Source organism: Lacinutrix algicola, from assembly GCF_001418085.1.
GTDB classification, from domain to species: Bacteria; Bacteroidota; Bacteroidia; order Flavobacteriales; family Flavobacteriaceae; genus Lacinutrix; species Lacinutrix algicola.
This window is the reverse complement of the sequence record NZ_LIQH01000035.1, coordinates 1-57,671: the sequence shown is the minus strand read 5'-3', so window position 1 is coordinate 57,671 and position 57,671 is coordinate 1. Positions and strand designations below refer to the sequence as shown.

Genomic DNA, 57,671 nt, shown 5'->3' with positions numbered 1-57,671 from the left:
CTCTAATTCTTCAATTAGCTTTTCATCTTCTTTAAGTTGCTCTTCGTTTTGTTTTAAGCGTTGTTTTAAATCTTCTTTAAATTGATCTTTTTCTTTATTTTCTTTTTGAAAATCCTCTAAATTCTTTTGAAGCTTTTTATTAAACTTCTGCATCATTTTATCCTGTTGTTTTTGACGCTTCATAAAATTCTCAAACTTCTTTTTATCATTAAAATTAAGTTCAGATTTTTCTTTTTGTGTTTTAGACAATTCTTCTAATTCTTTTTGTTGCTTTTCGAAATTGTCTAATGATTTATTTAAATCCTTAATGGTTTCATTTTGTTCCTTTAATTGTTTTTTCTCCTCTTCGTCTGCAGTTCTTTTCCTATAACTAAACACACTACTTTTTGTGCTTTTGTTTTTACTTACTGCGTCGTTATCGAAAATCTCGAAGTATAAATCGTAGCTTGTACCTTCAGTAATTTCTAAATTGTTAGGAAAAGCACTTATAAACTCGCTAAAATTAGATTTAGATATTGAAATAGGTTCTACCTTTTTATCCTTATCATTTCCGGTAGGATAATACACTAATTGTAATTTACTTAAACCATAATCGTCGCTAACTTTTCCGAAAAAATATAGAGATTGATTATCTAAAGAATCTACCTTAGATTGTAATTTTAGTTCTGGATATTCATCTCTAACTACCTGAATATTAAACGCTAAGTTTTCGTAATCTTTTAATTGTTTATTACTTGTTGCAATGCTATAATCTAAATTACTATACACTCTTTTTACAACAGAAAACTGACCATTTTCATTACTTTTAAACAGCGTAGTATCTTTAGCATAAAGCGTTGCATAATCTGTTGCTTTAGTTCTTAATTTCCAGGTAATACTCGTTCCTGTAGGTACCACAGCATTTCCTGTACTTTTTAATACTTCATCTCTTTTATTAGTATAATTTGGATAATTTAAAACCATATCGAAACCAAGTAACGTTGGTACTGGTGCAACTGATATTGTGTACGGTCTCGAGGCTACGTTATTAGCAGATAAATTAAAAGTGATATCGTTTTGAGGTTGTTCGAAAACATATTCGAAAGCACCTACTCCACGTTGTTGTAAATAATACGTTTCGTTATTAAAAGTAATTTGTGCGTTCTCTGGAACAACATCTCCTGCGGTTTTAACAATTAATCGGAATTCTTTATTCTCGACAGCCTGCATATCTTCATTTAAAATAAAAAATTGAAATGGTGCTGGTGGCTCGTAAGCTGTTTGATAATTTACAACACGCTCATAACTGTCGCTAAACCAATTTAATTTTCCAGAAATAGCTGTAACAAAAATAATAAGCAAAGGAATGGCTGCATATTTTAAATATTTAGCATTTTTTTTGAAGTTAATAGCAAATTTAAATGGAACTGGTGTTAGCTCGGAAGCTTTTTGATCGATACTTGCTAATAATAACTCAGAATCTGAATTTGTGTTTTTTAATTGAAGTACGTTAAGTAACTTATCGTTAACCTCCGGAAAGTGATTTCCTATTAATCGAGAAGCTTCTTCGAAATTAATTCCTTTTTTAAGCTTGAATAATTTAGCCAACGGAATGGCAATAAACTTAATAAACAATGCAATTTCCACGGCTACAAACAACCAAAATAAAACTGTTCTAGCTGTAGAACCTAACCAAAGAAAATGTTCTACTAATAATGTAATTAATAAATATAAAAGTCCAATACTAAAAAATAAAATCACACCTTTAATTAATTCATTAGTGTAATATTTTCTAATAAACTGGTTTAGTTTGGATTGTATATTTTGGAAATTACTCATTAATTTTCATTCTAATTTACAAAACAAGCATAAAAACCGCTTGTTTACAACTTATAAAACTACAATTTTATTATTCAATCTCTAATAATTATGTGTTAATTGTATCTTTGCGGTCAAGATCCTGAAACAAGTTCAGGATGATAATTTATAAGTAACTTAAACATTTTTGATGTTTAAGCGTTAATTTTCAACAAAACGATGTCTAAAAACGTTCGTGTGCGTTTCGCACCAAGTCCTACAGGACCTTTACATATTGGAGGAGTTAGAACTGCTCTTTTCAACTATTTATTTGCAAAAAAATACAACGGAACTTTTGTGTTACGTATTGAAGATACAGACCAAAACCGCTACGTAGAAGGTGCCGAAAAGTATATAATAGATTCTTTAAATTGGTGTAATATTCCTTTTGATGAAGGACCAAATAAGAATGAAAAATTTGGACCTTATAGACAAAGTGAACGTAAGCATTTATACAAGCAATATGCCGAGCAATTAATTGCTTCTGGTAATGCTTATTATGCTTTTGATACACCAGAAACATTAGACGCTAAAAGAAAAGAATACGAAGCTAACAAACAGACTTTTATTTATAATTGGCATAACCGTTTAGAGTTAATTAACTCTCTTTCGCTTACTGCTGAAGAAGTAAAAACAAAGCTTGATAATGGCGATGATTATGTTATTCGTTTTAAATCTCCTCAAGATGAAACATTACGTCTTAAAGATATAATTCGTGGTGATATTAAAATTGATACTAACGTTTTAGACGATAAAGTTTTGTTTAAAAGTGATGGTATGCCAACATATCATTTAGCAAATATTGTAGATGATCATTTAATGGAAATCTCTCATGTTATTCGTGGTGAAGAATGGTTACCTTCTTTAGCATTACACATGCAATTATACACTGCATTTGGTTGGGAAGCTCCAGAATTTGCACATTTACCATTAATTTTAAAGCCAACAGGAAAAGGAAAACTAAGTAAGCGTGATGGTGATAAATTAGGCTTTCCTGTATTTCCATTAGAATATACTTCTCCAGATGGAGACGTGTCTAAAGGTTATAAAGAAGAAGGGTATTTTGCAGATGCTGTAATTAATTTCTTAGCCTTTTTAGGATGGAATCCTGGAACAGAACAAGAGATTTTTAACTTAGATGAATTAGTTGAAGCTTTCGATTTAGACCGTGTAAATAAAGCAGGAGCACGTTTTGATCCAGACAAAATAAAATGGTTTAACCATCATTATATGCAAGAGCAAAGTGATGATGTATTAGCTGAAGCTTTTCAAAAAAATCATTCTGAATTAGCAACTATCGATCCTAGTTATATTGCAATGGTTGTTGGTTTAATTAAAGAACGTGCAACGTTTGTAAACGACTTTTGGGCTTTAAGCAGCTTCTTCTTTGTTGCTCCAGAAAACTACGACGAAAAAGCCTCTAAAAAGGCATTTAAAGATGAAACTAAAGACTTAATGACACAATTAGTGTCTATAATTTCTAATATTGAAGAGTTTGAGGTAGAAACGCTTCAAAAAGAAATTAAAGGTTGGATTACTGGAAACGAAATAGGTTTTGGAAAAGTAATGATGCCTTTACGTTTAGCTTTAGTTGGTGCTTTACAAGGACCAGAAGTTTTTGATATTATGTATATGATTGGTAAAACTGAAACTATAAAACGTATTGAGAAAATGATTACTGTTTTATAAAAACGGAAACATATTAAATAAAAAAAAGAGCTATAATAGCTCGCTTTTTTTATGTGTATTATTTAACGATTACTCTTTAATAAACTTTAATACTGTGTCAACACCATTAAATTTAATAAAGTAAGTTCCTGTTGCTAAATTTGAAACATCCATTGCGTTAGCTGTTGTATTTATTGTTTGATCTTTTACTTTTTGACCTAACATATTATAAACATCAACACTATAGTCTTCTTTTATATTTTTAAAAGTTAATACGCCTTTTGTAGGATTTGGAAATATTGAAATAGTATTTACAGCAAACTCATCTACACTTAAACTACAGGTGTAAGCAGGTAAATTATAACCTTGAGCTGTAAACCTATCTGTAATTGCTTGAATATCATCACATGTATAACCATGAGCTGCTCCCATATCTATAGCAGCTTGTCTTACAGCAATAGCAGCATTTTGCTGGTTTGTTCCGCTATTTGTCATTCCTAAACCTTCTAAAAAGGCTTTATCTGTTTTTTCACGACCAATATCTTCCCAAATTTCCATTAAAGTAGTTGCCCACATTTGTCCATCAGCATGAATTTGTCCAACTAGTCCACCTGGATATTGTGCACCATAAACTGTAGATCTTCCGTTCCAGCATGCATTATGGCCATCCCATCCAAAAACCCAGTTTCTAGCAGCATCGGTTGCAGACCATAATCCTAAACTTCTTTTATAAGAGTTAGCCCAATAATCTCCACTACCTTCACTTAAACCGTTTACTTGAGATAAACCACCATTCGTAATCCAATCGTGTAAACCGTGACCTAATTCGTGTAAAATTACATCGGCATCTTCACCATCATCTACACAACCTTCTCCAAAATTTAAAGTTCCACTAGTATAGTAAGAATTATCTGCTCCATTTGCGCCATGTGGATCAAAACGAATAACACCTCCGTTTTGAGATGGTGCTAATGTAATGCCTAAATCTACATTAATATAACGCATCGCTTTATCTGTATGGTAATATACATTTGCAGCCTCGAAACCATCTTCTTGTCGATTAAACTCAAAATTGCTTGTACTTTGAATAAACAAACCTTTGTTAGGTCCTGTTAACTCAGCTATTTCTGTGTAAGGTCCTTTTAATCTATAATTTCCTCCTGCAAATTCTATATCTAAAAGATTAACTGGAGTTCTTGCAGCGTCTAAAGCCGCATTAGTTGCATCATTTCCATCTACATATTGTCCGCCATAAGGACTTGTAGTTGCAGTTAAAGGATCTGTATCAAAAATCATAGCTGTTCCAGTTGCCATAAAGGAAGCTGAAGTATTATTTTTTTGAGTGTTTATTTCTTTGTCTTTTTTACCGTGACTATAATAAAAAGCAACATCTTTAGAACTTAAAACAGAACCATTTTGAGCATCTACCATAACTTCCCAAGCTCCAGATTTAGAGTAAGCATTTACTAAAACTCTACGTACTAATAGTGTTTGATTTTGATGCTTTATTATAAATATTTCGTTTTCTAAACTAACAACATCAGAAGCTAAAACATTTAAGTTTGTTAAAGCTGTTTCTTTTGCTTGATTTTCAGAAATACTAGGTATAGTCTTTATGCTTTCAATAGAATAATCATAAGAACTTTCTGAAAAAGAAACCCTTTTATTATTTGAAACATGAACAGTTATTTCAGCATTAAAAACCTTAACACCATTCATCAATTGATAAAAACGAAACGTTTCACCAGACAAACCAGCTCTACTAAATTGCATATCTAGCGTGTGACTATCTTGTATACTTAAATCGCTTTTATTGTCTTCTATCCAATTGCGAGCAATGGTTTCATTTTCGCTTTGCGCAAAAATTGTAGCATAGCATAAAACTGTAAATAAGGTAAAAAGTAGTTTTTGTTTCATTATTTTAAATTTAAGTATTTACTATAAATAATTAACTGCAAGATAGTTACAATTATTTAAAAAGTAATCATAACAGAAAAAGCCAACATAGACTGGTTACCTTTAAACTTCTTATCACTTCCTAATAAATCTAAATCATTATTAGAATTTAAAGCATTTAGTGTATTTAAAAAACCATAAATATATTGTGCTTTGAACTTAATTATACTAAATCCTGCGGTTAGACCTATTGCTCCATTTACATTAAAATTAGAAATATCTGTAATATCGTTAGCTGTTAAAGCATTGTAATTTGTAATTAAAAAATTCTCTTGTTGGTCGTCTTTTAACTCAAGATCGCTATTGTATTGTAACATTGGTCCAAAATCTAAAGTTAAATAGCTTCCAGCTAATTTAGCATGCCATAGAAAAGCTATTTGCGCCGTAAAAATCTTGTATTCCAATTCTTTTGCAGATAAATCTAAATTACTTGTGCGGCCAGAAATACCGATAGTATTCTCTGAAAGTTGCATACCATAACTTGCATTATACCATTTGTGTGGAAGATCTACAGTAGCACTCATACCTCCTATCCAACCATCGCCTTTAGTGGTTTCAAAATTATCTGTTATAATATCGAATTGCGTAACACCACCAAACAAACCAAAGCCGTTTTTTATGTCGTAATTTTTATGTTGGGCAAAACTTTTTGTAACGAAACATAGCATAAGTGCTACTAATAAGGAAAGTTGTATTCTTTTCATCTGAAATTTGGGTGTTTATGAGCAAATATAACTTAAATTAGTATTTCATTTTTATTAATCTTAAAAGCTAATAATTAGCTTTTTTAACCACTTAAAAAACTGTTATGGGAAAAATTATTCTTATTCCGATTATACTTTTCGGTCTTATCATTTTATTTTCTGGAATCTTTACTGTAAAACAACAAACTGCTGCCATTATAGAGCGTTTTGGTAAATTTAAAGCTATTCGTCAATCTGGATTACAATTTAAAATTCCGATTGTAGATAAAATTGCTGGACGTTTAAGTTTAAAAATTCAACAATTAGATGTTATTGTAGAAACTAAAACTAAAGATGATGTATTTGTACGTCTAAAAGTTTCTGTGCAATACAAAGTTATTAGAGATAAAGTTGAGGATGCTTTTTATAAATTAGATTATCCGCATGATCAAATTACTTCTTATGTATTTGATGTTGTACGTGCCGAAGTACCAAAAATGATACTTGATGATGTATTTTTACGTAAAGATGATGTTGCCATTGCAGTAAAATCTGAACTTAATGAAGCAATGTCTGACTATGGTTACGATATTATTAAAACCTTAGTTACAGATATCGATCCAGATGCGCAAGTAAAAGAAGCAATGAACCGTATTAATGCTGCTGATAGAGAAAAAACTGCTGCACAATACGAAGGTGATGCACAACGTATTTTAATTGTTGAAAAAGCAAAAGCTGAAGCAGAAAGTAAGCGTTTACAAGGACAAGGTATTGCAGACCAACGTCGTGAAATTGCTAGAGGTTTAGAAGAAAGTGTAGAAGTATTAAATAAAGTTGGTATTAACTCTCAAGAAGCATCTGCTTTAATTGTAGTAACACAACATTACGATACTTTACAAGCTATTGGTAGCGAAACAAATAGTAATCTAATTTTATTACCTAATTCGCCACAAGCAGGAAGTAATATGCTTAACGATATGGTTGCAAGTTTTGCAGCAAGTAATGAAATTGGTGAAGCTATGAAAGAAGCTAAACTTAATAAAAAGGCTAGTAAATAATAAAAATTGAATAGCCTTAATTAGAATAAAAAAACCTGAAGTATTTTACTTCAGGTTTTTTTTTGCTTTTTCTATTATCGTTTCTAAACTATTAAGGTAGTTCTCCAATTCTTTTTTTTCTACTTCCGGATTTTCAACATCTGGAATGGTTTGCGGAATCTCGTCAAGATGTTCGTAAACTTCCGGATATTTAGTTTCAATTTCTCTAGTTAATGTACTTATTTTAGTAAGAAGATTTCTATTTTCCATAATCTGTTTTCTGTCTAGATTAAAGTTATAAAAACTAATACGTAATAAGAATTTATTGTTGTTAATTAATACTTAAATATTTGTTTATCAGTATATTAAAAATACAAAATTTATTATTTAAAAGGATGTCGTTCTACCCATTTAGTTACTGGGTTTAAGTACTTAACAATTAATTTTAGCATAGAATTAGCAACAAAGTTAGTGTGCTTCATGTATATATGCATAGTCTCAGCTTTTGCACCAACAGAACTTTTAATTTCCATTGCTGTTCTAGCATAAACAATTTGCTCAAACTTATTTTCTATACCAAACTGTGCCATATCAAACAGCATATTTAAATACATTTGATGCTTTTGTTGGTACTTATGGTTATACCCTAAAAAATAAGTTTCTACTGTTTTATTATTAATAATTAAAGTGAAAAAACCCACAAGTTCTTCCTCAATAAAATAGCCAAAGACTTTAAAACTATCTTTTAGTTCTTCTTTTAACGTTATAAAATGATTCTGGTTTAATATAAAAGAATTTACACGTGCATTGTCTGATACATTTTTATAAAGCTGAAACATTTTAGATTCTGATGCATATAAATCTTCAATAGTTAATTCTCGTTTAACAATTTGTTTTCCTTTTTTTCTAGCCGATTTAAAACGATCTCTGTATTTTTTTGTAAACGCGGAAGTATAGTCTTCTAAAGTGTTCCAAGAATATGGAATATTAAAAACCATATTAGGCTGTACTTGTACTTTATAAAGTTTTTCGGAATTAAAAAAAGCTTGATTATTATGGATTGCATCGTCTTCAAAATAATCTTTAAAAGCTATTAGCCGTACTTTTTTATTCTGCTCTTGTTTTAAATTATATTTAATTATATCTATAACTACAGCTAATTGGTTTAGATATTCTTTATAACTTATTTCTTCAGCATTAAAATACAAACCATGCTGTCCTGTATGCATTATATTACCAATAACTAACGTATTACCTCTAACTATTTTAGATATTAACTGTTTTGCTTTTTGAGTTAAATACTTATCGTTATTATTTCTAAAAATATCTTCGAGATACATTTCTACGCGCTGTATTATAGCTATTGCAACGAGTTTTTCGGCTTTAAAAACACCAATATACTGTGATGTAATGTTTTTAGGCGAAGATTGCTCTAAAGCGCTTAAAAACGATGTTTTTAAAAACACATCATTATTAGGCAGAGCATTCCAGGAGTCTGGTAGCTCTTTAACTTTATTGTATATTTTAACTTGTAGTTTACCCATAAAAAAACTGATGGTAAATCCATCAGTCTCATTTAATATTTTATAAAATTACAATATTATACCCAACCGCAAACAATTGCTCCCATAATTGCTAAAGAAACAATCCAGTAACCTGAGTTTATAAAAATGTATTTCCAGCTTTTACGCTCAAACATTCCATTAATTGCAATTACAGGAAAGAATAAAAATACACCTGCTAAAACACCATGTAAAGCACCATGTCCAAAAGTTCTAAATTCGTTTTTAAACTCTTCCATAAAAGCTTTATAGTTTGCTGTTTCTCCTAATTCACCTTGTGCTAAACTATAAGCTCCCATTTGGTGAGTTGTTAATTGCTGTAAAAAGAAAGCTAAAACAAAAGATAATAATAAAGTAAGGCTAAAAATAATAGCCATATTACCACCTTTCATTTTTTCTGGTGTCATTGCTGCTTCTCGCATCCATGCGTTTCCAAAAGTTTTTGGGTTATACCACAAAAAACCAATTAAAATAGGTGTTATTGCCGCTACTAAGATTGCTAAAAAATTAAATTCCATAAATATTTATGTGTTCGTTAGTTATTTTAAAGATACAAAAAAGCCTCTAAATATTATTTAAAGGCTTTTATATGTGTAAGTTATAATTTAAGCTAATGCTTTAGCTTCTGTTACTAACAATTGATTTTTATCGTCTAAAGCTTTAGAAATAAAATCGTTTATCGCTTCGTTTTTTTCTAATCCGTTATCTAATAAAACTCCTAAACTTATCATAGTTATAATACGTGTACCAGCTTTTTTAACTGCAGTTCCAAATAGAGATTCTAAATCTTGGTAAGATACATTTTTAGCCAGTTCTTGTATTTCAGCTTTAGCTTTATCACGTTGCTCGTCTTGCATACGATCGTACTTTTTACCGTAAGATTTTATTTGATCTATTGCAGAACGCTTGTTTGGTTGTGGTTGTTTTTGTTGTGTATTCTCTGCTGTTTTAGGCTTTACTTTAGCCCAAGAATCTTTTAACCCAACTGTTTTATTGAATACTAATTTATTAGAAGTTGAATCGGTATCTACATTAAAATAACCTAAACGTTGAAATTGAAACTGCTCTCCTATTTTTGACTCAGCTAAACTTGGTTCTACAAAAGCTTCAATTGTTTTTAAAGACTTAGGATTAATAAACTCCATAAAATCTTTATCTGCATGACTATCTGGTGCTTCGTCTGTAAATAACCTATCGTATTCTCGAACTTCTGCCTTAATAGCATGTTTTATAGATACCCAATGTAATGTTCCTTTAACTTTCTTTTCGGTATCCTTGGAATAAGTACAGTGAATTTCGGTTACATTACCTTGAGCATCTTTTACAACACTATCTGCTTTAATAATGTAAGCGTTCTTCAATCTAACTTCTCCACCTAATTTTAATCTAAAAAATTGGCTGCTTGCTTCTTCTTTAAAATCTTCTTTCTCAATGTATAATTCGCGAGAAAAAGGTACTTTTCTAGAACCTGCAGTCTCATCTTCTTGATTATTTTCGGCTTCAAGCCATTCTTCTTTATCTTCAGGATAGTTAGTAATAATTACTTTTATAGGATCTAAAACAGCCATTACTCTGTCTGCTTTTTTGTTTAAATCTTCACGAATACAGAATTCTAAAAGAGATACATCTATTAAATTATCGCGTTTAGCAACACCAACAGTTTCTACAAACTTTCTAATAGATTGTGGCGTATAACCACGACGACGTAAACCAGAAATAGTAGGCATTCTTGGATCGTTCCATCCCGAAACTATACCTTCTTCTACTAGTTTAAGTAATTTACGTTTACTCATTATGGTATAAGTAAGATTTAAACGTGCAAATTCACGCTGTTTTGGTTGCATAGGATACTTCTCCTTTGCAAAAGCATGTACTTGCTCTTTAAACCAATCGTAAAGTTCTCTATGTGGTTTAAATTCTAACGAACATAATGAATGCGATACTTGTTCTATATAATCGCTTTCTCCATGTGTCCAATCGTACATTGGATAAATACACCAATCGCTTCCTGTACGGTGATGGTCTTTCTTTAAAACACGATACATAATAGGATCACGCATTAACATATTTACATGCTGCATGTCTATTTTTGCACGTAAAATATGTTCGCCTTCGTTACATTCTCCTGCTTTCATTTTAGCAAAAATGTCTAAATTTTCTTCAACAGTTCTATTTCTATAAGGTCCATTTACACCTGGTTGTGTTGGTGTTCCTTTTTGCTCTGCCATTGCTTCGCTAGATTGAGAATCTATATAAGCTTTTCCATCTTTAATAAGTAAAATTGCCCAATCATATAATTCTTGAAAATAGTCTGAAGAGTAACGCTCTTCTGCCCACTTATAACCTAACCAAGACACATCTTCTTTAATAGCATCTACATATTCCTGCTCTTCTTTTGCAGGATTTGTATCATCGAAACGTAGGTTTACAGGTGCGTTATATTTTTCACCTAAACCAAAACTAATACCAATAGCCTTTGTATGACCAATGTGTAAATAACCATTTGGTTCTGGTGGAAAACGAAAACGTAATTTATCTTGAGATAATCCGTTTGCTAAATCTTCTTCTATAATGTGCTCTAAAAAGTTGAGCGATTTTGTTTCTGTAGACATAATTTGTTCTTTATTTTATTGACTATTTGCTATAAAATCAACTTAAAATAGAATGTAAAATTAACAAAATTACGTAACATTTATTCAGTTTGTAATACTTATAGTTTAAATACTATTAAAACTAAATTCTACGCTATAAATTACAAATGTCCAAAATGTCTTAATACTAGTTGTGAAATAGACCGAATGCAAGCCACTGGAGGCTGTTTTCTAAACTTTTTAATATACAGAATAAGAGTTTTACAACTGTTACTTGTAAAAAATGTACATATACAGAGTTTTTTAAAACCAAAACCAGTAGAATTAGTAATATCTTTGACTTTTTTACAAACTAATATACTATAATGGGAATAATTAAAGTTGAAAATATCCGCGTTCACGCTAATCATGGCTGCTTAAAAGAAGAAACAGCTATAGGTTGCGATTACCGCGTAGATTTAAAAATAAAAGCAGATTTAGAAAAAAGTGCAAGTTCTGATGACTTAAGTGATACTGTAAATTACGTTTTTTTAAATAAAGTTGTAGCAGAAGAAATGGCTACTCCAAGTGCACTTTTAGAGCACGTTGCAAAGCGTATTTTAAGACGTATATTATCTGAAGCTAAACAAGTTAGTATAGCAACAGTTGCTGTAAGTAAAATTAATCCACCTATTGGCGGAGATGTTGAAATGGTAACTATTGAATTGACTGAGAAAAGAAAAAGTTAATCTATATAGTTTAGAACGGTAAATATTTTTATATTTGCTGTCCTAATTAGGGTGTCGTGGCCGAGTGGCTAGGCAGTGGTCTGCAACACCATCTACAGCGGTTCGAATCCGCTCGACACCTCAAAAAACCTTCAGTTAACGCTGGAGGTTTTTTTTATGCTTTAAATTTTAAGAAAATTATAGTATTATTTTTAGCAGTTCTAATCTGATAATTACATCAAAATAGTTAGTTGAAAAAGTAACTCTTTTATTATGTTTAATTTTTAGGAAATTATAGTCGCTTTTAATAAAATCAATTTACCTTAACGTAATACCTCAAGTACTTGTTAGTTATAGTATGATCAGCATTTGATGCATCTGAAACTAACTGAAAAAAGTAACGTTCGTTATTATAATCTACAATTCTAGCAGTACCAATAACATTGGTTTTAGAGTTGTTTTTAATTATGAAATCTATTCTGTCTAAATCGTTTGTAGCTGTATTGAGAGTTAATGGCGTTTTTACAACTAATGAACTTCCTGGATAGTTATTAATCAATTGATTTCTAAATGATTTCCATTGTTCTAGTTGTCCTAAATTTTTATCTATTTTTAATTTATTACAAATAAAATAATAACCTCTAGAGGTTGCTTTTATTGGTAATTCGCTGTCTTCGTTGTAAATAGTTAACCTAAATCTTTTAGGGAGTTTTAATTTTACTTTAGGATTTAAAACAATAATAGTATCTGTTTCCATTTTTCTAGAAAACTCTGCTTTACTATTACTTTTACTTAGGTAATTTATGGTTGGTACTTTGTTTCTTTTATTTCTAGCTCTTTCTAATTCTTTAAGATAATCATGTTCGTATTGCGAAGGTTTAGGACTACTATTATCTAAAGTCGAAACAGTACGCGCAATTTTAAAAAGAAAGATAGCAACTGTTAATACAATAGAACCACCAATCCAGAATGGACTTTTACTCTTTACTTCTCTCCTATTTTGTTTAATATAGGGCTGATCTTGTCTTTTAGGCTCTGTAGCAGCTTTAAAAGTAGCTTTAGGCTTTCCTTTTACGAAGTCTTTACAAGTGTATTTAAAATTAGGTTTCTGATTTGTTAATCCGCAGAGTGTCCCAAAACGATCGTCTACTTTTTTATTAATGCATTTATTACAATATTTAAGTCTGACTTGTTCTTGAGATTCCATTAAATTAAGATTTTTTTAATGGGTTTGTTCTTCAATTTTTTCGAAAATTTCTTGAGGATTTAATTTATCCTTTGGAAGAAAACCTTTAATAATAAGTACTGTTCCACAAACTACTAAAATAAGACCAAGAAAGCGTTTAACCTTAATAATAGCTTTAGGTGTAAGTTTATTTTTTAATTGCTTTGCTAACAAAATTTTAAAAATATCTGTTACAAAATATGCAGTAATCATGGCACCAAAAAAGACAACAAATCTATTAGTATCATTTTCTAAACTAGGTCCAACAACTATAATAATACCTAACCAAAAAACTAATACTCCAACATTAATAAAGTTTAAGAAAAAACCTTTAATAAATAGTTTAATATAGTTTGTTTTAGGAATCACTATTTTCATAGTTTCTATAGCTTCCTTTTTAGGTTTTTTAAAATAAATAATAAAACCATAAATAGCCAAAATAGTACCTCCAAATACATAAAGACCTGGTTGATTGCTTAAGTTTTCTAATAATTGAAAACTTGAAAAATAAGCAATTGCAATAAATAATATATCTGCTACAATAACACCTAAATCGAATGCTAATGCTGCTCTAAAACCTTTTATTACGCTGGTTTCTAAAAGCACAAAAAACACAGGACCAATCATAAAAGCTAAAAAAAAGCCTAATGGTATTGCTGCCTGAATATCTTCTATCATAAAAAAAATTAATTCTTGTTACTACAAAGTAAAGAAATTATGCGGTTAAAGTAAAGAATTAACTGTTATTAGTGTTTTAGAGATAAATTTATAAAAAAAAAGCTTCAGATAAAACTGAAGCTTTTTTTAGTAATAAAGTATTTAAACTCTAATTTTTTATTTTTATTTTACCACCAAACGTGTGTTTTTTCTTTACGTTTTTGGGGTTTCCGTAGATATAAATATCTCCTCCTGCAGTTACTTTAGCATCTACATTTTCGCTAGAATTTACATCTGCTTCTCCTCCAGCACTTACTTTAACTCTAGTACTTTCTGTAATAAACTCTTTACCTTGGTAAATACCACCAGTATTAATGGTAATCTCTTGAGATTTAGCTTTTCCTTTGGTTTCTATAATACCTCCAGAAACAGCTCTAACTTCAACATTTTTTACATCTAATCCTATTCTAAGTATTGCTCCTTCTTGTGCGCGAAGTTCAATTTTATCTTGTACTATTAATTCGTTTCCAAAAATTTTAGCACCTTCATTGCCATCTATAACTTCTATATTTTTATAATGTACTGCAACAAATGTCTTGGTACCATCAAACGTACGTTCTAATTTCATACGTACTTTTAAAATGCCGTTTTTATTTATTAATTCTACATCATCTGCATCTTCACCAGATACAATAACTTTGTTTTCTTCAGATTTAACTAAACTAATATGGATTAAATCGTAAACTTTAACCGTTGTAAAATCTCCTACACCTATCTCTTTAGGATTTTGAGAAAAGACAGAAATTGTTATAAAAAGAAATAATACCGATGCAAATTTTTTCATTGTAAATAGTGTTTCTTTAAAGAGTATTAAAAACTAAAAGTGTTACACTTTTATAAAATTATTTTTCTGAAACTACGTGTACAGCTGTTCCAGTAACAGATACCATAGTCATTGCTAAATTAGGATTTGTTTCTAAATCTAGCGTTATACCCACAACAGCATTTGCATTTAATTTTGCTGCATTATCACTTAATTTTTGAAATGCTTGCTCTTGAGCTTCGTTCATTGTTACTTCTACAGATTCGTAGTATTTATCCATTTTAAAGCTAAACGATGCTTTTCTAACATTTACGCTTACACCTGTAACGATGCCTTTATATTCAATTATTCTAAATCCTTCTATTGAGTTTGTTGTTGTTAAAACCATAATTATTGTTTTTTATTAGTTGACTGTTTTATCAAAATGTTACAGTATTTATTATTTAACTACATAAGAATTTAAATAAAAAAAAGTATCGAGAAGCTAATATATTATTAAATAGCTTTTCGATACAATTCTCTTTTATATAATCACCCGAAGTGATAAATTATTAAGCTTTTGGCTTACCAATTAATTCGAAATCTAAATGACGTTTTACTAAATCTGCATTTTTAACTTTTACAATAACCTCGTCTCCAAGTTGATACATGGTTTTAGTTTTCTTACCAATTAATGCAAACTGCTCTTTATCGAACTCATAATAATCACCTTTAATATCCCTGGTTCTTACCATTCCTTCACATTTATTTGATACAATCTCCACATAAATTCCCCAATCTGTAACACCAGAAATTACACCTACAAATTCTTCATCTTGATGATCTTGCATGAATCTAATTTGCATGTATTTAATAGAATCTCTTTCGGCTTTTGTTGCCAAATATTCCATATTACTTGAGTGTTTACAACGCTCTTGGTAAATTTCTGCATTAGCAGTTTTTTCACCGTCTAAATAACGTTGTAATAATCTGTGTGCCATAACATCTGGATAACGACGAATTGGCGATGTAAAGTGACTGTAATAATCGAAAGCTAAACCGTAATGACCAATGTTTTTGGTAGTATACTCTGCTTTAGACATGGTTCTAATAGCTAAAGTATCTACTAAATTTTGTTCTTTTTTACCTTGAACATCATTTAATAATTGATTTAAAGAGGCTGCTATACCATCTTTACTATTAAAGTTAAGCTTATGTCCAAATTTAGAAACAACGCCTTGTAAGGCCATTAATTTGCTTTCATCTGGCTCGTCATGCACTCTATAAACAAAAGTTTTCTCTGGTTTTTGTTTTCCAACAAATTCTGAAACCTTTCTATTTGCTAACAACATAAACTCTTCAATAAGTTTATTAGCATCTTTACTTGTTTTAAAGAATACGCCTACTGGATTTGATTCTTCATCTAAATTAAATTTCACTTCAACTTTATCAAAAGAAATAGCACCATCACGCATACGTTTACCACGCATAATTTTTGCTAGTTCGTCCATTTTTAAAACAGCATCTGCAATAGCTTGATCTGTTTTATATTCTTTTCCTGTTAAAGAAACTTCGGCAGGAATGGTATTATTTTTATTTTCAATAATGGCTTGTGCTTCTTCGTATGCAAAACGTGCATCAGAATATGTTACCGTTCTACCAAACCATTCGTTTTTAATTTCGGCTTTATTATTTAATTCAAAAACAGCAGAAAACGTATATTTTTCTTCATGTGGACGTAATGAACATGCACCATTAGAAAGTATTTCTGGTAACATTGGTACTACTCTATCTACTAAATATACAGAGGTTGCACGCTCGTAAGCTTCATCGTCTAATACTGTTCCTTCTTGTAAATAATGTGAAACATCTGCAATATGAATTCCTATTTCGTAATTACCATTTTCTAAAACGGTAAACGATAAAGCATCATCAAAATCTTTAGCATCTTTAGGATCTATAGTAAAAGTTAAATCCTTTCGCATATCTCTACGCTTCGCTATTTCTTCTGGCTTAATGTTTAAATCTATATTATTTGCGAAGTCTTCAACTTCTTTTGGAAATTCGTAAGGCAAACCGTAATCTGCTAAAATGGCATGAATTTCGGTATTGTGTTCTCCTGCTTTTCCTAAAACTTTAAGCACTTTTCCGTTTGGAGAATCGGCTTTTTCTGGCCATTCTTCCATAGAAACCAATACTTTATCACCATCTTCAGCATTCATAGTTTTATTGATTGGTACAAAAATGTCTGTTTTCATTTTGTTACCATCGACCACTACAAAAGCAAAATTCTTTTTAGCATGTACTTGAATAATACCTACATATTCAGTTTTAGCACGCTTAATAATTTTAGTTATTTCGCCCTCTAGTTTACCTTGTTTTCTACGCTTGTAAACATAAAGTTCTACTTCGTCACCATTTAATGCTTTATTAACATTGTTAGATGCTATGTAAATATCGTCTTCAAAATCATCGCAAATAACGTAACCGTTACCACGTTGAGCAGCATCAAAAATACCTGTATGGTATTCTGTACTATTTGCTATTTGAAATTTTCCACGATCTACTTCTTTAATCTCTTCTTTAGCTTTAAGTTGTGCTAATTTTTTTATAATCTGGTTACGACTACTAGCATCGTTAACATCTAGTATAGCACCAATTTGTTTATAGTTGAAAGATTTATTTCTATCTTTTTTTAAAATACTAAGAATTGTATTTGTAAGGTTGGAAATCTTGTTATGTGAAGGTTTCCTGTGTTTCTTTTTTGTCATTTAATTTGTAATCTATTGAATCTCTGAGTTAAATGAGATTCTGTTATTGAAAACTTAATTGATGGAGAAGATATGCTTTCTCGATATCTCGAGAAGAACAATTTATAAAGCTCTTTTATTTTCAATAAAAAGTGTCTTTTTTAATTAAGCTTATACAAATTTACGTTTTTTATATTAAATCGAAGTTTCTTTAATATTAAGTTAACGTAAAAACATATTAGATTAAGTGTTTACAATAGAACTCTTATTAGTTTTTATTCTATAAATATAAATTTAATAAAACAGAATACATTTTAATTTATTCAAAGAAGTTAAAGTAACTCTACTATTTTAAGTTTAAAGAAGAATTGAAATCAAACTCAATTTTAGAGTTATACACATATATACTATATATTACTTTTCTTTCTTTAAAATTTTAAAAAAAAATAATGATTATGATAGCTTGTTAATAGCGGTATAACTTTTTAGTGATTTCATTGTGTAGGTTACTTTTATGTTAATACTAACACTTTATTAACTGTTTAATGTGTTGATTTTAATAGAATTTAATAGGGTTATTAACAACTGTTAATAACCTATGTTCACATCGTATTTTTAATAAGTATTTTATTTTTTTCTGTTTGTATGTGTATTTTTTTTAATGATAAATAACCCAAAGAAAACTGCTAACTTTTTTGGTAGTCTAGTTTAAGTTTTGGTTTGGAAAATAAACTGGATATTCCTAATAAAAGTTTTAAAAAACAATGATAAGATATTAACAAGTAATCATTATTAAAAGGTGAAGTTGTTAACAGTCATTTCTATTTAATAATGAAAACAACTTTAATTGATAGTTTTAATACTTCTAAAACATAAGTAACATTAAGATTTATAATAAGTTAATCCTTAATTTTTACTGTTTTTAACAAAAATAAAACTTTTACATAAGTTCATTAATATTACTTATTAATAGTTGCAAGCAATTATTAACTTTACACCTTTAATACACACACAACTCTATTTCTATATAACTATAGAAACTTAAAAAAACTACTATGACAATTTCAATTGGAAACGATCACGCCGGAACAGATTACAAATTTGCCATTATTAAACATTTAGAAGCTAAAGGAATTACAGTAACAAATCATGGAACAGATGCTAGCGATAGTGTAGATTATCCAGATTTTGTACATCCTGTTGCTAACGATGTAGAAGATAAAAAAGCTACTTTTGGTATCCTTATATGTGGTAGTGCAAATGGTGTAGCCATGACTGCTAATAAACACCAAGGCATTCGTGCAGGAATTTGCTGGACTAATGAAATTACAGCATTAACAAGACAGCATAATAATGCAAATATTATTTGTATTCCAGCACGATATACAGCCGTACAACAAGCAATTGCTATGGTCGATACTTTTTTAGAAACAGAATTTGAAGGCGGAAGACACCAAAACCGTGTAGATAAAATACCTTGTTAATTGGCACACAATCACACACATAACCACACGCACGATCACAACGATTTAAAAGGAAGAAATTTATTAATCTCTATCCTTTTAAATATAGTCATTACTGTTGCGCAAGTTATTGGTGGATTATTGTCTGGAAGTTTAGCTTTATTAAGTGATGCATTACATAATTTTAGCGATGTTATATCTTTAATTGTTAGTTATATAGCCGAAAAACTCTCTAAACGAAAAGCCTCTTTACATAAAACCTTTGGTTATAAACGTGCAGAAATATTAGCTGCTTTTATTAATGCATCTACTTTAATAATTGTAGCTATTTTATTAATTATAGAAGCAATTAAACGTTTTCAAAATCCACAAGAAATAGAAAGTGATTTGGTAATTTGGCTTTCTTTTATTGCTATTTTAGGTAATGGATTTAGTGTTTTATTACTTAAAAAAGATAGTAAATCTAACATGAATATGCGAAGTGCATATTTACACTTACTCACCGATATGATGGCTAGTGTAGCTGTTTTAATTGGTGGATTGTTAATGAAATTTTATCAACTGTTTTGGGTAGACAGTGCACTTACTTTTATAATTGCTGTATACCTTATATATATGGGATTCGATTTATTAAAAGAATCTACCAAAGTACTTATGTTATTTACGCCAGACTCCATACCAATTGATGAAATTGTTAAGGAAATTAATGCAATAGATGATATAAGTAATGTACATCACATACATGTTTGGCAATTAAATGAAGATGAAACTCATTTTGAAGCTCACGTAGATTTTGAAAAAAATATAACCTTAACAGAATTTGATGTTATTCTTTCTAAAATTGAAGTACTACTGTTTCATAAATTTGAAATCAATCATATTAATATTCAACCAGAATTTGGAAAAGATGATGTTAAGGATGTGATAGTACAAGATTAATAAATCACTTTTTTAAAAAAAGGATCTCATTAAAGAAACATTATTGTGAAGCGTATTTTATCGATATGATAACCTTAATAACTAATAATAAACAGAATTTCACGATTTTTTTCTAATGAAAAAGTTCTCAATGATTAAATATATTAAGTATGCTAGAAATTAAAGTAAAAAACTTTCAGGAATTAACAACTACAGAGTTATATAACTTACTTCAATTAAGAAGCGAGGTTTTTGTGGTAGAGCAGGATTGCGTCTATCAAGACATAGATGGTAAAGACCAAAACGCATTACATGTTATTGGCTATAAAAACAATAAAATAGTTGCTTATACGCGTTTATTTAAAGCAGGTGATTATTTCAATTTGGCAAGCATTGGTAGAGTAGTTGTCGATAAAAATGAAAGACAGTATAAATACGGTTATAATATTATGGAAGCCTCTATTAAAGCTATAAAAGAGCATTATAATACTACTGAAATAAAAATTTCGGCACAATGTTATCTTAAACGTTTCTATAATAATTTAAACTTCTTTGAAATTGGAGAAGAGTATTTAGAAGACGGTATACCACATATTGGAATGCTTTATAAAAAATAAAAAAGTCAGTGCATAACACACTGACTTTAAAAAGTAAAAACTCTACTAAAAATTATTTACTTAAAAATATTTGGTACTGGTATAATATATTAAATTATAATTCAAATATAAGCATACCAAATAGTTATAATAAATATTTTAGCCAATCGTCATTATTATTTGTTTAAAAACATAAACTAAAACAAAAAATAAAAGCATTCGATTAATAGTAGTGTTATTATAGATTAATTAAGACTATGTTTAAATATAAAGTATAAAAAAACACTCTAAATTTTACAGATGGTTTTTTTATGCCTATTATAATTTTTTCTTAATTAGTTTTGCCAACATAAGTAACTAAAATTTCTACACGCCTGTCAAATTTTGGTTCTCCTCCAAGTGGAAACTTTCTTCTCATACCAACAAATTTCATTCGTTTTTTTTCGACTCCTTTTCTTTCAAGATAATCATAAATATATTTAGCTCTAGCTAAAGATAAATTACGTTTTCCTGTTTTTTTATCTACTGCATCTCTACTGTTTTGTGTACAACAAACATGGCCTTGAATAGTAAAATATACACCTTTATTATCAAGCATAATATTTGCAAGTTCTAGTAACGTTTTTTTAGAATCTGAAGTTACATAGCTATAGTTAGTTTTAAAATAAATTTTATCCAAACGTATTTTATCACCTTTTTTTATGGTGCCTTTTTTAATATCGTCTGTTGTTTTTTCTTTAGTATCTTCTGCTATTTCAACTTCTTCTTTATTATTCTCTTTAATTGCTTTGACTGGAAGTTTTTTACTTACTATAACTTCTACTTTTCGATTAAGTCCACGAATTTGGCTTACTTCATTTTCATTTAAAACCTTTAAAAGTATTTCGCCTTTGCCATTAACATTTGTAATTAAATTAGGATCTATTCCATAACCAGCAAACATTTCTTTAATAGCATTTGCACGATTTTGAGACAGCTCTAAATTGTATTCGTTAGAGCCTCTATCATCTGTAAATCCATAAATTGAAACTTTTTCCACAGCAATGGTATCTAACTGAGAAATAAAGAGTAGTAGTCTATTTTCTTCTGTTAAAGGAACAGCATACTTATCTGTATCAAAATAAACATCGTGAGTAAATTCATTTTGAGAAAACCCAAGCTGAGTAATAAATAGAAGTATGGGTATTAAGTATTTCATTTCTTTTTAAAGGATATTAAGTATATTTCAATAATCTATCTATTAGTTAAGATAGCGTTGGTATTTAGAGGTGTTCGCTAGTATTTCTGTAGCTTTTTTTATCTCTTTGTTATGTAGCTTATAATATTCGTATAAACCTTCTCTGTAAACGTAACGTTTTATTATTTCGTCGCTTAATAAATCTATAAGTTGAGATTTATTATCATCGATAGCTTTTAATTTTGAATTATTTAAATTCTTAATTAAAGTATTATAGTCACGTTGTATATCATCGTCTAAATTCTCTGTTTTAGCAACTTCCAATGCTTTGTTAAGTGATTTTTCGGTATCTGTTTCAAAAGAAAAATCTGAAGTTTTTAAGAAGTTTTTAAAATCACTAAAGTCTGAATCTGTTAATTTCCAGTTATTAATATCGCTAATATTTTTGTGATTATAATAGTATTTAGTAGCGTAATCGAAAACACTTTGATTACTTAAAATAGCTTTTGTAATTGCAGAATTTTTAGAATAGTCTAAAACTTCGTCTGGCAAAACACCGCCACCGTCAAATACTTTTCTACCATTTTTAGTTTTAAAAACATGGTAATCTTGTTGTTTTACACGAACAGCATTTCCTTTTTCATCTTTATTCCAATAGTCTAAAGCTTGAATACAACGACCAGAAGGTGTGTAATAGCGAGAAATAGTTACTTTTAACTGTGTACCATAGGTTAATTTTTTAGGACGTTGTACAAGGCCTTTTCCAAAACTTCTAGCACCTACAACAACACCTCTATCTAAATCTTGTATGGTTCCAGAAACAATTTCACTTGCCGAAGCACTTTTACCGTTAATAAGTACAACTAATGGTATCTCTGTATCTATTGGATCTTTTTTTGTGTAATACGTTCTGTTGTATTTTTTTACTTTAGATTTCGTTGTGACTACCAATTGGCCTTTAGGCACAAATAAGTTTACAATATTTACAGCTTCGTTAAGTAAACCTCCTGGGTTTCCACGTAGGTCTAATATAATACTTTTGGCACCTTGAGCTTTTAAATCTTTTAAAGCATAACCTGTTTGTTGCGAAGCTTTAGCGTTAAATTTACTAAGTACAATATAACCTGTAGTTTCATCAATCATAGAAAAATGAGGTACAGCATCAATTTCAATTTCACTTCGTTTTACCGTTGTATTTGTTTCTTTACCTTGTCTTAGATATGTTATTTCGGCAGATGAATTAGGTGGACCTTTAAGTAGGTTTCCTGCATCTTCTTTATAATCCACTACAGTTTGTCCATCTATTTTAATAATCTCATCTCCAGCTTTTAGTCCTGCTTTATCTGCCGGATAGCCTTTGTAAGGTTCTACTATTAATAGTTTATCTTTTAAAATACGTACTTGAGACCCAATACCGGTATAATCTCCAGTTCTTTGAATTCGTGCTGCTTCTACATCTTGTTCGTTATAAAACTTAGTGTAAGGATCGAGTTCGTTTAACATGTTTTTAATGGCATTATCCATTAAATCACCAGGATTTGTTTCGTCTACGTAATTCATATTCAGTTCTTTAAAAAGAGTTGTGAATATTTCAATTTGCTTTGCAATTTCGAAAAAATCGTTGTTATAGGTTTTAAAAGCAGAACCTGTAAGTAATATTGTAAGTGCTAATACAGGAATGAGAACTTTTTGTTTTAATAGTTTTTTCATTTTTTCATTTTTTTCTTATACCATTTTCTAATAAAAAATATTCCAATACTAAGTAGAATTAGAAATGGCCAAATATTTAATACACCAAGGAAAAAGTAAGATAAACCATTAAAACCAGATTTTAATGCTTTTCCCATTTTAGAACCATAAGATTGGGTGATTTTAGAACTTGTTGTGGTTTTATAAAAGGTTACATTTATGGTGCTTAACGCTACTCTATTACTTAAGTATTTTAAACGTCCTTGTTTTGCTTCAATTTCTTCACGAATACTAGAGAGTTCTCTCTCTATTTCTAACATTTCTTTTACATTTTTTGCTTTAGAAAGCAATTGTAAATAACGTGTTTCTAGTACTCTTTTAGCTCCTAACCTTGCTTCAAGATCTATAAATTCTTCTGTAACATCTTTAGATGAAATGCTTTTACTGTCAAAATATTCTACAGATCTACTAATAGAATCTATAGTGTTCTGAAAGCCATTAGTTGGTACTCTAACAATAAGAGTTCTAATGCTTCTGTTATAATTTTTAGAAGCATTATCGTTTTGTATAACACCATTGTTTTGTTTTACATAACGTTGAATATTATCGAAAGTTTTATCTAAATCGTTAGTTTTGAATTCTAGATAAGATTCTTTTATAATTTTTTGAGATGTTTCTTTTGGAACAGACACATTGTAAGTCACTTCCATTTCTTCAATAGTGTCTTCTATTTCATAATCATCACTAGAAGCATTAATGAGACCTAGTACACCACTATCATTTTTATAATAACTTGGTTCTTGATTACAACCAAATAATATTAGAATTACAATAATGGATAGATATACACGCATGAGTATTGTTTTATTTAGATAGAAACTTCGTTAAAAGTGCCTTCATTTTTATGTTTATCAACTCAAAATCTGGCATATCTTTACTAATATATAAAATCATTAACGTATAATCGTTAACTTCATTATTAATTAACATGGTTTTATTTAATCTATAAGCTTCACGAAGTAAGCGTTTTATACGAATTCTATCTACTGCACGTTTAAAATTTCGTTTACTAACCGAAACGCCAACTTTACGAGAATCTCCATGTTTTAAATAGACCAACCGCAAAGGATATGCCGAAACCGAATCTCCATCGAGAAATAATTGCTCGATAGTTTTTTGGCTTTTAAGTTTTTCGTGTTTATTATACGTCAGTTTCATAGTTTCCAAAGGTAATAATGCTATTGAAATAAAAAAATCTAATAAGACACCTTTTAACGACTATTTTAAATAGATTAAAAGTGTAATGTTTTGGTTTTAATTCAGACTTACACAAAAAGAAAAACGATGTCATTAACACAATTATTAAAAGATTATGCAGATGCGTCTGCGGCTAAACTCCCAGAAGAAGCAAAAGTTATAATGGAAAATGCTATAGAAGATGTAGAAATGTCTAAAATAACAGCTAAGGCTTTAAAAACTGGAGATATTTTTCCGAGTTTTAATTTACCAAATGCAAAAGGTGAGGTTATTAAGTCTTTAAGCTTATTAGATAACGGGCCGTTAGTTATTGCTTTTTATCGTGGAGGTTGGTGTCCTTATTGTAATATTGAATTAAAAGCATTACAAAATGCTTTACCACAAATAAAAGAAAAAGGAGCACAACTTGTTGCTATTAGTCCAGAAAGCCCAGATAATTCCTTAACAACTCAAGAAAAAAACGAATTAAGCTTTGAAGTACTTACAGATAAGGATAATAATTTTGCTAGAGATTTAAGTTTAGTTTATAAATTACCAGAAAGCTTGATTGCTTTATATAATAAATTTGGGCTTAGTTTAGATGAAAGCCAAGGAAATTCAAATTCCGAATTACCAATAGCAGCAACTTATGTTATAGATACTAATGGAAAAATAATTTATCATTTCCTTAAAGAAGATTATAAACTTCGTGCAGATCCATCTGCAATATTAGAAGTACTTTAAATAGAAAGTAGTTTATATAAAAAAGCCTCATCTTAAATGAGCTTTTTTATTTTAAAATAAATATAATAGGCGTTCTTTATCATCAGGTAAACCGATAATGTTGTTTATATAATCGTTTTGATATTGCAATTCTCCTTTTTTAATATAACCTTCACCAATAGGCATACAAGCATTCCAAGAACCCGATGGTTTACAATTACTTAAATCTGTAATTTTAATTATGGTATGGTCTTCAACAATAATAACAGCGTATTTATAATCTTTTGCTTTTATTAAAGATTCTTTGATATTATTCTTATTTACTTTAATAACTTCTTTAACCGAATTTTCAACACTTTTTTTAAAGTCCTGAATAGGATTTTTAGAAGTGTCATTTTCTAAATTTTTTACATCTTCAAGAAAAGGAATAGAAGTAATATTAGTTTCAACATTCTCAACAGAATGCTGAGTTGAGATTTTAGTTGCATTTACTTTTTCTATCTCGACAGTTTTGTTTTCATTTTTACAGTTAAAAGCAAGAACAAGAATCAATAGTATTGAAATTTTTTTCATCTTTTTAAGTTTTAAAATACAAAAAGCCACAACCTAAGTGTAGCTTTTTGTTTTCTAATATAACAATTATATTATTTTTTGTTATTCTCTTTATTTATATCTGCCATTATATTTTTAGCATCAATTTCTACGTTCTTAACAGCCTTTTTAGCTTTAAAAGAGTATGTTGGGTGAGCCCAAGACCAATCTGCCATTACAGTAGCTGTAGTTGGCTTTTCGCCACGCATCATTTGTAACGGAATATAAATACTTTCTGTAGTACCATCTGTATAAGTTACTTCAAGATCTATTGGCATTGGCATTTCGCCAATACGCTCTAAAGTTACTGTGTTACCATTTATACTTTTTACACCATAGTCTATAGTATTTGTAGTCGTAGTCCAGTCTGTTAAATACCATTCTAATTCTAAACCAGATACTTTTTCTGCAACACGAATAAAGTCGTTTGGTGTTGGGTGTTTAAAAGACCAATCTATAAAATACTGTTTTAAAGTTTTCTTTAAATTGTCTTCACCAATAACATAACCTAATTGTGTTAAGAAAACAGAACCTTTATTATAAGCAGTTATACCGTAAGCCATGTTCGTTTCGTAACGGTCTGCATGCGTACTTTGTGGTTTTTCTTTTCCAGATTTTGCTAAGTAGTTATAACCTCTGTATGCACTTGCAGCAGGATTATCGGCATTCTTTTTATTAATAAAATCCATAGCATGGTCGCTAATGTAGCTTGTAAAGCCTTCGTCCATCCACTCGTGCTTAGCTTCGTTTGTTGCTAATAAAAACTGAAACCAAGTATGTGCTAATTCGTGAGCTGTAACACCTACTAAGCTACCAAATTTACGTTTACCTGTAATTAAAGTACACATAGCATACTCCATTCCACCATCTCCACCTTGAATAACAGAGTATTGATCGTATGGGTATTTACCAATATGTTCGCTAAAATACTGCATCATTTCAACTGTTTTAGATTGAAGATTTTTCCAGTTTTCTAAGTTTTCTGCAGGTAAATCTTTTTTGTAAAAGAAATTTAACATTGGTCCGTTAGGCACTTGCATTGTATCGTGAATATAATCTGGATCTGCAGCCCAAGTAAAATCGTGAACATTAGGTGCTTTAAAATGAAGTGTTTTTTTATCTCCTTTTATAACAGGATTAGGTTGTAAGTATCCTGTACCTCCAACAACATAATCTTTATCGATTGTTAATTTTAAATCAAAATCTCCCCAAACACCATGAAATTCTCTTCCTATGTATGGGTAAGCATGCCACCCTTCAAAATCATATTCCGATAATTTTGGATACCATTGCGTCATTGATAATGCAACACCTTCGGCATTGTTTCTACCAGAACGTCTAATTTGAACAGGTACTTGCGCATCAAAAACCATATCGAAAGTAACACTTTCTCCAGGTTGTATTGCTTTGTTTAAAGTAACCTCTAAAACAGTTCCAGCAGTAATGTGCTTAACAGTACTTCCGTTTTGTTTAAGAGATGTTACATTTATGTAACCTATTTCATTAGGCTTTAAAGTACTAATTCTACTTTGTTTTTCTCCATTTACTTCGTTTACCATTCTACCATCAGGATCTACAATAGACTGTAACCTAGCGTCCATATCACTACCTGGTTGAAACGCGTTAAAGTATAAATGATAGAATACTTTATCTAAAACGTCTGGCGAATTGTTTGTATAAACTAATTTCTGTTTTCCTTGATATTGGTAGTTATTAACATCCATATCAATTTCCATTTTATAGTCTACATGTTGTTGCCAATATGTAGATTTTGAAGATGAAGAACTAACAGCTGTTGCACTACTTTGAGTAGTATTTGTAGTTGTAGAAATACTTTTAGACGAGCCACAACCCATTAAAAATAATGAAGCCGAAAGGCTAAAAAGAAGAACTTTTTTCATTTTAATTTTATTTTAAATAAAAAAGCCTCAGTAATTACTAACTACTGAGGCTTTTAAAAGTTATTATTTTACTTAGATAATTGCGATGCCATAATTAAAGCATTGTAAACATTTACCATTTTACCAGATTTAGTTAAATCTCCAAACGGTCTAACGTCTTCGGTTTTACCACCAACAACAACTTTAGTATTGATTGCTAAACCAGAATCCATAATAACTTGCTTAACCTGTGCAGCAGTTAATTTTGGGTATTGAGACCAAACTAAAGCAGCAACACCAGCAACAGCAGGAGATGCCATAGATGTTCCACCCATTGTTTTGTATTCATTTTCTGGTGTTGTAGAATATATTGCTGCACCTGGAGCAAAAACATCTACGTTTTGTTTTCCGTAGTTAGAAAAACCAGCAACCATTGCAGTTCCATATTTAGGAGCTAATGCACCAACACGAATGTAAGTATTACTAATTTCTACATAATTTACGTTATCGTCTGGGAAGTTAGGTTCTGTATCTACATCTTCACTAGAGTTTCCTGCAGCGTGTACAAAAATTACATTGTTATCACTTGCGTATTTTATAGCATCTCTAACCCAATCAGCATGAGGAGAAAAACTTTTACCAAAACTTCCATTTATTACTTGTGCACCATTATCTACTGCATAACGAATAGCTTTGGCGACATCTTTATCGTACTCATCTCCATTAGGTACAGCACGAATTGCCATAATTTCTACATTGTTAGCAACACCATTTGCTCCTAAACCATTGTTACGTTCTGCACCAATAATTCCAGAAACGTGAGTTCCATGACTTTCAGATATTTTTACAGGCATAACGTTTCCGTTACCATATCCTGGCTTATCATTCCAATCGTCTGGATTATCACCTGTTTTACGTCCTTTAAAATCTTTATTTAAATTAAAAGCAACTTGATCACCATAATAGTCTACACCACCTTTAACTTGCTCTAAAACTGCTGGTAAAGATTTAGCACCTCTTCCATACATACCAGTAGCAGTTTCTGCAGCGGCTTTTAATGTAGCATCTTCAGTTGTAATTGCTGCTACTTCTTTAGATGTATAATCTTCTTTTTTAAAGTGAGCCGCTAATGCTTTATGTGCACTTTCAACAGAGTTGTAAATACCTTCGTATTGTTGTTTTCCAGCTAGAGCTGCATTATAATCTGTATCATACTTAGCTTTAGCTTCAGCATATCTAGGAGCATTTGTGTCTCCACTTGCTACTAAACGAATGTATTCTAACTGTTCATCGTATCCATCACCAAGAAAGTTCCAACCATGAATATCATCAATATAACCATTCTTATCATCGTCAATTCCGTTACCAGCAACTTCTTTTTTGTTAGTCCAAAGTACACCATCTAAATCTTCGTGAGAAATATCAATTCCAGAATCGATAACTGCTACAATAACCTTTTTTCCTTTTTTTCCTTTAATAATTTCAGCGTAAGCTTTATCAACACTCATTCCTGGAATAGTATCTTTTGCAAGATCTAAATGTCCCCAGTTTTTAGCTTCAGCATCTGTAAGTGCTGCTTCTTTAAGCGGTGAAGTGTCGATGTTTTCAACAGGAGTTGTTAAAATTGGTGCTCCACCACCACAGCTAGATAGTAATGTCGCTGACAATACAGAAAACAAAAGTGTTTTATTAATTAATTTCATATTATAAAATGTTTAGTTGTTAAATTAAAGATTAAAAATGTCGTTGCTTGAAAAAGTGTCTTTTAAACGTACACCTTTTTCGGTGTTTTGCACAGTAATTATTTCGTTATGTGCATCATGTTCCAAAAATAAGTAATAATTATTATCTGCTGCTAAATTGAGAAATTTTTCTTTCTCGTCTAAAGTCAGTAAAGGCCTTGTGTCGTAACCCATTACAAAAGGAATTGGCAAGTGCCCAACGGTAGGTAATAAATCTGCCATAAAACAGATGGTTTTACCCTTATAATTAATCATTGGAATCATTTGTTTTTCAGTATGGCCATTCGCAAAAAAGATATCGAATCCTAAAGCAGAATTTTTTAGAATGTCTTCAGAATTGCCTTGCGGAAGTTTAGTAAACTTTAAATGTCCACTATCTTCCATTGGCATTATATTTTCTTTTAAAAATGAAGCAACCTCACGACGATTAGGCTGTGTTGCCCATTGCCAATGTTTCTCGTTACTCCAAAAATGAGCATTTTTAAAAGCAGGTTCTAAAAGTGTTCTGTCTTTATTGTATTGAATAGATCCACCACAGTGATCGAAATGTAGATGCGTCATGAAAACATCTGTAATATCATCGCGATGAAAACCATATTTAGCTAAAGATTTATCTATAGTATCGTCTCCCCAAAGGTGATAATAACCATAAAATTTCTCGCTTTGTTTGTTTCCCATTCCTGTATCTATTAAAATTAAACGGTTTCCGTCTTCAATTAATAAACAACGTGCAGCAATATCAATCATGTTATTACTATCTGCTGGATTGGTTCGCGTCCATAGCGATTTTGGTACTACGCCAAACATAGCGCCACCATCTAGCTTAAAATTTCCGGCATTTATAGGATATAAATTCATAGCTGCAAATTATGAAAAACAAAGGGATTGAGAGTAAACGTTAAGTTTTTATTAAGAAACTACTTGTTGTAAACGTTTCCCAAAATCGTAAAGTGCTTTAATTTCTTTAATACTTGCTAGTCTCTCTCTTCCAAATACAAGTAAATCGTGCCCGTTAGACTCTACATGATAGTATGGGTTACTCTCGAAGAAATGTGTTATTTCATCAGTAAAAAAAGCTTGAATAGCTTCAGTGTTTTCTCCAAGTAAATAAAATCTTTTAGAAAAATCGGTATGGTTTGCAATAGGAATATCTTTAAAACCAGCAAAAGCATATACTTTTTCAAGAAAACCTTCACGATCTAAAGTAAATTCTGGAATGTTTTTATCTAATTTTATATGAAGCATGGTTGAGCGGATGACTTCTTTGGCTATAAATTCTCCTTCAGAAAACTCGATATCAAAAGTATTTATGGCTTCATTTTCATTAGATAATTGATTATAAATGTAGTTTATCTTTTTAGTTCTAAAAAACAAGAATCCATCTAAAAAATGAGTCTCTCTTTCCTTTTTAGATACATAATTTAAGTGGTAGTCTTTAGCCAATTCTTCTATAGTTTTTTGGCGACGTGTTAAACTGTTTTTAATAACGTTTGGTACTGGTAATAGGCGACGCAAAGCAAAAGGATGTTCAGAATCTGTATCGTGTAAATCTAGCCCAAGTACTTCAAAATGACCACCTCTTTTTGTAAATAACTCTTGATAGTTATTAAGGTTTTCCATTACTGTATGATCCACAAATTGACATAATGAGAAATCTACAATTACATCTTCGGTTTCTGGAACAGCGTCTAGCTTAGCTTTCAATTTATAAAAGTTTAGAAAGCTACAAAAGTGTTTTACACTTACATAGTAATTACGGTCCTCTTGAAACATTAACACATTAGGCTTCATTAGGTTTCTACCAAAGAGCTCAAAACTTTTATTAAGTAAAAGGTGAATGATAAAAGTAACTAAAACACCTGAAGCAATACCAGAAATAAGTCCAATTTTAAGCGTAACTATAAGTGTTACGAAAAAGATAATAAGCTGCTCTTTACCAATTTTAAAAATTTTAATAATATTCTCTGGAGAGGCTAATTTATAACCAGTGTAAACCAAAATAGCCATTAAAGCAGGTAAAGGAATACGCTGTAATTGAGAACTAAAAAGTACTATAAAAATGACTAAAAAAGTAGCATGAAAGAAGTTTGAAGAACGATTAGTACCTCCATTATTAACATTTACAGAGCTTCTTGCTATAACGGTTACAACATTTAATCCGCCAAGAAAACCACTACCAACAGTTGCTAAACCTAAAGCTTTTAGGTCTCTATTTACGTTACTACGGCGTTTTTCGGGATCTAATTTATCTACTGCTTTTATACTTAATAAAGATTCTATACTTGCTATTAATGTTAGCGCTAAAACGCTTGTCCAGAAAGGAATTGTTCCAATTTTACTAAAATTAATGATTGGAAGTTGCTCAATAATTTCTGAAAATTCTGGAATACCAGAAATCATATATTCAAGAGCAATAGGATTGTTTTCGTGCGCAACAATTTCAAAATAATAACTAAATGCAATGGATAAAATAACAATCCACATGGGAGCAGGTATAAGCTGCAAATACTTATTTCTAATTTTTGAATAAAAAACCATAATAATAAAACTTATTACTCCTGCTGCTGCTGCATAAAGTAATCCTGTGTTATCATAATGTATAGCATCGTTTATGGTAAAAGGAATTTCTAACAGGTAGTCTATAGTGTCTTCTCGCTTAATACGATGGGCTAACATAATATGAAACTGTTTTCCTAAAATTATTAATCCAATAGCAGCTAACATACCTTGTATTGCAGAAGATGGAAAGAAATCTGCTAATTTTCCTAAACGTAAAAAACCTAGTATTAAAAGTAAAACACCAGAGCAAATTATTGCAGCATATGCACTTTCTATTCCTAAAGTTGATATTGCCACTAAAAGCACACCAACAAGCCCGTTTCCGGGTCCAGAAATAGTAACATTACTACCTCCTAAAATTGAAACTAAAACACCACCAACTACAGCGGCAATAACTCCGGAAATAGGAGGTGCCTCACTAGCCATTGCTAATCCTAATCCTAGAGGTAGAGCAATAAGGCTAACTACAAAACCAGAAAAAATATTTTTAGGTAATGTTTTAAAAAACAGTTTTATATTATTTTTTTTTGGCTCATTGAATAATTAAAACATCGGTTGGTAGCTCGTTTAAAATATGCTCAATATCATGTGGGAATACACGATCCCAAAAAGTCATTTTTGTAGGCGGATTCATTACTAATAAATCGGCTCTTGCTATTTGCGCATAATGCCCAATACTATAACCTTGTGTACCAAAAATAGGTTGAGATTTTATTGCAATATCTTTAGTATATTCCTCGGGAATATCTTCTATAATATGTTTAATTCTTGATCGCTCTCTATTACTTAATCTTTCTTTTACAATTTGTGTTTTTCTAAGCGATTTATCATCATCAATTTTTACATGAATTTCATTTTGTTTCACTTCTTCAACAATGGTTATTTTTTCGGCTTTTAATTTAGCACCAACGTAAAAAGCAGTTGCAATTGTTTGTTCTGTTTTTGGGTCCATTAAACCGTTAACAACAATGTGCTGGCAAGGTACACGCTCTAAAGAAGGATTTATAAGTAATAATAAAGAACACTTTGCACGACGCGTAATTTTTCGAGCAATTGAACCTATATAATAAGTAAAGAATTTTTCCTGTTTTGCGGCACCAATAATTAGTAAATCGATGTTTTTTTCTTCCGAAGCATTTAAAATAATTTCTACAGGATTTCCAGATTTAAAAAGGACTTCGTAGTTTAAATTGTCTTTTTTAAAATGATTTAAAATAATTTTTAGTGTTTTTATTTTGTCTTCAGACTCTTTTCCAACATGAATTAAAACTAATTTACAGTCAAAAAACAAGGCTAAACGCGCTGCTTCATAAAGGTTAGCTTTAAGATTTGGTGAAAAGGCAACACCTATACCTATGGTTTTAAATGGTTTTTTAGTCAATTAGAAATTATTTGGTAAAAAAGTGAAGATAGTATTTTTTGTTATAATGAAACAAGTATGTAAGATTTGAAACGTAAGATGTAATTATGATTTAATTATCTTTAACTTTATCATTTTAAAATTTAATAGAACATATGTTAGAATTAGGAGGAATTATAATATTAGGAATATTAGCACAATGGGTGGCATGGAAGTTTAAAATTCCTGCTATTTTACCATTAATTCTAATTGGTCTTTTGGTAGGACCAATAGCTGCAGAATTTTTAAGTGAAGATGGTACTAAGTGGATAGAACCAATATGGAACGGAAAAGAAGGGCTTTTTCCAGGAGAAAGTTTGTTTTACTTTGTGTCTTTAGCTATTAGTATTATTCTTTTTGAAGGTGGATTAACACTTAAAATAAGCGAAATAAAAAATGTAGGACCAGTAATTACAAAGTTAATTTCTTTAGGATCTTTAGTTACCTTTTTTGGTGCAGCTGTAGCAGCACATTATGCATTTTATTTAAGTTGGGAAATTTCATTTTTATTCTCAGGACTTATAATTGTTACCGGACCAACAGTAATTACTCCTATTTTAAGAAACATTCCATTAAAAAAAGATGTTTCTACAGTTTTAAAATGGGAAGGTATTTTAATAGACCCAATAGGCGCGTTAGTAGCCGTTTTAGTTTTCGAGTTTATTACTGTTGATGGAGGAGGAGAGTTTACAAAAACAGCTTTAATAGAGTTTGGTAAAATTGTATTGTTTGGAGCTACTTTTGGTTTCACTTTTGCTCATGCCATGAACTTTATTATTAATAAAAACTTAGTACCACATTATTTATTAAATGTATTCGCATTAGCTGCTGTTTTAGGTGTTTTTGTTTTAGCCGATACTTTTGCACATGAATCTGGATTACTTGCTGTTGTTGTTATGGGTATGGTTTTAGGTAATTCTAATGCACCTTATTTAAAAGAACTATTATACTTTAAAGAATCCTTAAGCATCTTACTAATCTCCATCTTATTTATACTCTTGGCGGCTAATATAAACATGTCGGATTTATATTTAATTTACAATTGGAATACAGTAGTATTATTTGCTGCTGTTGTTTTTATTATTCGTCCAATAGGTGTATTTTTAAGTACATATGGCTCATCATTAAAATTTAACGAAAAAATCTTTATTAGCTGGGTTGGACCTCGAGGTATTGTTGCAGCAGGTATTGCTTCTTTATTTGGATTAAAATTAGCAAAAGAAGGTGTTCCAGGAGCAGAATATATAACGCCTTTGGTGTTTATGATTGTTTTAGGAACAGTATTATTAAATGCAACTACAGCGCGATTATTTGCAAAAATGATTGGTGTGTTTTTACAAAAATCTAATGGTATATTAATAGTGGGAGCAAGTAAAGTTTCTAGACTTATTGGACATTATTTAGAGTCTAATGGTAGACATGTTGTTTTAATAGATAGTAACCCAAGTAATATTGCAAAAGCAAAAGAACTAGGGTTAGAAGCATTAAATACTAATATCTATTCTGATACTTTAATGGATAATATCGAATTAAACGATGTTGGTTATTTAATGGCATTAACAGGAAGTAACGATGTTAATAAGTATGCTATTAATAAGTTTAGCAAACAGTTTGGAGAAAATGGTTCTTTTAGATTGGTAAGTGTAGACGAAATGATAGACGATAATAACAACCCAAGAGAAGGCTTATTTTCGCACACAGACGATTTTAATACACTTAGTAATGTCACTAAAAAATACCCAAGTATTCAGGAAATAGTATTAAGAGATAAAGCGCATTACGATAGCTTAATTGAAATGTCTAATAACGATAAAGATATCATTCCTTTATTTATTAAAAATGATGAATCTGAAATACAAATAATCCCATCTAATAATAAAAACATCGAAGAAATAGGAGAAAACTTTCATCTTGTGTATTTAGGTAAACCTTTTGATGTTGAGGAGGTTGCTAATGAAGAAGCGTAACATGTTGCTTTTAGCAGGAAATATTATTTAAAAAGGTATTAGTTAATAATACCTATTATAACAATTACATATATTATAAAAATGTCCCTATTAAAATTTGATTCTATTAGACAAAAGATAATGCCAAAATTTACACAAGATATTGGTAAATCTCATTTTAATAAAAAAGTAAAGGGCAGAAAAAAAACAAAAATTAATAAGGTTTTAATCTGCCGCCCAAACCAAAGGTTGGGTAATATGTTGTTAATAACTCCTTTAATACAGGAGTTGGTAGCTACTTTTCCAGGTTGTAAAATAGACCTTATTGTTAAAGGAGGAGTTGCTAAGCCTGTTTTTCAAGAATATGAAAATGTAAACAACATTATTATATTACCAAGGAAACCGTTTAAAGAGTTGTTTAAGTATTTAAGAATTTTCTTTTCGGTTAAATTAAAAAAATACGATTTGGTAATATGTGGAGATAAAGGATCGTCTTCTGCTAGAATTCTAACCTATTTATCAAATGCTAAGTATAAGGTTTATGGAATGTTAGAAAATGAAATAAACGAAGTAAAGGCCGATTATTACCATATGGCTAAAAACAATGTTTATCATTTAAGAAATTATTTACAGCAAACTGGTCATGCAACAATTACAGATCCTATAGCTAAGTTAGATTTAAAACTTACCGAAAGCGAACTTGTAAATGGTAAAACGATTTTAGATAATTCAGTTATTGATTCTTCAAAAAAAACCATATTAATTTTCACATTTGCTACAGGAAATAAATGCTATTCTAAAGCGTGGTGGAGTACTTTTTATACTGCCTTAAAAACTAAATTTGGAGAGACTTATAATATTTTAGAAGTGCTACCTGCAGAAAATGTATCTCAAATAGATTTTAAAGCAGGTTCTTTTTATAGTAAAGATATAAGAGAAATAGCAGCAGTAATTGCAAATGCAGAACTGTTTGTTGGAGGAGATGGTGGTATTATGCATTTAGCAGCTGCAACAAAAGCAACAACTGTAGGTTTGTTTTCTGTGACACCAACACACAAATACAGGCCATACGGCAATAAAAACGATTTTATAGATACTAAAAGTGGTACTGTAGATGATTATATGTCTTTAATAGAGAGTAAATTATAGCTTAATAAATTATAATAAAACCAGTTCATCTCCTTTTTAACCCATTTCGGCATATTGTATTTCTATTAAGAGATTCATGATTATATATTTACGTCATCAATCTTAATCGAATCAATTATGAAATTAAATGTATTATTTATTTTGTCTTTCCTTTTCGGAATTACGCTGAGTTTCGCGCAAAACATAAGCGGAACTATTTTAGACAATACCAATCAGCCACAGCCTTTTGCTAATGTTCTTATTTATAAAGAAGGAAGCACTAGTCCTTTAACAGGAACCGTTAGTGATGATAACGGAAAGTACGAGTTTAAAAATCTAGAGCAAGGTAATTACAGTTTAGAAATCTCTTTATTAGGTTTTAAAACCGAAAAGAGCGACGTTTTTCAACTCGTACAAGAATCAAAAACGGTCAACTTCACTTTAAAAGAAGAAGCCCAAACGCTAGGAGAAGTTGTTATAAAAAGCAAACGACCAGTTATTAGGCAAACAGCAGAAAAGCTAATAGTAGATTTAGAAAATTCTGAAATGTTAAACTCTAATTTACAAGATGTAATGAAGCGTGTTCCGGGTGTTATTGTAACCAATAATGGAATAAGTTACGCAGGAAAAAGCAATATTAGAATTTTAATAGATGGCAAGACTACCGAGTACATGGATATGGACACTTTGCTTCGTGACATGCCAGCCGATAATATAGCAAGAGTAGAACTAGTAGAACAACCAGGAGCAGAGTTCGACGCGGAAGGCTCTGGACCAATAATAAACATTATTTTAAAAAAAAATGTAAAACTAGGTACACATGGTAATGTTGTAGGTTGGGTTGGTGAAGATGAAGGTGTTGAGTATGGAACAAGTGCTTCGATAGCGAGCTATAAAAACAAACTAAATTGGCAAACAAGTATTGGGTATTCAAGTCCTACTTGGCGAGAAGATTTGTTTATTAAAAGATCTGTTGGTAATAACACATACAATCAAGCTACAATAGATGCTTATAATCCGCAAAGTATTAGATTAGGTGGTAGCGTAGATTATTATATAAACGATAGTAACACCATAGGAATTGGTGTAAGAAGAATCACAACAAAGTCCGATAGAACCTCTCAAAGTTCAAACATAATTACTAGTGAAACTGCAACAGACTATTTACTATCTCAAAACACTTACGATAGAGACCAAATTGTTTTTAATGTAAATCCATATTATGAGTATAAAACAGACGCTCATAAATTTAACATGGACTTTAATTTTGTAGATTATTCTAACACTAATAAAAACACTATTTCTTCAGTTTTAGGAAGTACTATTCCATATACAAATCAACGTTATTTGCAAGATGGAGAATATCAAATAAAAACTTATAAAGCAGATTATTCAAGACTATTTTCTGAAGATTTTAAACTAAGTTTTGGTAGTAAATTTTCAAATGTAAATACAGATAGTGATTTAATGTCTTTTACCGAAAACAATAATGGAAATTTTGATTTTAACTCAAATGCAAGTAATCGGTTTTTAGTAGATGAAACTGTTTTTGCACTCTACTCTAAATTAAATTTAACCAAAGGAAAGTGGTCTTTTTCTGGAGGATTACGTTTTGAAGATAGTAATACTCAAGGCACATCAAGCAGTAATAACGAAACACGAGAACGTAAAATTTATAAACTATTTCCAAGTGCTTCCTTGAGTAGAAAAATAAACGAAAACTTAAGCGGAAGTATTGCGTATAGTTATAGAATTCGCCGTCCAAATTATAACACTTTAAATTCATTTGTAACCTATTACGATCCCTTATCGTCCGACGTTGGAAACCAAAATTTAAGACCAGCTTTTACTAATAATTATCAGTTTAATTTAACCTACGATGGGCAACCTTTTTTTACGGTTGGTTATAGCGAAACAGAAGATGCTATGTTTCAGTTTATATCGCAAAATAATGATACAGCCGAAATAAGTAGAACAACCATTAATTTATCGGACAGTAAAAACTGGAATTTTAGATTATTTGGACCTTTAAGTTTTATTAAAGGAGTAGAAGGTTATACAGGTTTTATTGTAAATTATAATAAGTTCGAGTCTAACCCAAACAATTTAAAATTAGACAAATGGAGTTTAATGTGGTTTTCTCAAGCGAGTTATGAGTTGCCATGGGAAATTAGTGCAGAACTTAGTGCAAACTATGGCACAGGAGCTTTAGAAGGTGGTATAGATACAGACTGGTTTGCAGGACTAGATTTTTCTTTTGGAAAAAAGTTTTTAGACGAAAGGCTTAAACTAAACTTAGGCTTCAATAAAATGCTAAATAGAGGTTTTATAGGTGAAATAAACTATAATAACTTGCAAGCAGATGTGGAAAGCAACCAATCAAGACAAAATATTCAGCTAAGAGCAACGTATAGTTTTGGTTCTAAATATGGAAAAAAGAAGAACAGAAGTAATGCTTCTAAAGATGAAGAAAATAGAATTGATGATAATAATTAATACATTCGTTTTAGAATGAATACAAAACTAAAAAAATCCGATTATATATTATTAGCCATCTTTTTTGTGATTTCCATCACAATGCAAGCGTTAGATTATTACGATCGTCATGCGTTAATAAGAGAATATTGGGTCGATTTCCCTTTAGATGTAGTAATGATTCTTGCATTAATTTCAATATTCATGTATTGGCTAATACCTAAATATATTATAGAGCAAAAAAAGTATTTCAATTTTATATTTTTTAGTCTTATAGCCATGATTGTTATTGGAGGTATAGATAAAGTTGTTGGTTACTGGTCTGGAGATAATGATTGGAGTCGATTCCCTTCAACCTTTTGGTTTATTATTGAATCTATATCCATAAGCGCAAACCAAATGGGATTGCCTTTTGGGTTACTTTTAACCAAGAAATTTTACGAAAGCCAAACACAGCTTCTTACTGTAGAAAAACAACAAAAAGAAAACGAACTCAAATTATTACGCTCTCAAATAGACCCTCATTTTTTATTTAATAATTTAAACACGTTAGATTCTTTAATAGATAGTGATTCAGAAAAAGCAAAAGAATATATTAACAGGCTATCGTTAATTTATCGCTATTTAATAAAGACCAAAGATGCTGAGGTTATGGAGTTGTCTGAAGAAATTGAGTTGGCAGAAAATTACATGTTTTTAATTAAAACACGTTTTGGAAACGATTACGATTTTAAAATTGAAAGAGACACAGACATTACAGATAGGTTTATTCCAACAGGAGCAATTCAAGCCTTATTAGAGAACGTTGTAAAACACAATAAGCCGCAAAACAACAAAGCAATAGCAACAACTATTTTAGTTGAAGAAAACACGCTTAAAGTAACAAATACAAAATCTAGAATCTTATCTAAAGACGAATCGTTTGGAACAGGTTTAGAAAACTTAAAAGCACGATATAAATTATTATCAGATAAAGAAGTAATAATTATAAATACAGATAAAGAATTTGTTATTTCAATTCCAATTATTAAATTAATTGACGAAAATTAGAACAATGAAAATTTTAATTCTAGAAGACGAAATACCAGCATATCAAAAATTAGTTTCTTTTGTAAACGAGTATTTTAATGAGCATATTCCTCACGATTGGGCAAGATCTAATGCAGAAGGAAAAGCATTTCTTGTAAACAATAAGTACGACTTTATTTTGTCGGATATTCAATTGTTAGATGGCGTCTCGTTCGACTTGTTTAATGAAATTGATATCGATTCTCCAATTATTTTCTGTTCTGCTCACGACGACTATTTGTTTCAAGCATTTAACACAAATGGTATTGCATATATATTAAAACCGTATACGCAAACAGATTTTAAAAAGGCTATAGAAAAATACCAGTCTTTATTTAAACAAGGCGATTATAATTCACTTTCTAGCGAAACAATTACAGAACTTAAAGTTGCTTTAAAAGAAGAATCTAATAACTACAAAAAGCGTTTCGTAATTAAAAAAGCAAAAGGAATTCAACTCTTAAATGTTTCAGAAATTAGTATAATTGAAGCTTCAGGAGATTTTTGTATTGCTACAGATTTTAAAGGAAAACGGCACATTATTTCTCAAAATTTAGGGTCAATTATTCAACAATTAAATCCAACTAAATTTTTTAAAATAAACCGAAGCGAAATTCTAAGCATAGATTACATCGAAAATTTAGAAAGTCATTTTAAAAACAGATTACTAATTAAAGTAAAAGGCTTAAAAGATAAAGTAATGACCAGTTCTTCTACAACAGCAGAGTTTAGAAAATGGTTAGAGCAATAAAACAAAAAACCTTCAGCGTAAACTGAAGGTTTTTTTATATCTAAAATTCGAATTGTTAATAATAGAATTAATCATTCAACTTTAAAACAGCCATAAATGCTTGTTGAGGTATTTCTACATTACCAACTTGGCGCATACGTTTTTTACCTTTTTTCTGCTTTTCTAGTAACTTACGTTTACGCGAAATATCTCCACCATAACATTTTGCAGTTACATCTTTACGTAAGGCTTTTACAGTTTCTCTAGCAATAATTTTTGCTCCAATTGCTGCTTGAATAGGAATATCGAATTGCTGACGTGGAATTAATTCCTTCAACTTTTCAGTCATTTTCTTACCAATATTATGTGCATTATCTGCGTGAATTAAAGCAGAAAGTGCATCTACAGGTTGAGCATTTAATAAAACGTCTAAACGAACTAGTTTCGATGTTTTCATACCTATTGGATGGTAATCGAAAGAAGCATAACCTTTAGAAACCGTTTTTAGTCTATCGTAGAAATCGAAAACAATTTCTGCTAAAGGCATTTCAAAAGTAAGCTCAACACGCACAGGTGTTAAATACGTTTGATTTGTAATCATACCACGTTTCTCAATACATAAGCTCATTACGTTACCAACAAAATCGGCTTTTGTAATTATTGTAGCTTTAATAAAAGGTTCTTCAACCCTATTAATCATTGTTGGTTCTGGTAAATCACTTGGGTTATTTACAATAAATGGCTCATCAGGATTTTTATTGGTATAAGCGTAGTACGATACGTTTGGTACAGTAGTAATTACCGTCATGTCAAACTCACGTTCTAAACGCTCTTGTATAATTTCCATGTGTAACATTCCTAAGAAACCACAACGGAAACCAAAACCTAAAGCCGCAGAACTTTCTGGTTGAAATACTAAAGAAGCATCGTTTAATTGAAGCTTTTCCATAGAGTTTCTAAGCTCTTCGTAATCTTCTGTATCTACAGGATAAATACCTGCAAAAACCATTGGTTTTACATCTTCGAAGCCCTCTACAATATTAGTAGTTGGGTTAGCAAAATCTGTAATTGTATCTCCTACTTTTACCTCTTTAGCCGTTTTAATTCCGGTAATTAAATAACCAACATCACCAGTTTTTACACTCTGTTTTGCAACTTGTGTTAGTTTTAAAGTACCAACTTCGTCAGCGTTATATTCTTTGTCTGTAGCGACAAATTTAATTTTTTGTCCTTTTTTAATTTCACCGTTAAAAACTCTAAAGTAAGTTTCAATACCTCTAAAAGTATTGTAAACCGAATCGAAAATTAACGCTTGAAGTGGCGCATCTGGATCTCCTTTTGGAGCAGGAATACGTTCAATAATAGCTTTTAATATGTTTTCTACACCAAAACCAGTTTTTCCACTGGCATGAATTACTTCTTCAGGAGCACAACCTAAAAGATCTACAATATCGTCTGTAACTTCTTCTGGGTTTGCACTTGGTAAATCGATTTTATTTAAAACAGGAATAATTTCTAAATCATTCTCTAGCGCTAAATATAAATTAGAAATAGTCTGTGCCTGTATACTTTGCGCAGCATCTACAATTAATAAAGCACCTTCACAGGCAGCAATAGATCTTGATACTTCGTAAGAGAAATCTACGTGACCAGGAGTATCAATTAAGTTTAAAACATACTCTTGTCCTTCGTAAGTATATTCCATTTGGATGGCATGCGATTTAATGGTAATACCACGTTCGCGTTCCAAATCCATACTATCTAAAAGTTGCGCTTGTTGTTCACGAGCAGTTACAGAGCCTGTTGCATCGAGTAAACGATCGGCAAGTGTACTTTTTCCGTGATCAATATGTGCAATAATGCAAAAATTTCTAATGTGCTTCATAATCTTATGCTCTTACTAAAAGTAAAGAGTCTGCAAATATAAGGCATTTATTAACGATTTTTTTAGTTTTTCTTGTGAATACAGACTCCAAAAAAATACGGTTTTATCCGTAATAAAAATTAAAAAACTATTAGTATCTTGCTTTTTCGTTAAAATCACCAATGAAATATTATTTATACTCACTAATTTTTCTTTTTTCTACAGAAGTTATTGCTCAGGAATTGACCATTTCAGCTACAGTTATTGAAGAAAACACAAAGTCTATAGCATATGCTAATGTTGCAATTCTTTCCTCTAACAAATCTGAAGTAATTGATGGCTCAAACACGAATGAAGATGGAAGTTTTATTATTGAAAACCTTAGTGCTGGTGAATATGTTTTAAACATATCATTTGTTGGTTATGCATCTTATAGCAAAATTATTACACTTTCTAAAAGTATTAATTTAGGAAAAATAACTTTAAAAGAGTCTGCCGAAACATTAGAAGGTGTAACTATTATTACAAAAAAACCAACAATTAAGAAACTAGCAGATCGACTTATTTTTAATGTTGAAAATACGGCATTAACTGAAGGTAATCTTTTAGATGTTTTACGAAGTACTCCAACAGTTTTTGTTTCAGATGGAGCTATTAAAATTAAAAGAACTATACCAACAGTTTATATAAATGGCAGAAAAGTTAACTTGTCTGGTGCAGAGGTTATTCAGCTTTTAGAAAACACACCAGCCAACTCCATTAAATCTGTAGAAGCGATTACAACTCCGGGTGCAAAATACGAAGCTTCAAGTGGTACTGTTTTAAATATTATAATGGGTAAAAATTTAATAACAGGTTACAGAGGACGTGTTTTTAGTAATTACAAACAAGGTGCTTTTCCGAATTATAATACAGGTATTTCTAACTTTTACAAGACAAAAAAAATAAGCCTTTCTGCTAATTACAGCTTTTCTAAAAATAAAGTGAATCGAGATAATGATGATGAAATTAGTTTTTTAAACAATAGTAATACATTAGACCAATTGTGGACCTCTAATATTAATAGAAATACTTGGTCCGAAACGCACAACACTAGCATTAGCTTAGATTATTTTATAAACGATAACAATACATTTACTTTATCTTCAAACATATTAATAACGCCATATTTTAAGTATAGTACTAAAAACAAAACAACAATTCTTAATGAGAATGCCGTTTTATTGTCAAGTTTTAATGCTAATACATTGTCTAGAGACGATAAACATAATTTAAGTTTTGATGCAGATTATGAAAGTAAGTTTAAAAACAATAGTAAACTATCTTTAAATGCTCATTATACTTCTTTTGATTATTCTAGAGAACAAGACGTTAATAGTCAGTATTTTTTAGCAGATAATAGTCCAGATTTTGATACAGCTTTTAGAACAAATTCAGGTCAAAATATAGGAATTTTAACTTCTCAAGCAGATTATTACATCCCATATAGCGAAGATTCTTCTTTGTCTCTTGGTTTTAAAAGTTCTATAGTGGAGACTAGTAATGACTTAACACAGTTAGATATTATAGGTGGTGAACAGGTTTTAAATAATTCAAATGTTTTTGATTATAACGAAAACGTATTAGCTGCTTATGCTAGCTACGAAGATAAATTTGGTGATTTTAATTTTACTGCAGGTTTAAGAGTTGAGCAAACAGACCTAGAAGGTAAATCTTTTAATGATGTTAATAAACAAGATTATTTAGAGTGGTTTCCTACCATTGTTTTAAACCATAAAACAACTGAAACTATAAATATATATACCAAGTACAAAAGAACAATTTCAAGACCTAGCTACCAATCTTTAAATCCTTTTCATTTTTTTTTAAATGATAATACAATTGTTGTTGGTAATCCAAATTTACAACCGTCTTTTAGTAACAGATGGGATTTAGGTATTGTATTTAACGATAGACATACTTTTGAAGTTGCCCTAAAAACTACAAATGGTAATGTTAATGAGTTACCTATTCAAGACAACATAAACAATACTGTTACCCATACTCCTAAAAATATTGGAGAAACGACAGAAATAGTTTTAGCTTACGAAACCTATTTTACTCTATTTAAAAAGGCTTCTATTTATTTTACTAATGCAGTTTATAATACAACAGAGAAAACAGAGATAGAGAATAAAAACATAGAGCTTGATCAATGGAGTGTTTACTCAGATTTAGGTGTAAGTGTTAATTTTCTGAAAGATAATAGTCTATCAACATATTTGTCTTTAACTTATATCGGTAAAAACTTAGAAGGATTACAAACGGTTAAAGGACAATTTACTTCTGATCTTACAGTATCAAAAACAGTTTTTAATAAACGCGGAGCGTTGTTTTTAAATGTTGCAGATATTTTTAATAAATCTGATTTTTATATCAATACAAACTATTTAAATCAACGAAATAGAAAATTTATAAATGTAGATACGCGCTATATTAAATTAGGGTTTAGTTATAAATTTGGTAACAGTACACTTGAAACTAACGAGAAGTACATAAACCACAAAGAACGCGATAGAATAAAAACGATTGAGTAATAGAAACTAATACTTGATTTTAGTGACTTTAATTTTAAAAAAAGGTTTTTAGTAGAGTCGTTTTTGTTTTAAGCCATCATGCTACCACAAATACCTAAACTAACAAGTACATAAACAACAGCAAGTATAAAAAACACTTTTGCAGCTTTCTTATTTCTTTTAAGTAATAAGAAGCCAATAATAGCTAGTATTACAGCAGGTCCAAACATAATTGCTGCAATTAACAGAACTAAACCATCTAAATTTCCTACCTCTATTAATAATGTATTCATTTTATAAATTATTTAATATTACTATCCCATATATAATAAAACTTACTACTAGCCAGACTATAGCTAATTAATAATACTCTTTTTGTTTTTCACTATTCTTTTTAGCATCTCTACCATAATAAAGCAATACTGCAGCAGGTAAAAATAGTACTAGAATAAGAATAATCTACAACATTACATTTCGTTTCTAAGTTCTTCTAAACGTGCTTTTTTGTCGTCGCGATAAAATAAATTCATGGTTTCAAAAGGTATAATTTTATTGTCTTTATCTACAATATGTACACACGATTTTTTTATAGCGCGAACATCAAAATTATAAGCATCTATAAATTGCATAATTATTACACGAAAGAGGTTATCGTAACCCAAATTAGGAGCATCAATATTTGGTAGACAGCACATAATAGATTTTAAATTTTCTTCTGCTACTTCCACGGAATTTCCTGTACTAAAAAGCTCAATCATTTTATCTTGAAGCTGTTCGTCTTGCTCGTAAATAATGGTGTTTTTACTATTATCTAATAAATCTGCCGGATTAATATAACGTGTTAAAGGAAAAGTTTCATCTCCTAGTTTAAGAGCATAGCCCATAACCAAAGCATCAGGATTGCAAGGCACAGGAATAAGATCATCACTATTAAAAACAGTAGTCTGCTCCATTATCTTCCTACGCACTTCGGTAAGCGTCATTCTATCGGTTTCTGGATTAAAATTATCTAATCTCCCAGCAATTTGAGTTGGTTGTAAAGTAACACCACGACAACATTTTTGCTTTAAAGCATATTCTATAATTTTTCCAATTTCATTATCATTCAATCCTTTTTGTAGCGTAACAACCAATGTTGTAGAAAGGTTTACTGCGTTTAAGTTTGCAATCGCCTTTTCTCTTATGTGGTTTAAATCTGCTCCACGAAGTTCACGAAGCACACTGTTTTTAAAAGAATCGAATTGTAAATACACTTCAAAATCTGGAGCATAGGTTTTTAGTCTTTCCGCGAAAGCGAGATCTTTTGCAATTTTAATACCGTTAGTATTCAGCATTAAATGCCGAATAGGTAACGATTTTGCATAATCCATAATCTCCCAAAATTGCGGATGTATAGTTGGCTCACCACCAGAAATCTGAACTACATCTGGCTCTTTTTCATTCTCGACAATAGTATCTAACATGGCCTTAATTTCGTCTAGCGTTCTGTGCCTACCATAAGTTGGTGAAGAGCCAGCATAACATGTTGGGCATGTTAAATTACAACGGTCTGTAACCTCGACAACTGTTAAACAAGAATGTTGCTCGTGGTCTGGGCACAAACCACAATCGTAAGGGCAACCATAATCGGTTTTAGTATTAAATTTATAAGGTGTTTCGCTAGGCTTATTGTAGTTTCTAATGTTTTTATAATACTCAATATCGTCTGCAATTAAGACCTTACTATTACCATGTTCTTTACAACGTTTAAGCATGTAAACATTGCCGTTTTCGAAAACTATTTTGGCATCAACACGTTGTAAACACTCAGGACATAGGCTTAAAGTAAAATCGTAATAGGTATATTTTCTAACAGGCATTTTTTAGTTTTTAAGTTTTTTGGGCGTTACCTAAAGGTTAGGCTTTCCGCTATATCTTTTTTGTCGAAAAAAACAAAAAAGGATGCCGCTTCAACTGCGAAGCAATCACGAGTTCTTATTTATTAGTTTAGCGATAAATTTATAGTAATATAGCCAACAAATTACACATAATATTTGAATGCTGCTTAATCCTAAAACATAAAACACATTTGGTTTTATAAACTCAATACAAAATCGGAATCCAAAATAACTGAGCATAAAGATTTTAAACAATTCGCCATTTTTTAAAGCTATTTTTTTTGAAGGTATTTTAAAATGAAAAATAAAAGCACCAAAAACACCAATTCGTATAAAGCCGTTGGGTGTCTTAAAACACCGTCTCCTAAATCCATGCCAAATATTGAAGCTGTTACTTTTCCATAGGTAAACTCTTTTATACCTAATAGAAAACAACCAATTCTGCCAATAAAGATGCCTAGGATAATAGGGAACACAAATAAATCTCCAGAAGATTTCGTTTCTCCTATTCGTTTTTTAGCGAATTCTACACCTACTAATCCACCAAACAATCCACCCATTATGGTTTTAGTATTTAATAAATTAATAAGATTAGCTTGTGTCCATTCTACAAAAGGATTTTCTAATAAGCCTATCAATCGCGAACCAACCAAAGCACCAATAGCTGCACCTAAAATAATAGATAACCTGTTGCCTCCAGAAATAGCATCTTTAGAACGTTTACGTAAATAAACATAATATCGAAAGGCAATAAAAAACGCGAGATACTCTAAAACAAGATGAATGTTTATATGGTAGCCTAATACTATAGGTTCGAATGGAATTTGCAATGCTAATTTTTTATAAATATAACAGAATTTCTGTTTAGGGCTATAAGATTTTTAAAACCTAAGTAAGCCATACAATACATTAATAGAAAAAGATGTAATTTTGCAACAAAACAGAATACTTTGGTTAAAATAGACAACATAGAACTTCCGGATTTCCCATTGCTTTTAGCACCAATGGAAGATGTTAGTGATCCTCCTTTTCGTGCTTTATGTAAAGAACAAGGTGCAGATGTTGTGTATACCGAGTTTGTAAGTAGTGAGGGCTTAATTCGTAATGCGGCAAAAAGCGTTATGAAATTAGATATTTATGAGAAAGAAAGACCTGTTGGTATTCAAATTTTTGGAGCTAACATGGAGAGTATGTTGGAAACCATCGATATAGTTACGGCTTCTAAGCCAGATATTATCGATATTAATTTTGGTTGTCCAGTAAAAAAGGTAGTAAGTAAAGGTGCAGGAGCAGGTATTTTAAAAGACATCTGTTTAATGGAACAACTAACTGCCGAAATGGTAAAACGTACCAATATTCCAATTACAGTAAAAACACGTTTAGGTTGGGATGACGATTCTATTAGAATTGTTGAGGTTGCCGAAAGACTGCAAGATGTAGGCTGTAAAGCTATTGCAATTCATGGAAGAACTAGAGCGCAAATGTATAAGGGTAGTGCAAATTGGAAGCCAATTGCAGAGGTTAAAAACAATCCGCGAATGCACATTCCTGTATTTGGAAACGGAGACGTAACCACGCCTGAACTCGCTATGAAAATGCGAGATGAATATGGTTTAGATGGCTGCATGATTGGTCGTGCAACAATTGGTAATCCTTGGTTTTTTAAGCAAGTAAAACACTTTTTTGAAACAGGAGAACATTACAGACCAATTACTATGCAAGAGCGCGTAGAAGCTGCTCGTAGGCACTTACAAATGTCTATAGATTGGAAAGGAGAAATACTTGGTGTTTTTGAAACAAGAAGGCATTACACTAACTACTTTAAAGGTATTCCACATTTTAAAGAACATAGAATGAAAATGGTAACAAGTGATGCATCTGTAGATGTATTTGCAGCTTTTGATGAGGTACTTGAGAAATTTGGAGATTTTCAGTTTACAGAATAATCCATAAAAAACAACAACTATAATATATTTAAAACCTCCATTCTTTAATTAAAGAATGGAGGTTTTATTTTTAGATTAGATTAAGAGAGTCTTCAAGCTTTCTAAAATAATTTATCCCGTTTTCACCATATCTTTTGTAATTCTATTCGAGGCAATTTTTGAGGCTATTATACCTAAAATTGTAATGGTTATAAATACAAGAAGCATGTTTTCAAACTTAATAGCAAGCGGATAAGGTAAATTAGGAGTAATGTAAACTCTTAGAAATTCAGGTCCGTATATTTGGTTTAAAGAAATCAGGTAGCCAATAAATAAACCTAGTAAAGAGCCTATAATGGTCATTGCTGCTCCTTGAATAAAGAAAATACGTCTTATATCTTTTAGTGTTGCACCAATACTGTATAGTGTAGTCAAGGTCCTTTTTTTATCTAAAATCATCATAATTAAAGATCCAATTACATTAAAGATTAAAATAATAGAGACTAGCGTTAATAACAGGTAAACCATAAGGTTTTCTGTATTTAGCATTTTGTTTAATGCATCGTTTAATTGTTGCGTGTTTTTTAATGTAATATTGTCTCCTAAAATGGCTTGAATTTGAGCTTTTACTTCATCTTCATCTGCGCCTTCTTTTAGTTTAAATTCAATATTTGTAATTTGGTTGTCTTTAAAACTAAGTAATTCTTGTGCTACTTCTATTGCTGCAAAAATATAGTTGTCGTCTAGTTTTTCGTTCACAGTAAAAACACCAACATTTACTGTTTCTACTTTATTAAAAGCCTGTTCTAGAGAGGTTATTTGTCCTTTTCCTGGCTTTGGTACCAATAGGGTAATTCGTTTTCCGTAATCTAATAAGCCAATGTTCAAACTGTTAGATACACCGTACCCAACAACTATTTGGCTTGTTTTGTTGGTTAGCCAACTGCCTTGCCAGAGAATAGAGTCTACTTTATTTACCTGTGTATAATTAGAATCTACGCCTTTAATAAATAAAGGTTGTTTTTTATCATCGAAAGATCCAATAATGCGCTCTTCTACAATTTTAGAATAACTTGCAATACCAGCAATTTTCCTCAGTTTAGCTTCGCTATTTGGTTCTAGTATAAAAGATTTACCTAAAGTGGTTTCGGCTTTTAAATCGGGATCTATTATTGTTGTGTATTGTAGAGTAAACTCACGAAGACCAGCAAAACCGGAAAGCACAACAAATAAAGATGCCGAACCTAAAATAATACCAACAATGGCAATGTAGGTTATAAAATTAATCGCATTATTCGAGCTTTTAGAGCGTAAATAACGCTTTGCGATGTAAGTAGAAAAGCTCAAAGAGTTTACGATTTTTTACGTTTCCCTAAAAGGTCTGGATCTTTTAATGGGTCGTCTTTTCCTTTTAAAGATTGTTCGATTTTATCGATGTGTTCTAGAGAATCGTCCACAAAAAAGTAAAGTTGTGGCATTCTACGTAGTTGATTTCTTGTGCGTTGTGCTAATTCATGACGAATAAACGGCTGATTAGATTTAATACCTTCTACCAATTCTTTCGCTTTGTTATTTGGGAAAATGCTTAAATACACTTTCGCTACCGATAAATCTACGGTTACACTAACCTTAGAAACCGAAATAATAACACCGCGCATACCGCCTTGTGTGGCAGCTGTTTGTAGTATATCTACTAGATCGCGTTGTAAAACCGATCCTATTTTTTTTTGTCTTTGACTTTCTTCTGTTTTCATCTATTGTATTACTCCCAATACTTTAGTATTAAAGATTGGACTGCAAAAATACGCTTTTTAAATATTATAGTATTTTTGAAATCAAAAATTATACCTTATTATTAAGGTGTTAATATAAAAATAAAATTTTCGCTTTCGCGGAAATAATAAAACAGTGTATAAAATGAATAAAATAGAACATATAGGAATCGCCGTAAAAAACTTAAAAAATTCGAACGATTTATTCGCTAAACTATTTGGCGAACCTTATTATAAAACCGAAGAAGTAGAAACAGAAGGTGTAAATACTTCGTTTTTTCAAGTTGGAGAAAATAAAATTGAATTACTTGAAGCAACTAAGGAAGATAGTCCAATTGCTAAATTTATAGAAAAAAAAGGAGAAGGAATACATCATATTGCTTTTGATGTCGACGATATTGTATCTGAAATTAAGAGACTTAAGTCCGAAGGATTTATTATTTTAAACGAAACACCCAAAAAAGGAGCAGACAATAAATTGGTTGCTTTTTTACATCCAAAATCATCAAATGGAGTTTTAATTGAACTTTGTCAAGAAATAAAGAAATAAATGTTGCGGAGTTTTAAAAATAATATTAGATTTGCACACCGATTTTGGTCCCATAGCTCAGTTGGTTAGAGCACCTGACTCATAATCAGGTGGTCCTTGGTTCGAGCCCAAGTGGGACCACATAAAATTGTAAAGCCTTTCATTTATTTGAAAGGCTTTTTTGTTTTAGAACATTATCGTTAATCAGTAAAAGAATATTACTCTACTTTTAATATTAAAGGGCAATTACTAGAATATTTTTATTATTTGTTATGACATAAAATAATGTTCGAGTTTTTTTTTGATTATAAGTTAATCGAATTATAATTTTATAAAACTATTTATTAGTGTTGTTTCTTACTGTTTGTCGGCAAAAAACAGCTCTTAATGGATTTTTTTTATCAAATTAATAGTTTAAAGTTTTATTACGATAGTTTTTTTTATACATTTACGGTCTGAATTATGATACAAAATAAAAAACCTTTTGCCTCAATCTTATTTGTATTAATAAGTTTTGTATGCTCCGCACAGACGCAGAATCCACCACCGCCTCCAGCAGGACCATCAGGACCTGTAGGACTTCCTGTAGATGGAGGTTTAATTATATTATTTGCCGCAGGTCTTTTATATGGTATTTATAAAGTATATAGTAATAGAAAAAAGGTGCTTTAACTATTTAATGCGTTTAATCTTGAAACGTATTTACCAATCACATCAAACTCTAAATTCACTACAGAACCTATTTTAAAGGCTTTAAAATTAGTATGCTCATGAGTATAAGGGATTATAGCTACACTAAATTCGTTTCTTTTAGAGTTTACAACAGTTAAGCTTACGCCATTTACTGTTACCGAACCTTTTTCAATAGTAATATTATTAAGAGAAGAGTCGTATTTAAATGTATACAACCAACTTCCTTGAGTTTCTTTAATATTTATACATTCTGCAGTTTGATCAACATGGCCCTGTACAATATGTCCGTCAAGTCTGTCACCAAGTTTCATGGCGCGTTCTAAATTTACAATAGCCGCAACTTGTAAGTTTCTAATATTAGTTTTATCTAGTGTCTCTTTAATAGCTGTTACTGTATAGTGCTTACCATCAATATTTACAACTGTTAAGCAAACACCATTATGTGCAACACTTTGGTCTATTTTTAACTCGTTTGTAAAAGAACTTTCTACTGTAATATGTAGGTTCTCTAATTCGTATTTAAGATTTGTAACACGTCCTAAGGTTTCAATAATTCCTGTAAACATACTTTTAACTGTATTATTTGGTTAAATTTGCGAGTATAAAATTACGAACAATAGTTAGCATTATTAATGAAGAGAGAAGAAAAAATAATTGTAGGTATCTCTATTGGAGATTTAAATGGTATTGGTTCAGAGATTGTATTAAAGATTTTTGAAGATAATAGAATGATGGATTTTTACACTCCAGTAATCTTTGCATCTACAAAAACAATGACCTTTGTTAAAAATTATTTTAAATTAAACATTAATTTAAATGGTATCAATACAACAAAGGAGATTGTTCATGGAAAAGTAAACGTGCTTAATTGTTGGAAAGAAAACGTAAATATTAATTTTGGAAAAGAAGATCTTAAAATAGGTGAGTATGCTATAAAATCTTTAGAGGCTGCAACAAAAGCTTTAAAAGATGAAGAGATTGATGTTTTAGTTACTGCTCCTATAAATAAGAGTAATATTCAATCCGACACTTTTAAATTCCCAGGTCATACAGATTATCTTGCACAAGAACTAGAAGGAGATAGTTTAATGTTTATGGTTACAGATACTTTAAGAGTTGGACTTTTAACAGATCATGTTCCTGTAAAGGACGTGTCAAATCATATTTCTCCAGAATTAATTATAAAAAAAATAGATACAGTTTATAATTCTTTAAAAACCGATTTTAGAATAAGTAAACCAAAAATTGCTGTTTTGGGTATTAATCCACATACAGGAGATAATGGTGTTATTGGAACAGAAGACGATACTATAATGAGACCAACACTTAAAAAAATTAAGGAAAGTGGTAAATTAGTTTTTGGTCCCTATGCTGCAGATAGTTTTTTTGGAAGTGATAATTATAAAAGTTTTGATGCTATTATTGCGTCATATCACGACCAAGGTTTAATACCTTTTAAAACATTGTCGTTTGGACAAGGTGTAAATTTCACAGCTGGATTAAATAGAGTTAGAACTTCGCCAGACCATGGTACTGCTTACGAAATTGCAGGAAAAGGTATCGCTGATATAAGTTCTTTTAAAGAAGCACTTTTTACAGCAGTAAGTATTTTTAAAAACAGAAACGAATTCGAAGAGTTAAATAAAAACCCTTTAGCTATAAGTAAAAGGAAGCGTTTTGATGAAAGAAAATACGAATCAAAAAAGAAGTAAACAAAAAATTGTTAATAAGTCTGCTCAATAAATAAAAATTTGTATATTTGCAGGCTCAAAATAGATGTGATAATGAAGCCATTGAAAGAGTTTACAATTCCATTTGTAGGTTTAAAAGAAGGAAAGCATCAATTTGATTTTAATATTGAAAATAAGTTCTTTGAATATTTCGGGTATGAAGACTTTAACAGTAGTAATTTAAAAGTTGATGTTGATTTTGTTAAAAAATCAACACTTTTAGAACTACATTTTGAAGTTTCAGGAACAGTTAACGTTAATTGTGACGTTACTAACGAACCTTATGATCAATCAATTGAAAATGCTTTCGATTTGGTAGTAAAGTTTGGTGAAGAATACAATGATGAGAATATAGATATTCTTATTATTTCTCATGGAGAATACGAGATTAATATACAACAATATGTATATGAACTTATTGTATTAGCTATGCCAACAAAACGTATTCATCCTGGAATTGAAGACGGTACGTTAGATTCAGACATACTTGAAAGATTAGAAGAATTAAGTCCTAAAGAAAAGGATATAAAAGAAGACCAAGAGGAAACAGATCCTCGTTGGAATACATTAAAGAAACTATTAACGGATAAATAAAATAATAAAATGGCACATCCTAAAAGAAAAATCTCGAAAACAAGAAGAGATAAAAGAAGAACTCATTACAAAGCAACTGCGCCACAGGTTGCAACTTGCCCAACAACTGGTGAGCCACACTTATACCATAGAGCACATTGGTTCGAAGGAAAGTTATATTACAGAGGTCAAGTTTTAATTGACAACGCTGTTGCAGAAGAGAATATTGCATAATATACTATGCATGCATATAGAAAACGCTCACTTGTGGGCGTTTTTTTTGTTATATATTTTTCTTTAAGTTAAAAACAACTTAATTTGCACGTAATTAATTGAAAACTGCTATTTTTAATAAAATACCGCCTCCTTTTGATGGTTTTTAGCAATTTTCGATCAAATTAACTTAAAAATATGAGTAAAATCTCTGCGGCAATTACAGCTGTAGGCGCATATGTGCCAGAGTATAGATTAACCAATAAGATCTTAGAATCTATGGTTGATACAAACGACGAATGGATAACCTCAAGAACAGGTATCAAAGAACGTCGCATATTAAAAGGAGAAGGCAAAGGAACTTCCTATATGGCTATTAAAGCCGCTCAAGACCTTCTACAAAAATCTAAAGTAAACCCTGAAGACATAGAACTGGTAATTGTAGCTACTGCAACACCAGATATGCAAGCTGCATCTACTGCAGCATACACAGCTACGCAAATAGGAGCTGTAAACGCATTCTCTTTCGACTTAGAAGCTGCATGTTCTGGTTTTCTCTTTGGGATGTCAACAGCAGCTAGATATATTGAGTCTGGACGCTACAAAAACGTATTACTTATTGGAGCTGATAAAAATTCTTCAATGATTAATTATGAAGACAGAGCAACATGCATAATCTTTGGAGATGGAGCAGGAGCAGTTTTATTCCAACCCAATGAAGAAGGTTTAGGTTTACAAGATGAATATCTAAGAAGTGATGGGTCTGGTAGAGAATTTCTACAAGTAAAATCAAGCGGATCTTCATATCCTGTTACAGCAGAAACTATAGCTAAAAAAGAGAATTTTGTTTTTCAAGATGGAAAAACAGTATTTAAAAATGCTGTTTTTAATATGGCAGATGTATCTGAAAAAATTCTTAAAAGGAATAATTTAACAAACGATGATGTTACCTGGTTAGCAGCACATCAAGCTAATAAAAGAATTATAGATGCGACTGCAAAGCGTATTAATTTGGACAGTGAAAAAGTAATGATGAATATAGAAAAGTATGGAAATACAACTTCTGCAACATTACCATTATTAATAAACGATTACGAATCGCAATTAAAAAAAGGCGATAATATTATCTTTGCTGCCTTTGGCGGTGGATTTACTTGGGGCTCAATATATTTAAAGTGGGCTTACAACTCTTAATAAAACTAACAAAAAACACTTAATAACTCTAATATTATGGATTTAAAAGACATTCAAAACTTAATTAAGTTTGTAGCAAAATCTGGTGCAAGTGAGGTTAAATTAGAAACAGAAGACGTTAAGATTACAATAAAAACAGGATCTGAAGAGACAACAATTGTGCAACAAATGCCAATGGGTCAGATGCCACAAATGCAAATGCCAGTAGCACAGGCTCCTGCGCCTGTAGCAGCAGCTCCGGTTACACCAGCAGAAAGTGAAGATTCTAAATACATAACTGTAAAGTCTCCTATAATTGGAACATTTTATAGAAAACCATCTCCAGATAAACCATTATTTGTAGAGGTAGGACAAACTATTGCAGAAGGTGATGTACTTTGTATTATTGAAGCTATGAAATTATTTAACGAAATAGAATCTGAAGTTTCAGGTAAAGTCGTTAAAATTTTAGTGGATGATTCTTCTCCAGTTGAGTTTGATCAGCCATTATTTTTAGTAGATCCATCTTAATATAAATCCCAATTTTCAATTCGCAAACTCCCAAATAAATTGGGATTTGTTTTTTGAATATTGAAAATTACTAGTATTTATGTTTAAAAAAATATTAATTGCCAATAGAGGAGAAATAGCACTACGTGTTATTAGAACCTGTAAAGAAATGGGCATCAAAACTGTAGCAGTTTATTCTACTGCAGATGCCGAAAGTCTTCACGTAAAATTTGCAGACGAAGCGGTTTGTATTGGTCCAGCACCAAGTAGCGAATCGTATTTAAAAATGTCTAATATTATAGCAGCAGCAGAAATTACAAATGCAGACGCTATACATCCAGGTTACGGATTTTTATCAGAAAACGCTAAGTTTTCTAAAATCTGTGCAGAGCACGAAATCAAATTTATTGGAGCTTCTCCAGAAATGATTGACCGTATGGGCGATAAAGCCAATGCAAAATCAACTATGATTGAAGCTGGTGTACCTTGTGTGCCAGGAAGTGAAGGTGTTATAGAAACGTTCGAAGAATGTGTAAAAGTAGCAGTAGAAACTGGTTATCCAGTAATGCTTAAAGCATCTGCTGGTGGAGGAGGAAAAGGTATGCGTGCCGTTTGGAAACCAGAAGACCTGCAAAATGCTTGGGAATCTGCTCGAGCAGAATCTAAAGCAGCATTTGGAAACGACGATATGTATATGGAGAAACTTATTGAAGAGCCTCGTCATATCGAAATTCAAATTGTAGGTGACTCAAGAGGAACAGCTTGTCATTTATCAGAAAGAGATTGTTCTATCCAAAGACGTCACCAAAAATTAACAGAAGAAGTGCCTTCTCCATTCATGACGAATGCTTTACGTAAAAAAATGGGTGATGCAGCAGTAAAAGCAGCAGAATACATTAAGTACGAAGGAGCAGGAACAGTAGAGTTTTTAGTAGATAAGCATAGAAACTTCTACTTTATGGAGATGAATACGCGTATTCAAGTTGAGCATCCAATTACCGAACAGGTAATTGATTTCGATTTAATTCGTGAGCAAATTCTTGTAGCTGCAGGTGTTCCAATTTCTGGTAAAAATTATTTACCACAATTACATTCTATAGAATGTAGAATTAATGCAGAGGATCCTTTTAATGACTTTAGACCATCACCAGGAAAAATCACAACATTACATGCACCTGGAGGACATGGTGTGCGTTTAGATACTCATGTTTATGCAGGATATTCTATACCTCCAAATTACGATTCTATGATTGCAAAGTTGATTACAACGGCGCAAACAAGAGAAGAAGCGATCAATAAAATGAAACGTGCTTTAGATGAGTTTGTAATAGAAGGTATTAAAACAACAATACCATTCCATAGACAATTAATGGATCATCCAGATTATTTAGCTGGTAACTACACTACAAAATTTATGGAAGATTTTGTAATGGAAAAACCAATTGAAGATTAAAACAAAAAAA

Annotated in this window: 51 protein-coding genes, 2 tRNA genes and 1 pseudogene (1 of these 54 running past the window's edge); 25 read left to right on the top strand and 29 right to left on the bottom strand. The window is 30.7% G+C overall.

The annotated features are described in order from the left end of the window. Positions 1 to 1,818, bottom strand: partial view of a DUF4175 family protein gene (locus tag ASC41_RS08380; protein WP_055436192.1) — the 5' portion only. It extends 1,665 nt beyond the left edge of the window; the window shows 1,818 of its 3,483 coding nt (coding positions 1–1,818); it begins with the start codon at positions 1,816 to 1,818; its stop codon lies off the left edge, out of view. Between the two features lie 198 nt (positions 1,819 to 2,016). Here ASC41_RS08380 and gltX point away from each other — a divergent pair, with 198 nt between their 5' ends. Then, complete coding sequence (gene gltX, locus ASC41_RS08375) at positions 2,017 to 3,525, top strand: glutamate--tRNA ligase (RefSeq protein ID WP_055436191.1); 1,509 nt, start codon at positions 2,017 to 2,019, stop codon at positions 3,523 to 3,525. Positions 3,526 to 3,594: 69 nt separating this feature from the next. Here the strand turns inward: gltX and ASC41_RS08370 are convergent, their stop codons facing one another. After that, the gene (locus ASC41_RS08370) at positions 3,595 to 5,421 is read right to left on the bottom strand and encodes a T9SS type A sorting domain-containing protein (RefSeq protein ID WP_055436190.1); all 1,827 of its coding nucleotides are present in this window, start codon (positions 5,419 to 5,421) and stop codon (positions 3,595 to 3,597) included. Between the two features lie 56 nt (positions 5,422 to 5,477). Beyond that, entirely contained in the window at positions 5,478 to 6,164 is a 687-nt protein-coding gene (locus ASC41_RS08365) for a hypothetical protein (RefSeq protein ID WP_055436189.1), read from the bottom strand. Between the two features lie 104 nt (positions 6,165 to 6,268). On the opposite strand from ASC41_RS08365, the gene ASC41_RS08360 reads away from it, so the two are divergent. Then, positions 6,269 to 7,201, top strand: coding sequence for an SPFH domain-containing protein (locus tag ASC41_RS08360; protein ID WP_055436188.1), 933 nt, complete (start codon positions 6,269 to 6,271; stop codon positions 7,199 to 7,201). Between the two features lie 45 nt (positions 7,202 to 7,246). Here ASC41_RS08360 and ASC41_RS08355 read toward each other — a convergent pair whose 3' ends face one another. From ASC41_RS08355 to ASC41_RS08340, 4 genes are all read right to left on the bottom strand, one after another. Next, positions 7,247 to 7,450 (bottom strand): hypothetical protein, encoded by a 204-nt coding sequence (locus tag ASC41_RS08355; RefSeq protein ID WP_055436187.1) that lies wholly within the window; start codon positions 7,448 to 7,450, stop codon positions 7,247 to 7,249. 113 nt (positions 7,451 to 7,563) lie between these two features. Further along, the gene (locus ASC41_RS08350) at positions 7,564 to 8,724 is read right to left on the bottom strand and encodes a GNAT family N-acetyltransferase (protein ID WP_055436186.1); all 1,161 of its coding nucleotides are present in this window, start codon (positions 8,722 to 8,724) and stop codon (positions 7,564 to 7,566) included. A gap of 56 nt (positions 8,725 to 8,780) precedes the next feature. Continuing rightward, complete coding sequence (locus ASC41_RS08345) at positions 8,781 to 9,260, bottom strand: DUF1761 domain-containing protein (RefSeq protein WP_055436185.1); 480 nt, start codon at positions 9,258 to 9,260, stop codon at positions 8,781 to 8,783. An 87-nt stretch (positions 9,261 to 9,347) separates the two neighbouring features. Continuing rightward, the gene (locus tag ASC41_RS08340) at positions 9,348 to 11,354 is read right to left on the bottom strand and encodes a glutamine--tRNA ligase/YqeY domain fusion protein (protein ID WP_055436184.1); all 2,007 of its coding nucleotides are present in this window, start codon (positions 11,352 to 11,354) and stop codon (positions 9,348 to 9,350) included. A gap of 203 nt (positions 11,355 to 11,557) precedes the next feature. Here ASC41_RS08340 and ASC41_RS16610 point away from each other — a divergent pair, with 203 nt between their 5' ends. The 3 genes from ASC41_RS16610 (at position 11,558) to ASC41_RS08330 (ending at position 12,182) form a co-directional block, all read left to right on the top strand. Next, positions 11,558 to 11,689, top strand: a complete 132-nt coding sequence (locus ASC41_RS16610) for a zinc ribbon domain-containing protein (protein ID WP_338034471.1) — start codon at positions 11,558 to 11,560, stop codon at positions 11,687 to 11,689. A gap of 9 nt (positions 11,690 to 11,698) precedes the next feature. Next, positions 11,699 to 12,061 (top strand): dihydroneopterin aldolase, encoded by a 363-nt coding sequence (gene folB / locus ASC41_RS08335; RefSeq protein ID WP_055436183.1) that lies wholly within the window; start codon positions 11,699 to 11,701, stop codon positions 12,059 to 12,061. A 50-nt stretch (positions 12,062 to 12,111) separates the two neighbouring features. Next, a tRNA-Cys gene (locus ASC41_RS08330) sits at positions 12,112 to 12,182 on the top strand. Between the two features lie 171 nt (positions 12,183 to 12,353). On the opposite strand, the gene ASC41_RS08325 is transcribed toward ASC41_RS08330, so the two are convergent. From ASC41_RS08325 to rnr, 5 genes are all read right to left on the bottom strand, one after another. After that, positions 12,354 to 13,247 carry a hypothetical protein gene (locus ASC41_RS08325; protein WP_055436182.1) on the bottom strand — a complete coding sequence of 298 codons (894 nt, stop codon included), beginning with the start codon at positions 13,245 to 13,247 and terminating at the stop codon, positions 12,354 to 12,356. Positions 13,248 to 13,262: 15 nt separating this feature from the next. Continuing rightward, on the bottom strand, positions 13,263 to 13,943 hold the full coding sequence (locus tag ASC41_RS08320) for a LysE family translocator (protein WP_055436181.1): 681 nt from the start codon (positions 13,941 to 13,943) through the stop codon (positions 13,263 to 13,265). Between the two features lie 148 nt (positions 13,944 to 14,091). Beyond that, positions 14,092 to 14,766: a head GIN domain-containing protein gene (locus ASC41_RS08315; protein ID WP_055436180.1), complete on the bottom strand. Its 675-nt coding sequence runs from the start codon at positions 14,764 to 14,766 to the stop codon at positions 14,092 to 14,094. A 58-nt stretch (positions 14,767 to 14,824) separates the two neighbouring features. Next, on the bottom strand, positions 14,825 to 15,133 hold the full coding sequence (locus ASC41_RS08310) for a YbjQ family protein (protein ID WP_055436179.1): 309 nt from the start codon (positions 15,131 to 15,133) through the stop codon (positions 14,825 to 14,827). Positions 15,134 to 15,296: 163 nt separating this feature from the next. After that, entirely contained in the window at positions 15,297 to 17,495 is a 2,199-nt protein-coding gene (gene rnr, locus ASC41_RS08305) for a ribonuclease R (RefSeq protein WP_055436178.1), read from the bottom strand. A gap of 1,034 nt (positions 17,496 to 18,529) precedes the next feature. On the opposite strand from rnr, the gene rpiB reads away from it, so the two are divergent. The 3 genes from rpiB (at position 18,530) to ASC41_RS08290 (ending at position 20,472) form a co-directional block, all read left to right on the top strand. After that, positions 18,530 to 18,958, top strand: a complete 429-nt coding sequence (gene rpiB, locus ASC41_RS08300) for a ribose 5-phosphate isomerase B (protein WP_055436177.1) — start codon at positions 18,530 to 18,532, stop codon at positions 18,956 to 18,958. Continuing rightward, a complete protein-coding gene (locus ASC41_RS08295) occupies positions 18,959 to 19,876 on the top strand; it encodes a cation diffusion facilitator family transporter (RefSeq protein WP_055436176.1) in 918 nt (305 codons plus the stop codon). A 149-nt stretch (positions 19,877 to 20,025) separates the two neighbouring features. Further along, positions 20,026 to 20,472, top strand: coding sequence for a GNAT family N-acetyltransferase (locus ASC41_RS08290; protein WP_055436175.1), 447 nt, complete (start codon positions 20,026 to 20,028; stop codon positions 20,470 to 20,472). A gap of 310 nt (positions 20,473 to 20,782) precedes the next feature. Here ASC41_RS08290 and ASC41_RS08285 read toward each other — a convergent pair whose 3' ends face one another. From ASC41_RS08285 to rnpA, 4 genes are read right to left on the bottom strand one after another with little or no spacing between them, the layout of a single operon-like run. Then, positions 20,783 to 21,649, bottom strand: a complete 867-nt coding sequence (locus ASC41_RS08285; RefSeq protein ID WP_055436174.1) for an OmpA family protein — start codon at positions 21,647 to 21,649, stop codon at positions 20,783 to 20,785. A 42-nt stretch (positions 21,650 to 21,691) separates the two neighbouring features. Continuing rightward, complete coding sequence (locus ASC41_RS08280; protein ID WP_055436173.1) at positions 21,692 to 23,338, bottom strand: S41 family peptidase; 1,647 nt, start codon at positions 23,336 to 23,338, stop codon at positions 21,692 to 21,694. Next, a complete protein-coding gene (locus ASC41_RS08275; protein WP_055436172.1) occupies positions 23,335 to 24,171 on the bottom strand; it encodes a DUF4349 domain-containing protein in 837 nt (278 codons plus the stop codon). The genes ASC41_RS08280 and ASC41_RS08275 overlap by 4 nt, the downstream gene beginning before the upstream one ends. Positions 24,172 to 24,181: 10 nt before the next feature. Next, positions 24,182 to 24,535, bottom strand: a complete 354-nt coding sequence (rnpA, locus tag ASC41_RS08270) for a ribonuclease P protein component (protein ID WP_152971442.1) — start codon at positions 24,533 to 24,535, stop codon at positions 24,182 to 24,184. Positions 24,536 to 24,661: 126 nt separating this feature from the next. Here rnpA and ASC41_RS08265 point away from each other — a divergent pair, with 126 nt between their 5' ends. Next, complete coding sequence (locus tag ASC41_RS08265; protein ID WP_055436170.1) at positions 24,662 to 25,297, top strand: peroxiredoxin-like family protein; 636 nt, start codon at positions 24,662 to 24,664, stop codon at positions 25,295 to 25,297. Between the two features lie 51 nt (positions 25,298 to 25,348). Here ASC41_RS08265 and ASC41_RS08260 read toward each other — a convergent pair whose 3' ends face one another. The 6 genes from ASC41_RS08260 to ASC41_RS08235 all read right to left on the bottom strand — a co-directional run bounded on the left by ASC41_RS08260 (position 25,349) and on the right by ASC41_RS08235 (position 33,429). Next, positions 25,349 to 25,849: a hypothetical protein gene (locus ASC41_RS08260; protein WP_055436169.1), complete on the bottom strand. Its 501-nt coding sequence runs from the start codon at positions 25,847 to 25,849 to the stop codon at positions 25,349 to 25,351. A gap of 71 nt (positions 25,850 to 25,920) precedes the next feature. Then, a complete protein-coding gene (locus ASC41_RS08255) occupies positions 25,921 to 27,768 on the bottom strand; it encodes a M1 family metallopeptidase (RefSeq protein ID WP_055436168.1) in 1,848 nt (615 codons plus the stop codon). 68 nt (positions 27,769 to 27,836) lie between these two features. Beyond that, a complete protein-coding gene (locus ASC41_RS08250) occupies positions 27,837 to 29,450 on the bottom strand; it encodes a S8 family peptidase (protein ID WP_055436167.1) in 1,614 nt (537 codons plus the stop codon). A gap of 24 nt (positions 29,451 to 29,474) precedes the next feature. Continuing rightward, on the bottom strand, positions 29,475 to 30,347 hold the full coding sequence (locus tag ASC41_RS08245; protein ID WP_055436166.1) for an MBL fold metallo-hydrolase: 873 nt from the start codon (positions 30,345 to 30,347) through the stop codon (positions 29,475 to 29,477). Between the two features lie 51 nt (positions 30,348 to 30,398). Further along, positions 30,399 to 32,564, bottom strand: a complete 2,166-nt coding sequence (locus ASC41_RS08240; protein ID WP_055436165.1) for a SulP family inorganic anion transporter — start codon at positions 32,562 to 32,564, stop codon at positions 30,399 to 30,401. Between the two features lie 16 nt (positions 32,565 to 32,580). Beyond that, a complete protein-coding gene (locus tag ASC41_RS08235) occupies positions 32,581 to 33,429 on the bottom strand; it encodes a universal stress protein (protein ID WP_055436164.1) in 849 nt (282 codons plus the stop codon). A 134-nt stretch (positions 33,430 to 33,563) separates the two neighbouring features. On the opposite strand from ASC41_RS08235, the gene ASC41_RS08230 reads away from it, so the two are divergent. The 5 genes from ASC41_RS08230 (at position 33,564) to ASC41_RS08210 (ending at position 40,815) form a co-directional block, all read left to right on the top strand. Continuing rightward, positions 33,564 to 35,414 (top strand): cation:proton antiporter, encoded by a 1,851-nt coding sequence (locus ASC41_RS08230; protein ID WP_055436163.1) that lies wholly within the window; start codon positions 33,564 to 33,566, stop codon positions 35,412 to 35,414. 120 nt (positions 35,415 to 35,534) lie between these two features. Beyond that, a complete protein-coding gene (locus tag ASC41_RS08225; RefSeq protein WP_241489642.1) occupies positions 35,535 to 36,542 on the top strand; it encodes a glycosyltransferase family 9 protein in 1,008 nt (335 codons plus the stop codon). A 117-nt stretch (positions 36,543 to 36,659) separates the two neighbouring features. Continuing rightward, positions 36,660 to 39,017 (top strand): TonB-dependent receptor, encoded by a 2,358-nt coding sequence (locus tag ASC41_RS08220; protein ID WP_193786894.1) that lies wholly within the window; start codon positions 36,660 to 36,662, stop codon positions 39,015 to 39,017. Positions 39,018 to 39,032: 15 nt separating this feature from the next. Then, positions 39,033 to 40,046, top strand: a complete 1,014-nt coding sequence (locus ASC41_RS08215) for a sensor histidine kinase (RefSeq protein WP_055436160.1) — start codon at positions 39,033 to 39,035, stop codon at positions 40,044 to 40,046. Positions 40,047 to 40,050: 4 nt separating this feature from the next. Continuing rightward, complete coding sequence (locus tag ASC41_RS08210) at positions 40,051 to 40,815, top strand: LytR/AlgR family response regulator transcription factor (RefSeq protein ID WP_152971441.1); 765 nt, start codon at positions 40,051 to 40,053, stop codon at positions 40,813 to 40,815. Positions 40,816 to 40,882: 67 nt separating this feature from the next. Here ASC41_RS08210 and lepA read toward each other — a convergent pair whose 3' ends face one another. Then, the gene (lepA, locus tag ASC41_RS08205) at positions 40,883 to 42,679 is read right to left on the bottom strand and encodes a translation elongation factor 4 (protein ID WP_055436158.1); all 1,797 of its coding nucleotides are present in this window, start codon (positions 42,677 to 42,679) and stop codon (positions 40,883 to 40,885) included. Positions 42,680 to 42,840: 161 nt separating this feature from the next. Here lepA and ASC41_RS08200 point away from each other — a divergent pair, with 161 nt between their 5' ends. Next, on the top strand, positions 42,841 to 45,234 hold the full coding sequence (locus ASC41_RS08200; protein ID WP_055436157.1) for a TonB-dependent receptor domain-containing protein: 2,394 nt from the start codon (positions 42,841 to 42,843) through the stop codon (positions 45,232 to 45,234). Positions 45,235 to 45,302: 68 nt separating this feature from the next. On the opposite strand, the gene ASC41_RS08195 is transcribed toward ASC41_RS08200, so the two are convergent. The 3 genes and pseudogenes from ASC41_RS08195 to ASC41_RS08185 form a co-directional block, all read right to left on the bottom strand. Next, a complete protein-coding gene (locus ASC41_RS08195; protein WP_055436156.1) occupies positions 45,303 to 45,506 on the bottom strand; it encodes a hypothetical protein in 204 nt (67 codons plus the stop codon). A 174-nt stretch (positions 45,507 to 45,680) separates the two neighbouring features. Further along, the gene (locus tag ASC41_RS08190; protein WP_055436155.1) at positions 45,681 to 47,072 is read right to left on the bottom strand and encodes a radical SAM protein; all 1,392 of its coding nucleotides are present in this window, start codon (positions 47,070 to 47,072) and stop codon (positions 45,681 to 45,683) included. 105 nt (positions 47,073 to 47,177) lie between these two features. Beyond that, positions 47,178 to 47,920, bottom strand: a pseudogene (locus ASC41_RS08185) (prolipoprotein diacylglyceryl transferase). 120 nt (positions 47,921 to 48,040) lie between these two features. On the opposite strand from ASC41_RS08185, the gene dusB reads away from it, so the two are divergent. Continuing rightward, positions 48,041 to 49,036 (top strand): tRNA dihydrouridine synthase DusB, encoded by a 996-nt coding sequence (dusB, locus tag ASC41_RS08180; protein WP_055436154.1) that lies wholly within the window; start codon positions 48,041 to 48,043, stop codon positions 49,034 to 49,036. Positions 49,037 to 49,147: 111 nt separating this feature from the next. Here the strand turns inward: dusB and ASC41_RS08175 are convergent, their stop codons facing one another. Together ASC41_RS08175 and rbfA are read right to left on the bottom strand one after the other, a co-directional pair. After that, entirely contained in the window at positions 49,148 to 50,362 is a 1,215-nt protein-coding gene (locus ASC41_RS08175) for an ABC transporter permease (RefSeq protein ID WP_055436153.1), read from the bottom strand. A gap of 5 nt (positions 50,363 to 50,367) precedes the next feature. Further along, positions 50,368 to 50,769 (bottom strand): 30S ribosome-binding factor RbfA, encoded by a 402-nt coding sequence (gene rbfA, locus ASC41_RS08170; protein WP_055436152.1) that lies wholly within the window; start codon positions 50,767 to 50,769, stop codon positions 50,368 to 50,370. A gap of 163 nt (positions 50,770 to 50,932) precedes the next feature. Between rbfA and mce the strand changes: the two genes are divergently transcribed. The 3 genes from mce (at position 50,933) to ASC41_RS08155 (ending at position 51,988) form a co-directional block, all read left to right on the top strand. After that, the gene (gene mce, locus ASC41_RS08165; RefSeq protein ID WP_055436151.1) at positions 50,933 to 51,337 is read left to right on the top strand and encodes a methylmalonyl-CoA epimerase; all 405 of its coding nucleotides are present in this window, start codon (positions 50,933 to 50,935) and stop codon (positions 51,335 to 51,337) included. 46 nt (positions 51,338 to 51,383) lie between these two features. Beyond that, positions 51,384 to 51,457: transfer RNA gene (locus tag ASC41_RS08160), tRNA-Ile, on the top strand. 321 nt (positions 51,458 to 51,778) lie between these two features. Further along, positions 51,779 to 51,988 (top strand): PID-CTERM protein-sorting domain-containing protein, encoded by a 210-nt coding sequence (locus tag ASC41_RS08155; protein WP_055436150.1) that lies wholly within the window; start codon positions 51,779 to 51,781, stop codon positions 51,986 to 51,988. On the opposite strand, the gene ASC41_RS08150 is transcribed toward ASC41_RS08155, so the two are convergent. Beyond that, positions 51,985 to 52,575, bottom strand: coding sequence for a riboflavin synthase (locus ASC41_RS08150; RefSeq protein ID WP_055436149.1), 591 nt, complete (start codon positions 52,573 to 52,575; stop codon positions 51,985 to 51,987). The two genes, ASC41_RS08155 and ASC41_RS08150, sit on opposite strands and share 4 nt — an antisense overlap. A 66-nt stretch (positions 52,576 to 52,641) precedes the next feature. Here ASC41_RS08150 and pdxA point away from each other — a divergent pair, with 66 nt between their 5' ends. The 6 genes from pdxA (at position 52,642) to accC (ending at position 57,661) form a co-directional block, all read left to right on the top strand. Continuing rightward, positions 52,642 to 53,721 (top strand): 4-hydroxythreonine-4-phosphate dehydrogenase PdxA, encoded by a 1,080-nt coding sequence (gene pdxA, locus ASC41_RS08145; protein ID WP_055436148.1) that lies wholly within the window; start codon positions 52,642 to 52,644, stop codon positions 53,719 to 53,721. Positions 53,722 to 53,793: 72 nt separating this feature from the next. Then, entirely contained in the window at positions 53,794 to 54,333 is a 540-nt protein-coding gene (locus ASC41_RS08140; RefSeq protein WP_055436147.1) for a YceD family protein, read from the top strand. Positions 54,334 to 54,342: 9 nt separating this feature from the next. Continuing rightward, entirely contained in the window at positions 54,343 to 54,546 is a 204-nt protein-coding gene (rpmF, locus tag ASC41_RS08135) for a 50S ribosomal protein L32 (protein ID WP_013869593.1), read from the top strand. 177 nt (positions 54,547 to 54,723) lie between these two features. Then, the gene (locus ASC41_RS08130) at positions 54,724 to 55,719 is read left to right on the top strand and encodes a beta-ketoacyl-ACP synthase III (RefSeq protein WP_055436146.1); all 996 of its coding nucleotides are present in this window, start codon (positions 54,724 to 54,726) and stop codon (positions 55,717 to 55,719) included. A gap of 36 nt (positions 55,720 to 55,755) precedes the next feature. Further along, positions 55,756 to 56,229 carry an acetyl-CoA carboxylase biotin carboxyl carrier protein gene (gene accB / locus ASC41_RS08125; RefSeq protein ID WP_055436145.1) on the top strand — a complete coding sequence of 158 codons (474 nt, stop codon included), beginning with the start codon at positions 55,756 to 55,758 and terminating at the stop codon, positions 56,227 to 56,229. A gap of 79 nt (positions 56,230 to 56,308) precedes the next feature. Continuing rightward, positions 56,309 to 57,661 (top strand): acetyl-CoA carboxylase biotin carboxylase subunit, encoded by a 1,353-nt coding sequence (gene accC, locus ASC41_RS08120; RefSeq protein ID WP_055436144.1) that lies wholly within the window; start codon positions 56,309 to 56,311, stop codon positions 57,659 to 57,661. The last annotated feature ends 10 nt before the right edge of the window (positions 57,662 to 57,671 follow it).

Excerpts from the sequence above, each read along its gene's own strand:
- gltX (WP_055436191.1), top strand. The coding sequence starts at position 2,017 with ATGTCTAAAAACGTTCGTGTGCGTTTCGCACCAAGTCCTACAGGACCT.
- ASC41_RS08370 (WP_055436190.1), bottom strand. The coding sequence starts at position 5,421 with ATGAAACAAAAACTACTTTTTACCTTATTTACAGTTTTATGCTATGCT.
- ASC41_RS08365 (WP_055436189.1), bottom strand. The coding sequence starts at position 6,164 with ATGAAAAGAATACAACTTTCCTTATTAGTAGCACTTATGCTATGTTTC.
- ASC41_RS08360 (WP_055436188.1), top strand. The coding sequence starts at position 6,269 with ATGGGAAAAATTATTCTTATTCCGATTATACTTTTCGGTCTTATCATT.
- ASC41_RS08355 (WP_055436187.1), bottom strand. The coding sequence starts at position 7,450 with ATGGAAAATAGAAATCTTCTTACTAAAATAAGTACATTAACTAGAGAA.
- ASC41_RS08350 (WP_055436186.1), bottom strand. The coding sequence starts at position 8,724 with ATGGGTAAACTACAAGTTAAAATATACAATAAAGTTAAAGAGCTACCA.
- ASC41_RS08345 (WP_055436185.1), bottom strand. The coding sequence starts at position 9,260 with ATGGAATTTAATTTTTTAGCAATCTTAGTAGCGGCAATAACACCTATT.
- ASC41_RS08340 (WP_055436184.1), bottom strand. The coding sequence starts at position 11,354 with ATGTCTACAGAAACAAAATCGCTCAACTTTTTAGAGCACATTATAGAA.
- folB (WP_055436183.1), top strand. The coding sequence starts at position 11,699 with ATGGGAATAATTAAAGTTGAAAATATCCGCGTTCACGCTAATCATGGC.
- ASC41_RS08325 (WP_055436182.1), bottom strand. The coding sequence starts at position 13,247 with ATGGAATCTCAAGAACAAGTCAGACTTAAATATTGTAATAAATGCATT.
- ASC41_RS08320 (WP_055436181.1), bottom strand. The coding sequence starts at position 13,943 with ATGATAGAAGATATTCAGGCAGCAATACCATTAGGCTTTTTTTTAGCT.
- ASC41_RS08315 (WP_055436180.1), bottom strand. The coding sequence starts at position 14,766 with ATGAAAAAATTTGCATCGGTATTATTTCTTTTTATAACAATTTCTGTC.
- ASC41_RS08310 (WP_055436179.1), bottom strand. The coding sequence starts at position 15,133 with ATGGTTTTAACAACAACAAACTCAATAGAAGGATTTAGAATAATTGAA.
- rnr (WP_055436178.1), bottom strand. The coding sequence starts at position 17,495 with ATGACAAAAAAGAAACACAGGAAACCTTCACATAACAAGATTTCCAAC.
- rpiB (WP_055436177.1), top strand. The coding sequence starts at position 18,530 with ATGACAATTTCAATTGGAAACGATCACGCCGGAACAGATTACAAATTT.
- ASC41_RS08290 (WP_055436175.1), top strand. The coding sequence starts at position 20,026 with ATGCTAGAAATTAAAGTAAAAAACTTTCAGGAATTAACAACTACAGAG.
- ASC41_RS08285 (WP_055436174.1), bottom strand. The coding sequence starts at position 21,649 with ATGAAATACTTAATACCCATACTTCTATTTATTACTCAGCTTGGGTTT.
- ASC41_RS08280 (WP_055436173.1), bottom strand. The coding sequence starts at position 23,338 with ATGAAAAAACTATTAAAACAAAAAGTTCTCATTCCTGTATTAGCACTT.
- ASC41_RS08275 (WP_055436172.1), bottom strand. The coding sequence starts at position 24,171 with ATGCGTGTATATCTATCCATTATTGTAATTCTAATATTATTTGGTTGT.
- rnpA (WP_152971442.1), bottom strand. The coding sequence starts at position 24,535 with ATGAAACTGACGTATAATAAACACGAAAAACTTAAAAGCCAAAAAACT.
- ASC41_RS08265 (WP_055436170.1), top strand. The coding sequence starts at position 24,662 with ATGTCATTAACACAATTATTAAAAGATTATGCAGATGCGTCTGCGGCT.
- ASC41_RS08260 (WP_055436169.1), bottom strand. The coding sequence starts at position 25,849 with ATGAAAAAAATTTCAATACTATTGATTCTTGTTCTTGCTTTTAACTGT.
- ASC41_RS08255 (WP_055436168.1), bottom strand. The coding sequence starts at position 27,768 with ATGAAAAAAGTTCTTCTTTTTAGCCTTTCGGCTTCATTATTTTTAATG.
- ASC41_RS08250 (WP_055436167.1), bottom strand. The coding sequence starts at position 29,450 with ATGAAATTAATTAATAAAACACTTTTGTTTTCTGTATTGTCAGCGACA.
- ASC41_RS08245 (WP_055436166.1), bottom strand. The coding sequence starts at position 30,347 with ATGAATTTATATCCTATAAATGCCGGAAATTTTAAGCTAGATGGTGGC.
- ASC41_RS08230 (WP_055436163.1), top strand. The coding sequence starts at position 33,564 with ATGTTAGAATTAGGAGGAATTATAATATTAGGAATATTAGCACAATGG.
- ASC41_RS08225 (WP_241489642.1), top strand. The coding sequence starts at position 35,535 with ATGCCAAAATTTACACAAGATATTGGTAAATCTCATTTTAATAAAAAA.
- ASC41_RS08220 (WP_193786894.1), top strand. The coding sequence starts at position 36,660 with ATGAAATTAAATGTATTATTTATTTTGTCTTTCCTTTTCGGAATTACG.
- ASC41_RS08215 (WP_055436160.1), top strand. The coding sequence starts at position 39,033 with ATGAATACAAAACTAAAAAAATCCGATTATATATTATTAGCCATCTTT.
- ASC41_RS08210 (WP_152971441.1), top strand. The coding sequence starts at position 40,051 with ATGAAAATTTTAATTCTAGAAGACGAAATACCAGCATATCAAAAATTA.
- lepA (WP_055436158.1), bottom strand. The coding sequence starts at position 42,679 with ATGAAGCACATTAGAAATTTTTGCATTATTGCACATATTGATCACGGA.
- ASC41_RS08200 (WP_055436157.1), top strand. The coding sequence starts at position 42,841 with ATGAAATATTATTTATACTCACTAATTTTTCTTTTTTCTACAGAAGTT.
- ASC41_RS08195 (WP_055436156.1), bottom strand. The coding sequence starts at position 45,506 with ATGAATACATTATTAATAGAGGTAGGAAATTTAGATGGTTTAGTTCTG.
- ASC41_RS08190 (WP_055436155.1), bottom strand. The coding sequence starts at position 47,072 with ATGCCTGTTAGAAAATATACCTATTACGATTTTACTTTAAGCCTATGT.
- rbfA (WP_055436152.1), bottom strand. The coding sequence starts at position 50,769 with ATGAAAACAGAAGAAAGTCAAAGACAAAAAAAAATAGGATCGGTTTTA.
- mce (WP_055436151.1), top strand. The coding sequence starts at position 50,933 with ATGAATAAAATAGAACATATAGGAATCGCCGTAAAAAACTTAAAAAAT.
- ASC41_RS08155 (WP_055436150.1), top strand. The coding sequence starts at position 51,779 with ATGATACAAAATAAAAAACCTTTTGCCTCAATCTTATTTGTATTAATA.
- ASC41_RS08150 (WP_055436149.1), bottom strand. The coding sequence starts at position 52,575 with ATGTTTACAGGAATTATTGAAACCTTAGGACGTGTTACAAATCTTAAA.
- pdxA (WP_055436148.1), top strand. The coding sequence starts at position 52,642 with ATGAAGAGAGAAGAAAAAATAATTGTAGGTATCTCTATTGGAGATTTA.
- ASC41_RS08140 (WP_055436147.1), top strand. The coding sequence starts at position 53,794 with ATGAAGCCATTGAAAGAGTTTACAATTCCATTTGTAGGTTTAAAAGAA.
- rpmF (WP_013869593.1), top strand. The coding sequence starts at position 54,343 with ATGGCACATCCTAAAAGAAAAATCTCGAAAACAAGAAGAGATAAAAGA.
- ASC41_RS08130 (WP_055436146.1), top strand. The coding sequence starts at position 54,724 with ATGAGTAAAATCTCTGCGGCAATTACAGCTGTAGGCGCATATGTGCCA.
- accB (WP_055436145.1), top strand. The coding sequence starts at position 55,756 with ATGGATTTAAAAGACATTCAAAACTTAATTAAGTTTGTAGCAAAATCT.
- accC (WP_055436144.1), top strand. The coding sequence starts at position 56,309 with ATGTTTAAAAAAATATTAATTGCCAATAGAGGAGAAATAGCACTACGT.